At 41.9% G+C, this 57671-nt stretch carries 49 protein-coding genes and 2 pseudogenes (1 of these 51 running past the window's edge); 27 read left to right on the forward strand and 24 right to left on the reverse strand.

From position 1 onward, the window contains the following. Positions 1-145 precede the first annotated feature (145 nt). From cobA to V7K41_RS13225, 5 genes are all read right to left on the reverse strand, one after another. Positions 146-1741, reverse strand: a complete 1596-nt coding sequence (gene cobA, locus V7K41_RS13205) for a uroporphyrinogen-III C-methyltransferase (RefSeq protein ID WP_334848748.1) — start codon at positions 1739-1741, stop codon at positions 146-148. Positions 1742-1890: 149 nt separating this feature from the next. Then, positions 1891-3117 carry a tetratricopeptide repeat protein gene (locus V7K41_RS13210; protein ID WP_334848749.1) on the reverse strand — a complete coding sequence of 409 codons (1227 nt, stop codon included), beginning with the start codon at positions 3115-3117 and terminating at the stop codon, positions 1891-1893. A 325-nt stretch (positions 3118-3442) separates the two neighbouring features. Further along, positions 3443-5596, reverse strand: a complete 2154-nt coding sequence (locus tag V7K41_RS13215) for a hybrid sensor histidine kinase/response regulator (RefSeq protein ID WP_334848751.1) — start codon at positions 5594-5596, stop codon at positions 3443-3445. 419 nt (positions 5597-6015) lie between these two features. Continuing rightward, positions 6016-6489, reverse strand: coding sequence for a tetratricopeptide repeat protein (locus tag V7K41_RS13220; protein WP_334848753.1), 474 nt, complete (start codon positions 6487-6489; stop codon positions 6016-6018). Between the two features lie 3 nt (positions 6490-6492). Next, positions 6493-7506, reverse strand: a complete 1014-nt coding sequence (locus V7K41_RS13225) for a homogentisate phytyltransferase (RefSeq protein WP_334848755.1) — start codon at positions 7504-7506, stop codon at positions 6493-6495. A 225-nt stretch (positions 7507-7731) separates the two neighbouring features. On the opposite strand from V7K41_RS13225, the gene V7K41_RS13230 reads away from it, so the two are divergent. From V7K41_RS13230 to V7K41_RS13240, 3 genes are all read left to right on the forward strand, one after another. Further along, positions 7732-8022, forward strand: a complete 291-nt coding sequence (locus V7K41_RS13230) for a glutaredoxin family protein (RefSeq protein WP_334848757.1) — start codon at positions 7732-7734, stop codon at positions 8020-8022. Between the two features lie 151 nt (positions 8023-8173). After that, the gene (locus V7K41_RS13235; RefSeq protein WP_334848759.1) at positions 8174-9673 is read left to right on the forward strand and encodes a UDP-N-acetylmuramoyl-L-alanyl-D-glutamate--2,6-diaminopimelate ligase; all 1500 of its coding nucleotides are present in this window, start codon (positions 8174-8176) and stop codon (positions 9671-9673) included. Between the two features lie 291 nt (positions 9674-9964). Beyond that, positions 9965-11464, forward strand: a complete 1500-nt coding sequence (locus V7K41_RS13240; protein ID WP_334848760.1) for a DICT sensory domain-containing protein — start codon at positions 9965-9967, stop codon at positions 11462-11464. Between the two features lie 716 nt (positions 11465-12180). Here the strand turns inward: V7K41_RS13240 and cutA are convergent. Both cutA and V7K41_RS13250 read right to left on the reverse strand, forming a co-directional pair. Further along, positions 12181-12489 (reverse strand): divalent-cation tolerance protein CutA, encoded by a 309-nt coding sequence (gene cutA / locus V7K41_RS13245; RefSeq protein WP_334848762.1) that lies wholly within the window; start codon positions 12487-12489, stop codon positions 12181-12183. Between the two features lie 42 nt (positions 12490-12531). Then, on the reverse strand, positions 12532-13356 hold the full coding sequence (locus V7K41_RS13250) for a class I SAM-dependent methyltransferase (RefSeq protein WP_334848764.1): 825 nt from the start codon (positions 13354-13356) through the stop codon (positions 12532-12534). A 19-nt stretch (positions 13357-13375) separates the two neighbouring features. Here V7K41_RS13250 and V7K41_RS13255 point away from each other — a divergent pair, with 19 nt between their 5' ends. Continuing rightward, on the forward strand, positions 13376-13819 hold the full coding sequence (locus V7K41_RS13255) for a hypothetical protein (protein WP_334848766.1): 444 nt from the start codon (positions 13376-13378) through the stop codon (positions 13817-13819). A gap of 18 nt (positions 13820-13837) precedes the next feature. On the opposite strand, the gene mnmE is transcribed toward V7K41_RS13255, so the two are convergent. The 4 genes from mnmE to V7K41_RS13275 all read right to left on the reverse strand — a co-directional run bounded on the left by mnmE (position 13838) and on the right by V7K41_RS13275 (position 18187). Next, positions 13838-15259, reverse strand: a complete 1422-nt coding sequence (gene mnmE, locus V7K41_RS13260; RefSeq protein ID WP_334848767.1) for a tRNA uridine-5-carboxymethylaminomethyl(34) synthesis GTPase MnmE — start codon at positions 15257-15259, stop codon at positions 13838-13840. A gap of 55 nt (positions 15260-15314) precedes the next feature. Continuing rightward, positions 15315-15983, reverse strand: a complete 669-nt coding sequence (locus V7K41_RS13265; protein WP_334848769.1) for a Uma2 family endonuclease — start codon at positions 15981-15983, stop codon at positions 15315-15317. A 121-nt stretch (positions 15984-16104) separates the two neighbouring features. Continuing rightward, positions 16105-17151, reverse strand: coding sequence for a DUF1611 domain-containing protein (locus V7K41_RS13270; protein WP_334848771.1), 1047 nt, complete (start codon positions 17149-17151; stop codon positions 16105-16107). Continuing rightward, positions 17135-18187 carry a dipeptide epimerase gene (locus V7K41_RS13275; protein WP_334848772.1) on the reverse strand — a complete coding sequence of 351 codons (1053 nt, stop codon included), beginning with the start codon at positions 18185-18187 and terminating at the stop codon, positions 17135-17137. Before V7K41_RS13275 ends, V7K41_RS13270 begins: the two co-directional genes overlap by 17 nt. A gap of 131 nt (positions 18188-18318) precedes the next feature. On the opposite strand from V7K41_RS13275, the gene V7K41_RS13280 reads away from it, so the two are divergent. The 3 genes from V7K41_RS13280 (at position 18319) to V7K41_RS13290 (ending at position 19817) form a co-directional block, all read left to right on the forward strand. Then, a complete protein-coding gene (locus V7K41_RS13280; protein WP_334848774.1) occupies positions 18319-18870 on the forward strand; it encodes an NUDIX hydrolase in 552 nt (183 codons plus the stop codon). Between the two features lie 219 nt (positions 18871-19089). Beyond that, positions 19090-19473 (forward strand): hypothetical protein, encoded by a 384-nt coding sequence (locus V7K41_RS13285; protein ID WP_334848776.1) that lies wholly within the window; start codon positions 19090-19092, stop codon positions 19471-19473. Positions 19474-19481: 8 nt separating this feature from the next. Next, positions 19482-19817 carry a hypothetical protein gene (locus V7K41_RS13290; RefSeq protein WP_334848777.1) on the forward strand — a complete coding sequence of 112 codons (336 nt, stop codon included), beginning with the start codon at positions 19482-19484 and terminating at the stop codon, positions 19815-19817. 157 nt (positions 19818-19974) lie between these two features. Here the strand turns inward: V7K41_RS13290 and V7K41_RS13295 are convergent, their stop codons facing one another. After that, entirely contained in the window at positions 19975-20898 is a 924-nt protein-coding gene (locus tag V7K41_RS13295; protein ID WP_334848778.1) for a nucleoside hydrolase, read from the reverse strand. A gap of 14 nt (positions 20899-20912) precedes the next feature. On the opposite strand from V7K41_RS13295, the gene V7K41_RS13300 reads away from it, so the two are divergent. The 5 genes from V7K41_RS13300 (at position 20913) to V7K41_RS13320 (ending at position 25859) form a co-directional block, all read left to right on the forward strand. Continuing rightward, positions 20913-21344 (forward strand): nucleoside deaminase, encoded by a 432-nt coding sequence (locus tag V7K41_RS13300; RefSeq protein ID WP_334848780.1) that lies wholly within the window; start codon positions 20913-20915, stop codon positions 21342-21344. A 420-nt stretch (positions 21345-21764) separates the two neighbouring features. After that, the gene (locus V7K41_RS13305) at positions 21765-23441 is read left to right on the forward strand and encodes an alpha-amylase family glycosyl hydrolase (RefSeq protein WP_334848781.1); all 1677 of its coding nucleotides are present in this window, start codon (positions 21765-21767) and stop codon (positions 23439-23441) included. A gap of 426 nt (positions 23442-23867) precedes the next feature. Next, positions 23868-24218 carry an anthrone oxygenase family protein gene (locus tag V7K41_RS13310; protein WP_334848783.1) on the forward strand — a complete coding sequence of 117 codons (351 nt, stop codon included), beginning with the start codon at positions 23868-23870 and terminating at the stop codon, positions 24216-24218. 47 nt (positions 24219-24265) lie between these two features. Continuing rightward, a complete protein-coding gene (locus V7K41_RS13315; protein ID WP_334848784.1) occupies positions 24266-24889 on the forward strand; it encodes a class I SAM-dependent methyltransferase in 624 nt (207 codons plus the stop codon). Continuing rightward, positions 24864-25859 (forward strand): lysophospholipid acyltransferase family protein, encoded by a 996-nt coding sequence (locus V7K41_RS13320; protein WP_334848786.1) that lies wholly within the window; start codon positions 24864-24866, stop codon positions 25857-25859. Before V7K41_RS13315 ends, V7K41_RS13320 begins: the two co-directional genes overlap by 26 nt. A 200-nt stretch (positions 25860-26059) precedes the next feature. Here V7K41_RS13320 and V7K41_RS13325 read toward each other — a convergent pair whose 3' ends face one another. After that, a complete protein-coding gene (locus tag V7K41_RS13325) occupies positions 26060-27025 on the reverse strand; it encodes an SGNH/GDSL hydrolase family protein (RefSeq protein WP_334848789.1) in 966 nt (321 codons plus the stop codon). A gap of 230 nt (positions 27026-27255) precedes the next feature. Here V7K41_RS13325 and V7K41_RS13330 point away from each other — a divergent pair, with 230 nt between their 5' ends. From V7K41_RS13330 to V7K41_RS13340, 3 genes are all read left to right on the forward strand, one after another. Continuing rightward, positions 27256-27396 carry a hypothetical protein gene (locus V7K41_RS13330; RefSeq protein ID WP_190240958.1) on the forward strand — a complete coding sequence of 47 codons (141 nt, stop codon included), beginning with the start codon at positions 27256-27258 and terminating at the stop codon, positions 27394-27396. A gap of 345 nt (positions 27397-27741) precedes the next feature. Continuing rightward, positions 27742-30684, forward strand: a complete 2943-nt coding sequence (locus tag V7K41_RS13335; RefSeq protein ID WP_334848791.1) for a glycerol-3-phosphate acyltransferase — start codon at positions 27742-27744, stop codon at positions 30682-30684. Next, a complete protein-coding gene (locus tag V7K41_RS13340; protein ID WP_334848793.1) occupies positions 30681-31028 on the forward strand; it encodes a cupin domain-containing protein in 348 nt (115 codons plus the stop codon). Before V7K41_RS13335 ends, V7K41_RS13340 begins: the two co-directional genes overlap by 4 nt. Before the next feature lie 374 nt (positions 31029-31402). Here V7K41_RS13340 and V7K41_RS13345 read toward each other — a convergent pair whose 3' ends face one another. Beyond that, positions 31403-31777, reverse strand: coding sequence for a hypothetical protein (locus V7K41_RS13345; protein ID WP_334848795.1), 375 nt, complete (start codon positions 31775-31777; stop codon positions 31403-31405). Between the two features lie 828 nt (positions 31778-32605). Here V7K41_RS13345 and V7K41_RS13350 point away from each other — a divergent pair. Then, a complete protein-coding gene (locus V7K41_RS13350) occupies positions 32606-32755 on the forward strand; it encodes a hypothetical protein (protein WP_334848842.1) in 150 nt (49 codons plus the stop codon). Positions 32756-32793: 38 nt separating this feature from the next. Here the strand turns inward: V7K41_RS13350 and V7K41_RS13355 are convergent, their stop codons facing one another. The 4 genes and pseudogenes from V7K41_RS13355 to V7K41_RS32860 form a co-directional block, all read right to left on the reverse strand. Continuing rightward, positions 32794-35331 (reverse strand): calcium-binding protein, encoded by a 2538-nt coding sequence (locus V7K41_RS13355; RefSeq protein ID WP_334848796.1) that lies wholly within the window; start codon positions 35329-35331, stop codon positions 32794-32796. A 370-nt stretch (positions 35332-35701) separates the two neighbouring features. After that, positions 35702-36820, reverse strand: a pseudogene (tnpC, locus tag V7K41_RS13360) (IS66 family transposase); the annotation flags it as partial. Between the two features lie 692 nt (positions 36821-37512). Beyond that, a complete protein-coding gene (locus V7K41_RS13365; RefSeq protein WP_334848798.1) occupies positions 37513-38559 on the reverse strand; it encodes a glycosyltransferase family 2 protein in 1047 nt (348 codons plus the stop codon). Between the two features lie 347 nt (positions 38560-38906). Continuing rightward, positions 38907-39251 carry a hypothetical protein gene (locus V7K41_RS32860; protein WP_442943185.1) on the reverse strand — a complete coding sequence of 115 codons (345 nt, stop codon included), beginning with the start codon at positions 39249-39251 and terminating at the stop codon, positions 38907-38909. On the opposite strand from V7K41_RS32860, the gene V7K41_RS13375 reads away from it, so the two are divergent. Further along, entirely contained in the window at positions 39204-39377 is a 174-nt protein-coding gene (locus tag V7K41_RS13375) for a hypothetical protein (RefSeq protein ID WP_334848802.1), read from the forward strand. The genes V7K41_RS32860 and V7K41_RS13375 overlap by 48 nt on opposite strands. Before the next feature lie 85 nt (positions 39378-39462). On the opposite strand, the gene cobJ is transcribed toward V7K41_RS13375, so the two are convergent. Then, positions 39463-41190, reverse strand: a complete 1728-nt coding sequence (gene cobJ, locus V7K41_RS13380; protein WP_334848804.1) for a precorrin-3B C(17)-methyltransferase — start codon at positions 41188-41190, stop codon at positions 39463-39465. A 489-nt stretch (positions 41191-41679) separates the two neighbouring features. Between cobJ and V7K41_RS13385 the strand changes: the two genes are divergently transcribed. Both V7K41_RS13385 and V7K41_RS13390 read left to right on the forward strand, forming a co-directional pair. Continuing rightward, on the forward strand, positions 41680-41928 hold the full coding sequence (locus tag V7K41_RS13385) for a helix-turn-helix domain-containing protein (RefSeq protein WP_334848805.1): 249 nt from the start codon (positions 41680-41682) through the stop codon (positions 41926-41928). 44 nt (positions 41929-41972) lie between these two features. Then, positions 41973-42599 (forward strand): restriction endonuclease, encoded by a 627-nt coding sequence (locus V7K41_RS13390; RefSeq protein ID WP_334848840.1) that lies wholly within the window; start codon positions 41973-41975, stop codon positions 42597-42599. A gap of 11 nt (positions 42600-42610) precedes the next feature. Here V7K41_RS13390 and V7K41_RS13395 read toward each other — a convergent pair whose 3' ends face one another. Beyond that, positions 42611-43720: a DNA-methyltransferase gene (locus tag V7K41_RS13395; RefSeq protein WP_334848807.1), complete on the reverse strand. Its 1110-nt coding sequence runs from the start codon at positions 43718-43720 to the stop codon at positions 42611-42613. A 167-nt stretch (positions 43721-43887) separates the two neighbouring features. On the opposite strand from V7K41_RS13395, the gene V7K41_RS13400 reads away from it, so the two are divergent. Then, positions 43888-44049 carry a hypothetical protein gene (locus tag V7K41_RS13400; RefSeq protein WP_334848810.1) on the forward strand — a complete coding sequence of 54 codons (162 nt, stop codon included), beginning with the start codon at positions 43888-43890 and terminating at the stop codon, positions 44047-44049. On the opposite strand, the gene V7K41_RS13405 is transcribed toward V7K41_RS13400, so the two are convergent. Continuing rightward, positions 44042-44431 carry a hypothetical protein gene (locus V7K41_RS13405; RefSeq protein WP_334848812.1) on the reverse strand — a complete coding sequence of 130 codons (390 nt, stop codon included), beginning with the start codon at positions 44429-44431 and terminating at the stop codon, positions 44042-44044. The genes V7K41_RS13400 and V7K41_RS13405 overlap by 8 nt on opposite strands. 228 nt (positions 44432-44659) lie before the next feature. Here V7K41_RS13405 and V7K41_RS13410 point away from each other — a divergent pair, with 228 nt between their 5' ends. The 3 genes from V7K41_RS13410 to V7K41_RS13420 all read left to right on the forward strand — a co-directional run bounded on the left by V7K41_RS13410 (position 44660) and on the right by V7K41_RS13420 (position 47594). Beyond that, complete coding sequence (locus tag V7K41_RS13410) at positions 44660-44887, forward strand: hypothetical protein (RefSeq protein WP_334848813.1); 228 nt, start codon at positions 44660-44662, stop codon at positions 44885-44887. 58 nt (positions 44888-44945) lie between these two features. Continuing rightward, positions 44946-45833, forward strand: a complete 888-nt coding sequence (locus V7K41_RS13415) for a pirin family protein (RefSeq protein WP_334848815.1) — start codon at positions 44946-44948, stop codon at positions 45831-45833. Between the two features lie 357 nt (positions 45834-46190). Then, a complete protein-coding gene (locus tag V7K41_RS13420; protein WP_334848817.1) occupies positions 46191-47594 on the forward strand; it encodes a collagen-like protein in 1404 nt (467 codons plus the stop codon). Positions 47595-47597: 3 nt separating this feature from the next. Here the strand turns inward: V7K41_RS13420 and V7K41_RS13425 are convergent, their stop codons facing one another. The 3 genes from V7K41_RS13425 to V7K41_RS13435 form a co-directional block, all read right to left on the reverse strand. Further along, positions 47598-48158, reverse strand: coding sequence for a nitrate transporter (locus V7K41_RS13425; RefSeq protein WP_334848819.1), 561 nt, complete (start codon positions 48156-48158; stop codon positions 47598-47600). A gap of 608 nt (positions 48159-48766) precedes the next feature. After that, positions 48767-49942, reverse strand: a complete 1176-nt coding sequence (locus V7K41_RS13430) for a patatin-like phospholipase family protein (protein WP_334848820.1) — start codon at positions 49940-49942, stop codon at positions 48767-48769. A gap of 806 nt (positions 49943-50748) precedes the next feature. Beyond that, complete coding sequence (locus V7K41_RS13435; protein ID WP_334848822.1) at positions 50749-52068, reverse strand: dihydroorotase; 1320 nt, start codon at positions 52066-52068, stop codon at positions 50749-50751. 252 nt (positions 52069-52320) lie between these two features. Here V7K41_RS13435 and lepB point away from each other — a divergent pair, with 252 nt between their 5' ends. The 4 genes and pseudogenes from lepB to V7K41_RS13455 all read left to right on the forward strand — a co-directional run. Further along, entirely contained in the window at positions 52321-52962 is a 642-nt protein-coding gene (lepB, locus tag V7K41_RS13440; RefSeq protein ID WP_334848823.1) for a signal peptidase I, read from the forward strand. 317 nt (positions 52963-53279) lie between these two features. After that, positions 53280-53453 (forward strand): annotated as a pseudogene (locus tag V7K41_RS13445) (MOSC N-terminal beta barrel domain-containing protein); the annotation flags it as partial. A 525-nt stretch (positions 53454-53978) separates the two neighbouring features. After that, positions 53979-57587: an ATP-binding protein gene (locus V7K41_RS13450; RefSeq protein ID WP_334848824.1), complete on the forward strand. Its 3609-nt coding sequence runs from the start codon at positions 53979-53981 to the stop codon at positions 57585-57587. Further along, positions 57584-57671: the 5' end (the start) of a GGDEF/EAL domain-containing response regulator gene (locus tag V7K41_RS13455; protein WP_334848825.1), read on the forward strand. It continues 1748 nt past the right edge of the window; 88 of the gene's 1836 nt are visible here — the first part of the coding sequence; the start codon lies at positions 57584-57586; the stop codon falls past the right edge of the window. The genes V7K41_RS13450 and V7K41_RS13455 overlap by 4 nt, the downstream gene beginning before the upstream one ends.

The following is a 57671-nucleotide window of genomic DNA, read 5'->3' on the forward strand; positions in this document are numbered from 1 at the left end:
ATTTGTCATTTGTCATTTGTCATTTGTCATTTGTCATTTGTCATTTGTCATTTGTCATTTGTCATTTGTCATTTGTCATTTGTCATTTGTCATTAGTTATTCTCCCCTGCTCCCCCTGCCTCCCCTGCCTCCCTTGCTCCCTCATCTAAGAATTTGTCGCCCATGCGATCAGTGCTTGGGTTAAACCATCTAAAGTGTATTCTTGGGCTTCTATATCCACACGTCCGAATAAATCATGGCAAGTTTTGGAGGTTTGGGGGCCGATAGAGGCAATACAAACTCCCTCTAAGAATTGGCTAGCATCAGAGTTGTTGGAAAATATGTTGTTAGTAAGTTGACAGAAAAATTGTACAGTTTTAGAACTGGCAAAGGTAATCGCATCTACTTTGCGGTTTTGGAGAGCTAACTTTGCCGCAGGTGGAATACTACTAGGACAACAAGATTGATATGCCGCAACTTCTATCACCTTTGCTCCCTTGAGAGTTAATTCCTTAACTAAAACTTCTCTGCCGCCGCTTTCAACTCTGGGAAATAATACCTTTTTACCATCTAATTTATCTGGGAAATTTTCCACTAAAGAATCGGCAATAAAGTTGGGGGGAATAAAATCTGCTTGCAGAGAGCGTTGTTTGAGACTTTGGGCTGTTTTCTCACCAACGACGGCAATTTTAATGCCAGCTAAGGCACGGCTATCTTTACCTTGGTTAGTTAGCCTTTCAAAAAAGTAGTCTATGCCATTGGTAGAAGTGAGAATTAACCAGTCGAAGTCAGATAAATGAGCGATCGCACGATCCAAAGCTTCCCAACTGGAGGGTGGGCCGATTTCTAAGGTAGGCATTTCGATGACTGTTGCACCTGATGCAATGAGGCGATCGCTAAATTGACTTGATTGGCCAACTGAACGTGTAACCAAGATCATTTTACCAGTAAGGGGAAGGGGAGATAGGGAGAAATTGCTTGACATAGCAGGGGGGCTAAAAGTTTTGGCTGTAGTCGAATCCTGACAATCTATTTTCTCAGGTTGTAAGTACTTGCGTAGCCCAACAACTTCGCCAATCACAATTACCGCCGGAGAAAAGGATAATCCGGTGGTTTGTTCTAGAATATTGCCCAGTTGCGCTGTCCAAATTTGTTGTTCGGGAGTTCCTGCCCAACGGATGATCGCAATGGGTGTTAAGTGCGATCGCCCGTGCTGCACGAGTTGATCTACAATCTCTGCTAGATGTCGCCCTCCCATCAAAATTACCAGTGTCTCTAAGCGTGAGAGTGCTTCCCAGTCTAAAACCTCTGGTTCATGAGCTGTAAGCACTGCAAAAGTGCGGCTTAACACCGGATCTGTTAGGGGAATTCCTGCCAATAAAGGTGCTGCAAGGGCTGAGGAAATTCCTGGTACTAGTTCAAAATCACAACCGGATGCTTTCAAAGCTTCAATTTCGGAAGTGCAACGCCCAAAAATCAACGGATCGCCTGATTTGAGCCGTATAACTTGTTTTCCTTGCAGACAGTGCTTTACCAGTAACTTGTTAATCTGTGCTTGGCTTGTACTGGGTTCGCCACCGCGTTTGCCGACATCTAACTTCAGGCAATCATCTGGTACGCACTGCAATAATTGAGCATCTACTAAAGCATCGTAAACTAACACCTGAGCAGCAGCTAAAAGATTGTAAGCTTTTACTGTTAGGTATGCCGCATCTCCAGGCCCAGCACCTACAAGGTAGACTTTACCCCTTTCTTTAGTCATTTGTCATTTGTCATTTGTCATTTGTCATTTGTCATTTGTCATTTGTCATTTGTCATTTGTCATTCGTTAATAGTTCTTCTTTCCTGCTTTTTTCCTAGTCCCCAGTCCCCAGTCCCCAGTCCCCAGTCCCCAATCCCCAATCCCTTTATTCAATTCGTCTGGGTATTAATTTTTTGAATTAGTAGATCAACTTGCTCAACCATCTCCTTGTTTTTCTCAGCTTGGAATAATTCTCTGGCTTTTTTGAGATTGACAATCGCTTCTTTTGGCTGTTGTTGTCTTCCCAAAGTGATTCCCAAATTATAGTAAGTGAATGCATCATTGGGGACGAGGCTAATGGCTTTTTTGTAATGTGCGATCGCTTCTTGAGGTTTACCTCGATCGTCCATCGCATTTCCCAAACCTGTGTAAGCTTGTGCGTGTTTGGGATCGAGGCGAATCGCTTCGGTATAGCCGGCGATTGCTTCTGTTAGCTTGCCTTGAGCGTAAAAAGCACTTGCTAAATTATAGTGAGCGTCTGCATAGTTGGGAGCAAAGCTGATGGCTTTTTTGTAATGTGCGATCGCTTCTTCTAGTTTGCCTTGAGCGTATAGAGTATTTCCCAAAGCATTATAACCTGCTGGATTTTTCGGAGCGAGGCGAATGGATGCTGTATATTCGGCGATTGCTTCTGCTGGCTTTCCTTGAGCGTACAAGGCGTTTCCTAAGTAATAGTGAGCGTCTGCATAGTTAGGATCGAAGCTAATGGATTTTTTATATTGGGTAATTGCTTCTACTAGCTCACCTCGATCGTACAGAGCATTTCCTAAACGGGTATAAGTCGGTGCATAATCTGGTTTGAGGCGAATTGCTGCTGTATATTCGGTAACTGCCTCTGGTAGCTTGCCTTGAGCGTAGAGAGCATTTCCTAAGTTATAGTGAGCTTCAGCATACTTGGGTTCAAGGCTGATGGCTTTCTGATATTGGGCGATCGCAGCTTCTAACTGATTCAGTCTTGCTAAAGTCAAACCTAGATTAAAATATGCTCTAGAGTCTTGAGGATCGAGACTAATGGCTTTATTGTATTGGGCGATCGCTTCTTGTGGTTTACCTCGATCGTCGAGAGTATTTCCCAAGGCAATATAAGCTTGTGCAAAATTGGGTTCTAGTTCAATTGCCTTCCGAAAAGCCGCCTCTGCTCCTTTTAAATCTCCCTGTTTATAAAGATTGCTTCCTTGCTCGAAGTTAGCAACTGCGTTTTTGTTCCGAATAACTGCGGACTGAGTATTTTGAATTTTTGCTAAAATAACGCCAACATCTTTACCAAAGGCAGTATTCCCATTATTCAAACACAAGCAGATAATAGCTGCTACCAGTAGATTCTTGTTTTTCAGCATTTTTATTACCTTACTTGCTTGGTTTACATATAATATCAAGTTCGGCGAATTACCATCACAAAAATACCTCACCCTAGCCCCTCTTTGCTGACTCTTAGGGGAGCAAAAACACAGCTTTGGCAGGATTCTAGCAGAAATTATAAGTGATTAAGCTAACTTGATACAAGTGTATTCTTAATTATTCATTTATATACAATATACATTTGGTAAAATTAATTATGCATTATTCATAACCCTTGTAAAGATGTAACATTGCTACTTCTCCACATTCTTTTTCACCAGATTTTTAATAGATGGTGCTTTATTAAGAGTAAAAAGTCGTTTTTTAAATAATTATTGACACTTTTGTTTCCATAAGTTTAACAATGGCTGCAATTAATTTTTCTGGGTTAAGAGGTTTGGATAAATGCATCTGAAACCCAGCTTTTAGGGCTTTTTCGTGGTCATCGTTTCTCGCAAAGGCAGTCAAGGCAATTGCTGGAATTTGTCCACCTTGTTCTGGTGTGCGAGTTCTCACTTCATGTATTAACATATAGCCATCTATATCGGGCATACTAATATCGCTGACTAACACATCTGGCTTGACCTCTGCTAAGGTTTGTAATGCTTCATCAGCAGAAGATACCGCCATCACAAAAGCCCCATCTTGCTCTAATACAAAAGCAACAAAATCTCGCGAATCACTATCATCATCGACAACTAAAACCCGGATACCATTCAGAGGTAAGAAGTTAGTAGCTAAGAATGCAGCGTAATTTTGTTCATCCGTCAGCCTTGGGCTTTCATCTGGCAGAAGCGGTAAGCTAACAGTAAATATTGCCCCTTTACCCTCACCGTGGCTATCTGCTTTGACGATGCCGCCATGCATTTCGATGATATTACGCACAATTGCCAATCCCAGTCCTAATCCACCAAAATTTCTCGTAGAGGTGCTATCTGCTTGGCGAAAGTAATCAAACACGAATGGCAAAAAGTCAGCGCTAATTCCCCTACCCGTATCGCTAACGATGATTTGAGCATAGCCTTCAGTTTCCTCTAATTGCACTTCTACCTTTCCTCCCCTGGGTGTAAATTTGATTGCGTTAGAAAGGAGATTCCAGACGACTTGCTGCAAACGAGTCGAGTCACCCATGATTTGCCTTACACCCGGTTCAAATACTGTATTCATCTCAATCAATTTTGTTTCTGCTGCTAATTGCATTGTCTGTAGTGCCGACAATACCGTAGACTTTAGATTAATCTTTGTGATATTCAGCGTCAGTTTGCCTTGTAAAATTCTGGAAATATCCAGCAAGTCCTCAATGAGTTGAACTTGTAAGATAGCATTCCGCTCGATTGTGGCTAGGGCTTCAGATGTCTTTGTTTCGTCTAACCTGCCAGTTTGCAACAACTTTGACCAGCCGAGAATTGCATTCAGTGGAGTGCGTAATTCGTGCGAAAGGACGGCTAAAAATTCATCTTTAATTCGATTGGCTGTTTCTGCTTTTGCTCGTGCTACTTGTTCTAATTCCAGCAGGTGCGCTCGTTCTTCAAGTATTTGTTTTTGTTCGTGGATATCCGTACAGGTTCCAAACCACTTGACTACAAAACCTTGCTCATCTTTGAGTGGTAAACCTCGCGCTAGCTGCCAACGATAAGAGCCATCAGCAGCTCGTTTAAAGCGATATTCATTATTATATATAGTGCTATTTTTTACAGCATCAGACCACACTTTATCAGCTCTTTGAAGATCATCTGGATGCAATGCAGCCAACCAACCAGAACCCAAAGATTGCTCTAATGTTAGCCCGGTATATTCGCACCAATTTTGATTAAAAAAATCACATTCACCGTTAGGTTTAGTTGTCCAGACAAGTTGAGGAATTGCCTCAGCCAAGTAACGGTAGCGTTCTTCGCTTTGTCGGAGAATTTCTAAAATGCGTTGGCGTTCAAGGATTTCTTGTTGTAATTGCTCGTTAGTTTTGGTAATTTCATTGGTGCGAATAGCAACCATTTCTTCGAGATGATTCTGGTATTTTCGCAGTTCCTCCTCTATCCATAAGCGTTCGGATATTTGTGTTTGAAGTTCTTGATTTGCTTGTTCTAATTGAGTAGGGCTAGGAAGTGCCAGTGCTTGTGGAACTAAAGGTATAAGCTCTACTGCTGTAATTACAGATATTGTTGCAGTTACTGCTTTGAGAAATCCCGACATCCAATAGGTTGGATGCCAAAGTGTCCAAATCTCCATTAAATGAGTGGTGCCGCAAGCTACGATAAATCCACTAAACAGCAAAAAAATCCAATCAAAGGGCAAATCTTGTCGCTTGCGGACAAAGTAGAAGAGTGTAGCTGGAATCGAGTAATAAGCTAGTGCAATGAATGCGTCAGATAATATGTGTAACCAAACTAAATTCGTTTGCCATAAATAGCAGTGTCCATGTGGAATAAATGATTCTGATGTCAAAAAGTTAGTCCAGAATTCTGATATTATATTTGACATAAATACTTGATTGTTTAATCTATAAAATCTCTGTTTTGCATAAGATTATTCTAGTAGCAAAATATTACTGATACAGTGTGTCTAATTTCTTTACTGCTGAAAAAGACTACAATATGTCTTTACAAAACAAAAAGACTGTTAGTATCATCGCTGTTTTGCAAAAATAAATCATTTAAAATTCCCAATATTTTCTCTTCTAAAGCCTAAATTAATTAATTGCGGCTATGGAGCTTTTCGCACATCCGATTGCAATTGTAATGGCTATGAAGAGAGTGGTCAAACTTGCGGAAATTGCGGACATAATTATGGGATACACTAGTAAGTTACCAAATAAAAACCATTCTCACCATAGTGATGGGAATGGCAACAAAATTAGGAGACACAACAGGAAAATTTAATCTCTGCAATTCTCATTAAAGTTAAGATTCGCTTGACTTAGCACTCATTTTATCTAACAGTTGAGTGATTTTTTTAGCTTTTTCAGGTTGGCGCTGTTTTTGTAATAAATCTTTAGCTTGTAGCAGGTTAGTTTTAGCTTCTTCTTCTCGCTCTTGCTGCATGAGGATATTCGCCAGACGCAAGTAAGCATCAGGATTTTTCGGACTGCGGCGAATTACTTCCTGAAATAATTCTGTTGCTTCCTCTACTTGTCCTTGCTGGTTTAAAACATCTCCCAAAAACAAGCGTACTACATCATTAGTAGAGTTGATGGAAATCACTTTGCGAAAAGCTGCTTCTGCACCTTGGTAATCTTTTGCTTGGGCAAGATTGATGCCTTTTTGAAACAAGTCTGAGGTAATCAAAGTTTTCCAAGCGAAATAGCCAAGGATTGACAGACTCAGAACAACTACAACAGCAGCGATAATCGAACTAGTGGGAAAGGTTTCTAGCATTGTCTAAGCCAAAAGACAGGCGATAGGAAAAATCAGATATTCCATAAAAAAGAGTTTCCAGATAAATTGGTAAAATTGAGCGATCGCACTTTTATCTTGTAAGTCTACCCTCAAACTCCGTAACCACAACCAAGCCAACAGGCCCAAATGAGTAACTACCAGGAATATGGCGTTAACGGAGGCGACGTGTAGCACCCCAACCAGAATTATTCCCAAATAACAGGTAGTTATTACCCAAAGAGACAGATTGAACACAGCTTGGGGCCCAAGTTTGATGGTGAAAGTAGTAATATTGTAGAGGCGATCGCCTTCCATATCGGGGATATCTTTAAAGATAGCGATCGCAAAGGTAAACACTAAAATAAATAATGTCAACACCCACACCACAGGCGGAATTGTTTGGCTTTGTTGCAACGCCCAACTGTAATGCAGATATAGCCCTAAGTTAACAATCGTACCGCGCACCGAAAAAATACACAGCGCCGCCCAAACGGGAAACTGTTTTAAGCGAATTGGCGGTAAAGAATAAGCAGTACCAATGGCCAAACTAATTGCTACCATACCCAATAAAAACGGGCCAGTTAGCCACGCCACAACCAGCGCCAAAATCCCAGTCAAAGCGACAATTAATTGCCCAGTTTGCTGAGAAAACTCACCAGACGCTAAGGGTAAATGAGGCTTATTAATCTTGTCAATTTCCACATCCTCTAATTGATTCAGCCCCACAATATAGACATTGCCACACAGACAACCAATCCATGCACCGAAGACAGGGAGTAGGGAATACGTAGAAACAAGATTCATCGCGTTTGTAGAGACGCGATTCATCGCGTCTGTAGAGATATGATTAATCGCGTCTCTACTTATAGCAATGGCAATTAAATATAAACCCAAAACACTCAGACTTGTACCAATAATTGTGTGAGGACGAGAGAATTTCCAGAAGGCATATAACCACTGGAAATATGATTGAACAGGTTTGCCTGGTAAAGGGCTGTTTTGAGAACTTTGGCTCATGAGTAGCTTAGATACAGTATTCTGGCTGGTTGTTAATCATTGTCACAGAATTTGGTCATTAGACTTCTTTCATGAATCAAAAGCCCTCACCCTAAATCCCTCTCCCAAGCTTGGGAGAAGGACTTTGAAATTGTCTACCCTTCTCCTCCGTGCCCTCTGCGGTAGCCTGCGACAAGCCGAAGCGTCTACGTTATTCTAAATTTATAACTTCTTGCAACAACTGAAATGCGATTAATTTTATACAGTAAACCCGGCTGTCATTTATGTGAAGGCTTGCAAGAAAAGCTAAAACAAATCCAAAATCTCAGTTTCGAGTTGGAAATTAGGGATATTACGACTCGTGAAGATTGGTTTGCTGCATATCAGTATGAAGTGCCTGTACTTTATTTATCGAACCGCAGAGGCGCAGAGGGCGCAAAGGAAGAAGAGGAGAGTAAGAAACTATTGCCACGTCCTTCTCCTCGTGCTAGTGTGCAGCAGTTGGAGCAAATGTTGCGTAAATATTTAGCCAATTAGAAAAAAATAATGCACAATAAACGCAAGACAAGCGTGTTACTGAAAAAGCAAAGGATACAGAGCAACTAAATTTATTGACGGAATTATTAATTTTGAATTTTGAATTTTGAATTTTGAATTCGGAGCGAAGCGATGTGACGAGGTTCACAAAATGAAATTGCGGGAATTACTAACAGCGGTAGACAGTGTTGAGCAATTGCCTAGTTATCCAATGGAAGATGTGGAAATTAGGGGTTTAAAGACGAATTCCCATGCTTGTCGTGTGGGAGATTTGTTTATTGGGATGCCAGGAACGCGGGTTGATGGTGGGGAATTTTGGCAAAGTGCGATCGCATCGGGGGCGGTAGCTGCGATCGTTTCTCCCGAAGCTGCACAAAAAAATCCTCCCACAAATCAGGCTGTGGTCATTAGTGCAAGTAACATTACACAAGCTTGTGCCCAAATAGCCAGTGCTTTTTATGGTTATCCAGGGCGAAAACTCAAGTTGGTAGGCGTAACTGGTACAAATGGCAAAACTACAACTACTCATTTAATTGAATTTCTGCTCAACAAAGCTAATTTAGCTACAGCTTTGATGGGAACTCTCTACACTCGTTGGGCAGGTTTTGAGCAAACTGCTGCCCACACTACCCCTTTTGCAGTGGAACTGCAACAGCAGCTAGCAGAGGCTGTAAATGCTGGGAGTGAGTTCGGGGTGATGGAAGTCAGTTCGCACGCTTTGTCCCAAGGTAGAGTGTTGGGTTGTGAATTTGAGGTGGCGGTATTTAGTAATCTTACTCAAGACCATCTCGACTATCACAGCGATATGGAAGATTACTTTGCTGCCAAAGCGTTATTATTTAGTCCTAATTATCTCAAGGGACGGGCAATAATTAATGCTGATGATGCTTACGGGAAGCGGTTAATTGCGTCGTTGGATTCCGAACGAGTTTGGAGTTACAGCGTCAACGACAACAGCGCTGATTTCTGGATGAGCGATTTAAGTTACCAGCCAAATGGTGTTAGTGGGACATTACATACACCAAAAGGTGACGTGGCTTTTCAATCGCCCCTAGTCGGACAATATAATTTAGAAAATCTTTTAGCAGCCGTAGGAGCAGTTTTGCACTTAGGACTAGATTTGCAGTTAGTGGCATCTGTGATACCTGAATTTCCCGGAGTTCCCGGACGGATGGAACGGGTACAGATTAGTACTGAGCAAGATATTAGCGTGATTGTGGATTATGCTCACACGCCCGATAGCTTAGAAAATTTATTGAAAGCTGCGCGTCCGTTTATACCTGGTAAAGTGATTTGTGTATTTGGTTGTGGAGGCGATCGCGATCGCACTAAGCGCCCAAAAATGGGTAAAATTGCCGCCCAGCTAGCTGATGTGGCAGTGGTGACATCAGATAATCCCCGGACTGAAGACCCAGAAAGGATTTTGCAAGATATTTTGGCGGGAATAGCTGACACAGTGCAGCCAACTGTAATTTGCGATCGGGCGATCGCAATTCGTACCGCTATTTTACAAGCACAACCCGGTGATGGAGTATTGCTTGCTGGTAAAGGCCACGAAGACTACCAAATTCTCGGCACCGAAAAAATCCATTTTGACGACCGAGAACACGCACGCGACGCTTTAAACGAAAGACTTAACGTACAAGTTTAATTTGGGCATTGGGCATTGGGCATCGGGCATTGGTAACTCTTCCCCATTCCCCATTCCCCACTCCCCTCTAGGTAGACTTTTTTATAGTTATACCAATTTTAAAAAAGAATCTGACAGATACATACTCACAAAGCTTTGTTCTGTCTGGCTTTCTTAATTTTGAATTTTGAATTTTGAATTTTGAATTGGTATTAATGTTTCTTTCCGTGGTGATTTTGTAAAAAATGCACACATAAAGGTGAAAATCGAAGACAGAATTATTTCTTGCTTCATCCAAGTTGTGCTTGACTCATGAATGTTTCTCTGGCTAAGGATCTGTCTGTTTATCAACTGGTTATGGGAGTGCAAGCGCCTCCTAAACCATTGTCCCTCAGTCCTGCTACTCTGCTATCACTGGTGAGAGCGCAAATTGACTTACTCATTGAGCAGCAAATTGCAGCCACTCTCTGGGTGAAGCTACCACCAGATAAAATTTGGCAATCAGAATTAGCGCGTTATCAATCCTCGGTAGGTGCGTCTAGTCTCATTTATACTTGCCAGATTGAGGAGAGTAGGAAAAGGGAAGCAGGGGAAGCAGGTGAAGACAAGGGAGAGGGAAGATTAAATATCTCCTCATCTCCCTCATCCCCATCATCTCATTATGTCCCCGTTTACTTACCACCAGATAGCCAAATGCGACGGGAAAACTTTCTGATCGTGTTATCGCCCCAGTTTTGCAGTTTAATTTTGGCTCATCGACCACTTAAAAAACGCAAAAATCAGACATTAGGGAAGGTAAATACTAATAAAAACCAGCCGTTGCTGATTATAACTACTGTTGAGGGGAGAGTAATTCAGCAAGTATTAAATAGTATCCAACAAGCGATGTCTAACGACAAGCCGCTAGGCGTCTATGCACCAGAATCATCCTCAATTTTACCTGCTAGTTTTATTTGTCCAACCGTGCCCCAAGCCGCACTGATGAATCAACTGTTGGCAAAACAACTTCTCCGACAAGATGAAATTAATCATCAAATCATCACAGTACGCACTAATAAGTTGGAGCAGCAAAATCAAGAACTGCACAACAAAGAGCAACTCAAAGATGAATACCTGAAAAATGTCTGTCAGGAACTGCGTATACCCTTGACGCACATGAAAACAGCACTTTCATTATTAAATTCCCCTAATCTTAAACCTCCACAACGACAACGTTATTTACAGATGTTAAATACCCAGTGCGATCGGCAAAATTCCCTGATTACTGGTTTCTTGGAACTGGTGCAGCTGGAACAGAATTTGGAAGGGACGACTTTGGAGTTGGTGCGTCTCTCAGATATAGTACCTGGAGTAGTCAGTACCTACCAACCTGTAGCCCAAGAAAAAGGAATTATGCTAGCCTACACCGTACCGAGTGAACTCCCGTCTGTTTGGTGCGTAAGTGGTAAGCTGAGGCAAATTGTGATTAATCTGCTGCACAACAGTCTTAAGTTTACCCCTAATGGAGGTCAAGTATGGGTGCGTGCCCGTAATCAAGGCGATTATGTCCAATTAGAATTCCGCGACACAGGTATCGGTATTGCCGAAAACGAAATTCCCAAAATCTTCGATCGGTTTTATCGTGTGCGTACAGCAGCAACCGAAGATTATGGTGGTGCTGGGTTGGGGTTAACAATTGTACAGCAATTGCTACTGCGCTGTGGTGGATCTATTTCTGTAAAAAGTAAATTATCTGAAGGTTCTACCTTTACAGTGCAACTGGCAACTGTTGGCAATATCCCAAGAGCGATCGCTACAGAAAATGAGTTATGAATTATGAGTTATAAGTGATGAGTTAAAAATTCATAACTCATCACTCATAACTCCTACAGTTATTTTGCCTAACCTGCTGCAAACTCAGTAAACTTCCGCTTGTAGGGAGCATGAAAACCCAAAACAATATCTTATTTTGGCACTACAGCATTATTAGCCATTAGTTCATAATCAAGAGTCCATAGTCAATAGTTAGTCTCATTCAAAATATTTATGCCTAATACCATTTCTTTGTGAGGCTGCACCAAATTTTCTTCCTTTGTGTCCTTCTCTGACGAGACGCCGCACGAATGCGTCCTTCTCCCAAGGGGAGACGCTAACGCGAATGCGGTTCGTTCCTTATATAGCAATCTTAAATCAGTTGTGAAGAAAATGGCTGAAAAGCCTATAAAAACGTGCTTTTTATCAAGGAAGGCAGGAGGCAGATAGCGCAGCGTTAGCGAGTCCGCGACGCCTTGGGAGCAGGGGTTTAAGACCTCACCGTTTATACGGCGCAAACAAAAAGGGAGCCAGTCTGATGGACGGGAACGCCTGCATAAAAGAACTGGCGGGAGGGGTCTGAATCCTCTCCCAATTGTTCCTTCAGCATAGCTGCCTCCTGCCTCCTGCCTCCTTCAACTCCGTATTTTCTCAGGAGGGTTGGGGAGGGGTATACCTTATGTACTTGCAAAACGCTGTATCTTTATTTATGCTGTCTTCTTAGGTAATTTCTATTGTTAGCGCGGTGAAACTTCTGCATTCAACCAATTGACAAAACCCTGATTAACTGCCGTCGGAGAAATTTCGGCGATAAAATTAGTATAAGTAATATGCTCTTGAATAAGTTTTTCTATTTCTAAAGCATAACCATCTTGAGTTTTGATAATTAAAACAACTTCTGGTTCTTCAGTAATTTCTCCTTGCCAACTATAAGCACAAGTAATTGGGAACCAATTGACACAGACTGCTAACTTACATTCCAGTAATGCCCGACCAATTTGGCGTGCTTCATCTGTATTGTTTAAAGTTACATAGTAGAGTTTCATAAAAGTTTCCGACTTCCAATTAGAGACATTTGTGCAATTCTCTTAACCTCTTACGGGTGCTTTACGGGCAACATGAACAGCAGAAAGAAACGAGAGTTGTACGCTATCTCCAAACTTTTCTAGCTTCTTTCGCAATCCTGCAAATAGTCGCTCTTGGGCTTGTGGCTCTAGTCCCCGATGGGTACTTAAAAGCTTGAGGTAGTCATCAATGCTATAGGTGACTTCACACGCAGTTTGCTCGACAACCAACTCTTTAAAACAATTGGAGTCTAAAATCTCTTGTCCAAACCCCCTCAAAATCTCCGCTTGAATCTGGGCACCTTCATATCGGGCAAATGAGGGAGCATAAGCTTGATACACTTCCTCTAGAACTTGGTAAACTTCGTATTTCGGTTCTGGGGTCAGATTCCATAGCAAGATAAGAAAACCGTTATCGCACATTGCCGATGCTGCCTTGGTATATCTAATCTCTGGCGGTATCCAGTGAAAGGCATTGGCTCCTAGAACGGCATTGAACTGTTTTGCTTCTAGTTCCCACTCCTCAAATGAAGTATTGCAAATTGTAACTTTTGGATATCGATCGCAGTTGTGTTGTGCCAAATGACAAAAATCCTGGTTTGGCTCAATACACGTCATTGAAAAACCAAATTGAGCAAAAGCTACCGTCGCATTTCCTGGGCCACAACCAACCTCAAGAATGGATGCATCTGAAGAAAGTTGGGCTAAAGCGACAGACCGATCGATTAGTTCCTTTGGATAGTGCGGTCTTGCATTGTAATAAACATCAGCAACGGGAGAATACCAAGTCCTTCGCTGTTCCAAATCTATAGAAGCTCTGGCATTTATTTCTTGTCTAAAGTCTTGCATAAGCTAGGGTGTGTCAGCAATGAAATCCAATTTCATTTTAGAACCAACAAGGGATCTGTCAGCAAGGGGGCAGGGGACAGGGGGCAGGGGGCAGGAGGGACGATTTCTGCTAGTTGTAAAAAAAGCTGTAGTTGTGAAGATGACAACTGACACGGCTGCCGCACTTGCTGATATAGCTCCCGCACTTGTTGATATAGCTCCCGCACTTGCTGATATGGCTGCTGCACTTGCTGATATAATAGCTCCCGCACTTGCTGATATGGCTGCTGCACTTGCTGATATAGCTCCCGTACTTGCTGATATGGCTCCCGTACTTGTTGATATGGCTCCCGCACTTGTTGATATGGCTCCCGTAATTGCTGACCAGAAAGAAAAAGGTACAAGCCCCGAAATAAATGATGTTGTTGGCAAATTAACAACTCCTTCAGAAATTCACATATTGCAGGTTGCTACTTCCTTTTAAAGTTGGCAATTATGCTGTTTATTTCCCGATACAGAACTTACTAAAAATCCTCTCTAAAACTGATTCTGTTACTTCTTCTCCGGTAATTTCTCCCAAAGCTTGAATCGCCCCCCGTAAGTCAATTGTCCAAAAATCAAGAGGTAACTGCTGAACAATTGTTGCTTGTACTTGTTCCAAAGATATTTTAGCTTGAGTTAAGGCTGCTGCCTGCCTTTGGTTAATAGCTAAATCCATATCAGCCGCTTGCACTTTTCCCGATTGAACTATCTCTAAAATTGCTGTTTCTAAAGTATCGATACCTTGATTTTGGGCTGCGGCTGTGACAATTGTAGATTTTGGGTCGCACATTTGATGCATTTCTAGCGCAACTGGAATTTGGGATTGAAGGTTTTCCCTATCGCTTTCTTCTACTAAATCGATTTTGTTAATAACTATAATCAACGGACGGTGTTGTACCTTTTGGTAAATTTCTTCATCGCCTTGTGTCCAACCTGCGGAAGCATCGATGGTAAGCAAGACTAAATCAGCTGCATTGGCGGCACGACGCGATCGCTCGACGCCAATTTTTTCGACTTGGTCTGTTGTTTCCCGAATCCCCGCTGTATCTAATACTTGTACGGGTATTCCCCCAACCACTAACTGAGATTCGACGATATCGCGGGTTGTACCAGGTAAATCAGTTACAATGGCGCGATCGCTCCGGCTCCAAGCGTTCAATAAACTCGACTTACCCACATTCGGACGCCCGACAATTGCCACTTTTAAACCAGTGCGTAGCAACTCACCTTTGTCTTTGGTTTCCAATAACCTAGTTATTTCTGCGGCAATTTTATCGATTGCTGATATAATTGCTTTATCATCCAACGGCGGAAGGTCTTCCTCAAAATCAATTCGAGCTTCAATTTCTGCCAAGATATCCAAACAGTTAGCGCGTAACTGCCGAATCGGATGAGCTAATTTTCCTTGTAAACCAGCTAAGGCACTTTGAGCAGCTTGGGGCGATTTAGCTCCCACTAAATCAGCAATACCTTCGGCTTGAGTTAAATCCAATCGTCCATTCAAAAAGGCACGGAGAGTAAATTCTCCCGGTTGCGCTAGTCTGGCCCCATTTTCCAAACACAGTTGTAATACCTGCTGCACTGCCATAATTCCCCCGTGGCAATGGAATTCTACAACATCTTCACGGGTGTAAGAACGAGGTGCTTTCATAATTAACAACAGGGCTTCATCCACCATTTGTTGCGTCTGGGGATGGCGAATGTAACCGTAGAGAATCCGGTGACTTTCCCAAACTTGTCGCCCTGGTGCGTAAAAGAGACTTTGGGCGATTGTCATTGCTTGAGAACCAGACACCCGCACAATGCCAACACTACCCTGTTGGGGGACAACAGCAGTGGCGATCGCGGCTATAGTTCCAGTAGTAGCAAAGAGTTCTGACATGAGCGCCCTTTATTAAGAGTGAGGGTCAACAGGCACAAGTAAGACAGCGTACAAGTTAAATGGTATCTGGATCTATATTTAATTCTCGCAGTTTTGCTGCCAAGCGATCGCTACGTTGTTTCTGGTGTTGTGCCACTTCTTCCGGTGTGGGAATCAGTTCTCCTTCACGAGTGTAAAAGCGTAATTTTTCTTGAACAACCCCTAAATATAAACCTAGCTGTTGACTCCATAACCAGCCTTGGGGATTTTGTTCTAGCGGTTGATATTCACCATCCAGCAAATGGAACCCTGAAAATTCTAACGTTTCTGGGTCAAACCAGAAGTAATCTGGTGTGCGAAATATATCTTGGTAAATTTGTTTTTTTAAGCCTTTATCAGTGTCGCCTGTGCTATCCGAGATAATTTCTATAATTACATTGGGATATTTGCCATCTTCTTCCCAGACAACCCAACTTTTACGGGGTTTGCGTTCAGTCCCCAGTACGACAAAAAAATCTGGCCCCCGGAAATTTTCTGATTTGCGCTGGTGTGGACTGTAGTAGATGGTGAGATTACCCGATGCATAAAAATCTTTGCGATTTGGCCACAGCCACTCCAAACATTGGATGAGCAGTGTCATTTGCAACCGATGCAAGTCAGTTTCCAAAGGCGGTTCGTCACTATATAAATCCCCTGGGGGAAATATAACATTTTCTGGGGATTCTAAATCTTGGGCGACAGACATGGCAACAAGTGTCTCATTGCTATAAGTTTAGCGTAGCAGTCAGCCCAACTCTTAGAGACGCTGTTCGCGTTCAGGGAATTTAAAATTCAAAACTGGTCAGGGTTAAAGCATTCTACAGCAACTAATTATTCATCACCGCATCCAAAAGCAGATTGGCATCAAAGCGGACTACATCGGTGCAAGGTAGCCCCGTTTCTGCTATTGTTTGAGCGATGCTTTCCTGAGCCGCAGACTCATCTAAATGGGCTGTGTTCAGTGCTATACCCACTACAGAAACACTTCCAAAAGCACCACCAGCATTAGCAACAGTTTCATAAAGCCGAATCACCTCTGGTAAAGGTGGAATTATGACATGGGGATGATTGCGTACATGAACTTGTCCCGCCCGATGTACTAACAGCAGTTGGGTTGGTTGCGAACCACGGATTAAAGGTAGAGTTGCCGTTGAACCAGGGTGTAGCAGCGAACCTTGTCCTTCAATATGCAAGATGTCGTAGTTTTTGCCATAGCGCATAACAATCTGTTCCACAGCACCGGCGGCAAAATCTACCCGCACGGCATCTAAAGCCACGCCGTCTCCTTCTAACATCACCCCAGTTTGCCCTGTGGCGAGGAATTTAGAACTCCAGCCCCGCAGTTTTGACGCCCAATGTAACTCTAGACTAGTTGACATTTTACCAATCGCCATGTCGGTTCCCACTGTCAACACCCGCCGACACGGAAGGGTACGTGCCATTCCACTAGCAACACTGATATTAGACGGCTCTTTTCGCACATCCCAAATTAGTTGCCCTGGTTTGAGCAGTGCATTTAATTCCGGTATGCTTGCCATTGGTGTATGTAAACCATTCACCAGCGACATTCCCGCTTCTAGAGCGTCTTTGATTTCCAGCCAGTAATCATCTGGTACAGCACCACCTCCTGGGGCAATGCCAATTACCAAAACTTCTGGTTTGTACTCTAAGGCTGCGGCTACCGATGCCACAATTGGCACATCACGCTTGATACCTGTTAATTCTGGTAGGGATTTGCCAGCACACTCGCGATCGATTACGGCTACAATTGGGGCTTCACTGTAACGTAAAATTGCTAGCCCTGTTTTGCCGTGATGCCCGCTAATTCCCTCATGCAGCAAGATAGCTACTCGTTGATTAAGTGGTAGACGCACTGTGTTGTACTCCCAAACCTGGTAAATCGTTTGGCAAAACTTTTCCTTCTTTTAGCAATGCACCCGTAAAAGGGTCATCAATTAAGTTAAGGTGACTGTCTAAATCTAAATAATCAGCTAGTGGTGCTAGCTGTAATGCTGCTGTATTAGCTAGCGAACTGTCAGAATAGCAACCGAACATTACTTGCAACCGATATGCTCGTGCTGTATGTACCATTCGCATTGCCTCTGTTAGCCCCCCTGATTTCATTAGTTTGATATTAATGCCATCCACGTAATTTGCCAAATCGGGAATATCGGTGCTGGTGAAACAACTTTCATCAACAAAGATGGGCAGGGGAGAGTGTTCTTTGAGTTTTGCTAAACTTTTTTCTTCTCCCCGTGGTAATGGCTGTTCTACATACTTTATACCTAAATCAGCTAGCCAATTGCACATAGCGATCGCATCTTCTAAACTCCAGCCACCGTTAGCATCAACAAAAAATTCTAGTAATGGTGCTTCTTCTCGCACCGCTAAGAGCATTTTTTTATCTGCATCTATGCCATTTGGGCTACCTAGTTTCACCTTAAAAAGGCGGACATCTGTAAATTGTAACCAGTCTCGCGCCCTCGCCCTAGCGCCTTCAGGTGAATTAATTCCAATTGTGACTGAAGTCGGTACTATTTGATTGCGATCAAGTCCCCAAATTTGCCACAAGGGTAATCCTACGCGCTTACCCAACCAGTCGTGCATTCCCATATCTAAGGCAGCTCTTGCAGCAGAAGGAACCTGGTTTTGTATTAAAACTTGCTCAATTTCTTGACGTTGTAAGGGGCTGAATGTTTGCAACAAAGGCACAACTTGCTCTAGAGCGTCTTTGATTGCATCAGTTGATTGCCGATGATTACCTACACCAAATGGTGATGCTTCCCCCCAGCCTTCGATATCATCTTGTGAAATCCTCACCCATACATTTGTTGTCTGTGCCGTTGTACCTCGACTAATAGTCAACGGAAATCTTTTATTTACTGTAAATAAATTTACATTTATTTGCATACTTATTTTACATATTATGATATTGCCAAAGTCAGTGTAAGTTCAAAATTTAAATTATTGGATGCATCTGTTATACTTTTTTACATTCATTGCGAAGTTTTTATACATACATTTTATTTGTTACTTAATTTATGAACACCTTAAAAAAATGGAAAATTTTGAAATCAAAAATGGTTTTAGATAATCCTTGGTGTCAGGTGAGGCAAGATGAAATAGAATTACCGAATGGGAAAATTATAGATGATTATTTTGTCAGTATTAAGCCTGACGTTGCAATGATTTTACCTATCACTAATAATAGAGAAATTATTTTTGTGCGGCAATATAGACACGCCGTAGGTGAATTTTTCTTAGAACTGCCAGCAGGTAATTTCGATCCCACACAAGAGACTGCCGAAGTAGCAGCAATTAGAGAACTAAGAGAAGAGACTGGTTATATTCCCCAAGAATTTAGAAAAATCGGAACTCTATACGATAAGCCGAGTAAAGATACTAATCAAATACATTTATTTTTAGCAGAGAATGTGAGCAAAGTTGGAGAGCAACAACTAGATATTACAGAAGAAATTGAAGTTGTATTTATTCCTGTAGAATCAGTTTTAAATAAAATTATTCAGGGAGAAATTTCTATTGCCGGAACTGTAGCGGCTCTCTTCTTAGGTTTAAATTTTATTAATTATTAATAATTATTATACCTCTTTTCTGTTAAAAAAATACTTGACACGAATTGGATCGTGAAGCTTTTACAGCAACTTTTATTGGATGTTTGAGCATAGAATAATATTAATAAAGTTTCCATATAATGTCCTCGTAAGGATGATGTACAGAATTTTTCTGTATATAACTGTTACTATGCTAAGGACGGAGCGCAAGTAGCTAAATTCAAATTGGCGGTTTGTAACGTGGATGTTCTAATTGAGTCAACAAGAAGCTTTGAAAAGGATCTTGGCAGGCTGAGTGAAGAGGGAAAAGCCGCAACGGTTAAAAAAATTAATGATTGCGCCAGCCTCTTCCCAACTAAAAATGCTGACGTTTATCGTAAGTTACGTCGTCTTCCTCTACCGTCAGATATTAATGGCTATGAATCTTCGCTGTACACGCTAAGGGTTTCGCAGAAACTAAGGGTGATTTTGACAGTTGACGAAGATCCAATTTTTGGGCAAGTTATTTTTACTCTTTTTCGAGTGGTCAAACACGATGACCTCGATAAGGCATATAAAAGTGTGGCAGAGTCTTTGTATCAAGAATTACTCCACCACAATCAAGAAACTGCCCGGATTTCGTAAGTTGGTTTATGGCACAAACCCTTACTCTGTGTGATGAATACGGCATTATTTATCAAGCTATGAAGATTTTGCCAGATGACGAGCTAAAGATTGCTTTTCTTGAAGCTTTGACAGAGCTTGAAGATAACGAGTGTCACAGAACAAGAAAATTTCCAAAAACGAGGCTGCACAAAGTAAAAGGTGTGAAACAGGCAATTTATCGTGCTGATATCGATAAAGTCTCAGGTTGGCGTATCCACGTTCAATATATTAATGGGCAAATTCATCTCAAGGATATTATCGAGGGGCAAAGACACGATGATGTCATTGAGGTGATTAAATCTAAAAAGGCACGCTATGAGTAATCCTCATTATTAAGTAACACCACACCCAAAAAAGTCTCTGCACCGGAATGACCCAATATGGTCAGTTGAGTTGCAGAGGTTGTCTGCGTTCGGTGAGCTTAGTCGTTAGTTTTCGGTGGCAAGTTGGAGTATCCACGCCACCTAATTTTTCACTTTTTTATCTTGCCCATTGCTGCAAGATATAAGCATAAAAAGCCTCTTTATCTACCTTATCCATTGCATAAATTTTCCGACCACCAGGAACTACTTTAGTACGCCCCTGACTAAGACCAGTGGTGATAACTTCTGTTTCCCATTCGCGCAATTGATAAAATTCTGGATGTCCCAAATAGGCCGTTGCCAACACATCCCAAAAATAATAATCTTGGGGAATAACTAGTGCATAACATTGTCCGGCTAAATCACAGATGGGATAGTGGCGTTGTCGTCCCATTTCTTTTACTAATTGTGATGTGACTGGGACATTATTAGTCAAATCCAAAGGACACATAATAATTTCAATTTGGGTTTGCCATACCCGCGCTGCTGAAATTGCGTCCCAATAAACATTCCATTCGGCAGAACCATCTTGTCCAGCTTCTAAACTTTTTTCCACATTACCGCCAACATTCAACGCACCCCCCATCCACACAATTTTGTGAATCTTCGCTTCAATATCTGGTGCTTTATCCAAAGCCACTGCAACCGTCGTTAACGGCCCAGTTACCATCAACGTTACGGGGTCTGATGCCTCGCGCAACACCTCGATCATAAAATCTTGACCTGTTTCGACAACCAGAGGCGTAGCAATGGTTTCGCTTTGATTGAGAATGGGGAGATGGTCAACGATAAACGAATCACGGCGATAGAGAGTAGGAAATGGATTGATACCGCGCACAGTGCTTTCTGCTACCGGGATATGAGAAAATCCCATCAAATCTATAATTTTACGTGTGGCGCTAACAGCTGGTTGAATGTAGCAATCTGCTGGAGTGACGACAACACCAAGAAGTTCAATATTATCCATCGTCAACAGCAGCATAGTTGCCAGATAATCATCTACACCGCCATCGTGATCCATTAATACTAGTTGTTTTGTCATAAAAGGAGAATTATATGGACAAGTTTATGGAAGCTGCTATTCAAGAAGCAAAACAAGGCAGACAAGAAGGTGGAATTCCTATTGGTTCGGTTCTGGTCAAGGATGGCAAAATTCTTGGCAGAGGACACAATAAACGTGTGCAAGACGCCGATCCTGTCACCCATGCCGAAATCGATTGTCTCCGCAATGCTGGGAGAGTTGGCAGCTACAGAGGTACAACACTCTATTCAACTTTAATGCCGTGTTACCTGTGCGCTGGGGCAATGGTACAATTTGGCATTAAAAAAGTCATCGCTGGAGAATCCAGAACTTTTCCTGGTGCTAAAGAATTTATGGTATCTCACGGTGTGGAAGTAATCGATCTTAATCTTGACGAATGCGAACAAATGATGAGTGAGTTTATTGAAACTAACCCTGAACTTTGGAATGAAGATATTGGTAAATAGTCATTGGTCATTGGTCATTGGTCATTTGTCATTTGTCATTAATTCTCCTTCCCTGCTTCCCACTATCCACCTTTTAAGGATAGGTATTTTAAAATCAGCCAGTAGATAGAGTAATGTGATGCCAGGAAAAGTTACTGCGTTTAGTGTCTTTCAATAGACATTTAATCCCAAAATGCGTGGAATAGGTTTTGAGAACAAAATCCCAGAGAGAATTGAGCAAAACTCTCATCTCATGTCCGCATAATTAGTGATAATTTAGATAGTCATTGCACCCCTAAGAATCATAACGATCGCAATATCTGGGTTGAAGTCTAGCACATTAGGAAAATATTGATAATACTTAAGAAGGAAGCTGCAAATCCTTTTGTATTACACAATAATTTTAGTGACTGTAATTAGCTAAAATTTAAAAATGTGAAAATGGCAAATTTAACTGAATTTACATTATTTGCTCCTCGCAACAAAGGAGCAGCTTTAATTGGGTCTTTTTCAGATTGGAAAGAAATTCCAATGTCAAAAGTTGAAGATGGGTATTTTCGCACTAAAATTAAACTGGAAGACGGCGTTTATCAATATAAATTTCGCATTCAAACCAAAAGCCCAAATTTTGCCCCTGATGAATGGATAAATATCATTGATCCCAAAGCGACAGATGTTAATGAAACGGAAAAATACGGCATAGTACGTATTCAAGATGGACAACGCATTGTTGATACTTACCTTTGGCAACACGATGAAATACCGTTGCCTGATAACCGGGAATTAGTCATATATGAAATGCACGTTGCCGATTTTACTAGTGATGAAGTTGACTCTAACAAGCGAGGCAAATATTTAGGGATAATTGCTAAGTTAGATTATCTTTGCGAATTGGGAATTAATGCAATTGAATTAATGCCAGTTAATGAGTACCCAGGTGATTATAACTGGGGCTATAAAGTTCGCCACTTCTTTGCTACAGAATCTAGTTACGGTTCAACAGAAGATTTAAAGCGGTTGATTGACGAGTGTCATGGTAGAGGCATTCGCGTTTTTATGGATGGAATTTATAATCACACAGATGAAGAATGCCCTTTAATACTAATTGATCGAAATTACTGGTACTACGAACACAAGCATTATCCTGAAGACCCAGATAATTACTGGGGACCAGAGTTTAACTATGATAATTACGACAAAAACTTAAATATTAAACCTGCATGGGAATACATCGGCGATGTGGTAAAATTTTGGATTCAGGAGTATCACATTGATGGAATTCGCTTTGATGCAGTGCGGCAATTGGCTAACTTTGAATTTCTCAACTGGCTGACTAAGGAAGCGAAAAACCATGCTGAACCCAAACAGTTTTACAGCATTGCTGAACACATTCCCGATACAAAGACTGTAGTCAAGCCAGATGGCCCATTAGATGCTTGTTGGCATGAAAGTTTTCGCTACTTTATAATTCCATATATTTGTGGTAAATCATTTGAATTAGAACAACTCAAGCAGATTTTAGATCCCAAACAGCAGGGTTATGCGATCGCTACCAATACGATCAATTATTTAGCAACCCACGATCGCGAACGTGTATTACGAGAATTAGGCGATTGCGGCATCTTTGACGCAGCTGCATTTGAACGAGCCAAGTTAGCAGCTGCTCTGTTAATGACAGCGATGGGTGTACCGATGCTGTGGATGGGAGAGGAGTTTGGCGAATACCAGCAAAAAAGTGAAGATGTGACTAAGCCGCGCAAGATTAATTGGTCTTTGTTGTCAAGCGACCAGAATCATGATTTATTTGAGTATTATCAAAAGCTGATTGCTTTACACAAGCAAACTCCAGCTTTGCAAAGTGACAATATTAAGTTTTTCTACGAAAATGCAAATGAGAAAGTGCTGGCTTACACCCGTTGGGATGAGCATAATTCTCATGTCGTTGTCGTGGCAAATTTCTCCAACCAAAATTTAAATCAATATAAACTTTCAGACTTCCCAACTGCTGAGTATTGGCGAGATTGGCTTAGTAATCAAGAAGTGAAATCTGGAGAGGATGGTTTAGTCACTGACTTGCCAAACTATACAGCCAAGATATTTGTTTCAAATTTACAGTAATGTCGTCTGTGGAGCGTAGATGCAAAAGCTTGTAAATACATTGTTGAGGCAGTGCGATCGCTCGTAAAACAAACTGCTTGCGTCGCAACGGAGTAACAAAAGTGGCTATGAGAGCAACAGCAAATAAAATAACATCATGTCCGAATAATTAGTTATGATTCCACAATTGCACCCCTTCTTGCAAGGTCTTTGGGGTTCTTTGGGTCTAATTAAGTAATCAAGTGGATATGATATAACACCATGCACAAATGAGGCGTTGGGCAGTAATTAACAGGAGGCTTTATGGTAATTGTTAACAATTTGCGCTTCCCTTTGACCCTTTTGACAGCACTAGGCTGCGGGCTGGTAGCTGGCGTCTTCTTTGCCTTCTCGACTTTCGTGATGAATGCCCTTGCACGACTCCAGCCAAAGGAGGGCATTGCTGCCATGCAATCCATCAATATCACCGCAATCAATCCGTTGTTCATGTTGGCACTCTTCGGAACGGCTGTGGCTTGCATCTTTCTAGCGGTTTCCTCGGTGTTAAAGTGGCATCAACCTGGCGCTGCCTACTTGCTTGTCGGTAGCCTCCTGTATCTCATTGGTACCGTTCTAGTGACGATCGCGTTCAATGTGCCGCTGAATGATGCGTTAGCGATCGCCAAACCGGATAGCACTGAAGGCGCGAACCTATGGGCTAAATACCTGACTAATTGGACGTTTTGGAACCACGTTCGGACAATAGCGGCACTTGCAGCAGCACTGACGCTTGCACTGTGCGATCGCACGATGAGATAGAAATGATGAATATGTATGATACCCTTTGCTCGGCAAAATGAAGCTATATGAGTATTCAATCAGCATACGATAATTGGTCAGCTACATACGATGCTGACGAAAATCTGACGCGCGATCTGGATCGAATCGTCACCAGAAAAACCTTGATGGGTTTGAGGTGTAAATCAGCCGTGGAAATTGGCTGTGGCACAGGTAAAAATACGCTTTTGCTTTCACAAATTGCTCTGAAAGTTTATGCGATCGATTTTTCAGCACAGATGATCGAAAAGGCGAAAGAGAAAGTAAGGTCAGCTAATGTGGTGTTTATTACAGAAGACATTACCAAGCAATGGACTTGTCGCAATGAATCTGCTGATTTGGTCACTTGTAATCTTGTTCTAGAACATATCGAAGACCTCAGCTTGATATTTTCAGAAGCATTTCGTGTATTAGTCAAAGGAGGATACTTTTTTATCTGTGAGCTTCATCCATTTAAGCAATATCAAGGAACAAAAGCTAATTTTCAAAGACAGCAAGAGTTTATTGAAATTCCGGCATTTGTACATCATTTATCAGACTTTTTTAACACAGCGAAAGTTCATGGCTTCCTACTTGAAGAGTTCCAAGAGTGGTGGCATGAACAGGATAAAAATAAACCACCTAGACTTGTATCGATCTTGTTTAGAAAGTGAAGAAAATTTTGGGGCATTGAAATTTAGAGCAGTTGCAGAGATACTTGCAAGAGTGACGGAAGATGGGCGACTAATTATGGAATTTCCAAAACAGGTAGAGAAAATTTCTGTCAGCGCTGACAATTGCTTAACATCAGAATTCTCGAAAAATATTCATCAGTCATTAACACAGCGAGATGCTCAGTTTATTGAATTATTCATGCCTGTATGGGAATGGTTTTACCGTTATTACTTTCAAGTAAAAACTGATGGATGGCATCACATCCCAACAACAGGGAAAGTACTACTGGTTGGCTCTCATAATGGGGGAATGGCTTCTCCAGATTTAATAATGATGATGTACGATTGGTTTTCGAGATTTGGAACCGAGCGTTTGGTGTATGGTCTAATGCACCCTTCCGCTTGGAAAGTCAGTCCAGAAATAGCAGGATTAGCCCAGAAATTCGGAGCAATTGTTGCACATCCCAAAATGGCTAGTGCGGCTTTCGATCGAGGTGCTAGCGTTCTGGTATATCCTGGAGGACAATATGATATGTTTCGTCCTCATAGCCAACGCCATAAAATTCATTTTGCTGGTCATCAGGGCTTTATCAAGTTGGCTTTAAAACAAGAAGTTCCGATTATTCCTGTAATCTCGGTAGGCGCTCATGATAGCTTGATAGTCTTATGTGATTGCTATGATTTCGTCAAACAATTGCATCAGTGGGGATTGCCGTGGTTATATCAAATAGACCCTGGAGTTTTCCCAATTTACTTAGGTTTGCCTTGGGGCTTGTCTATTGGCCCTCTGCCAAATATTCCTCTACCTGTGCAGATTCACACTCGTATCTGTCAGCCAATTACTTTTGAGAGATATGGTCGAGATGCAGCTAGAGATCGTAACTATGTGAATGCTTGTTATGAAATAGTTCAGAATCAAATGCAGGAAGAGTTAAATAATTTGGTTAGAGATACTCAGAAATCTAGCTAATATCATGTCCGGTTAAAGACTTATCATTAGGGGAGCAGGGGGCAGGGGGCAGGGGGCAGGGGGCAGGGGGCAGGGGGCAGGGGGCAGGGGGCAGGGGGCAGGGGGCAGGGGGCAGGGAGCAGAGGAAAGGGGCTTTTGGGCTTTCTGTATAGATTCGGGAAGTAAAACTAATTAGCCTGACTCGATCTAAAACACGAATATTAGTGGCGAAGTGACGAATCTGCCAATATTTCCAAAAGCGATCGCTCCATAACTTCACTGACAAATTTATTACCTTGCAAGTTGAGGTGAATGTGGTCGTGAAACAAACCTTGGGGGTTGGTAGTTGAATTGAAATTCGGTAAAAAGTCTATATAGTGAATTTGCTGTGCTTTGGTAAAATCGCTCAAGCGCTGACGTGCTTTAATTTCGTAATCGCGGGGGCCTGGTTCACCAATTTCTCGTAGCAAGGGAGTCATCACCAGCAGAAATTTGCTGTTGGATTGGCGAGTCAAGGCTTGAATTTTAGCGATCGCCTCCAGATTAATCCCCACGCGATCGCCTGGTTCATTTTGTACGGCTTGCAGTTCAGGAATTGGCTTTTGCTTGACGATATAACGCTGCCACACTTCCACTAATGCCAGAGGAGGTTTACGATCGGGATAATTGCGATCGCGTCCTACTGGTAAAGAAGTAGGAGGAGTTGCAAACAAATCATCGGTATTAATTAATAGCACCACTGCTTGCGCGTTAAAAGTGCCAAACTTCTCTAAATAAGCTAATTCATTCCTTGGTCCCCAAGAGTTTGCTGAAGCATTTAATACTTCTATTTCCTGAAAATTACTATTAGTAGATAATGGTAGAGAACGCATCATCAAACTAGATATTGTATTAGTCTGATCTGTCCACCAGCCACCATTGGCAATAGAATCACCTAAGAGTAGAATTCGCAGCCCAGAAGGTGCAGGTATCTTTTTTATCGGACTACCTCGCATAGAATATTCATTAATTTCAATGCGATTACCAAAACGACGGGTACGCTGGTTAGGAGCCAACAAATAACCAATTTGCTCATCGCCAATATAAATCAGGGGATTACCAAAACCAAACAGCGATCGCAGTCCAATCTCGATTACCAGAAACAATCCCACAACCACCGCCAAAATTACGCTCAGTGCTATTTTCACCTACTCACACCCTCTTATACTGAGTTGCTTTTCAATGATACTGGGGGATTGGGCATTGGGCATTGGGCATTGGGCAAGGTTATTTTCATTGTCCCCTTGTCCCCTTGTTCCCACTCCTCACTTCTAAATTTTTAAATTTTTAAAGTGAATTTAACATCATCCGCAAACAGAAGGACTACAATCAAAACGGACAAATATTTCATGCTCCAACAAGAGAGGATTACAAAGCTGTGTCCGACTTAAATCGCGGAATTATGAAATTTAAGGGAGCAGATTCCCCAAAAGTAGTCACTATCTCTACCGTGTTGCTTCTGGGATCGATCGCTGCTCTTGTCATCTGGGCGCTACAAGCTGCCTATGCGCTAAACTAAAACCATTAGTAGTCTAGAAGGACACTTGTCTTAAACGGTTTCCGTCTTAGCCAAGTGTCCATTTAGCAACTAGTAATTAAAGAAGAATCCAGAATCCAGAATCCAGAATTGAGAATGCTTTTCCTTGGGGAATTCAAACCACTAGCTGATTGTAGACCTCTAAATCATATAATTTGCATTGTTTTTAAACCCCTGTGTTCATCCCCTAGCCATCATTCTGACTCCTGACTCCTGAATTCTTTTTGATAAAAGCTCTTTTATAACCATCAAAAATTTCAGAAAAACTTTAGATTTTAGATTTGAGGTTTTAGATGGAAAATTTAAATCTAAAATCCAAAATCCAGAATGTTTGAACTTTGGGGTGTTTTCGTTATTTTAATTATCTGCCCCCTTTTGGGCGGATTACCCCTGATTGCATGGATAACTTACGCCCTGAAGCGGAAGCAGTTATCACAAGTTGGTACAGGAAACATTAGTGTATCGGCTGCCTTTTATCATGGCGGTAAAATTGTCGGAATTTTGGCAGTCTTGTCAGAAGCTTTAAAAGGAGTTGCGGCAGTCTTACTCACCCGCATTTTCTTCCCAGAGGGATCGTTTTGGGAATTGGTTGCCCTGATCGCTCTGGTAATCGGTAGATACTGGATAGGCAGAGGAGCAGGTACGACAAATGTTGTCTGGGGATTTGTCGTACACGATCCACTAGTAGCGGTATTTGTATCTTTCTTTGCAGGTATTAGTTTGACAATTCTGCAATCAAGAAAGGTAGTCAAATTTGGGGTTTTGCTGCTTTTTCCTTTGTTTGTGGCACTTCTGCACCTGAGCGATATTCCCAGAATATTTGCTGCTGTCGCCTTAGCAGGTTTAATGGGCTGGATCTATACCAAAATTCCTGATGATATGAAACTGCCAGCCCAAGAAGCACAAACAGAATCGCAAGCGATGTTGGAATTTTTACGCGGCGATCGCGCTATGGTTTCTCTAGATGAAGAGTTGAATGCTGCCATAGTCGGAGAAAAGGCGGCGACATTATCTCAAATTAAGCGCTGGGGCTATCCAGTGCCGAAGGGATGGGTACTAGCCCCCATCGACGATCCAGAACTGTTAACAGAATTTCTCCAGCCATCAGAATTATCCCCCTTGGTGGTACGTTCCTCCGCTATTGGAGAAGATTCAGAATACGCTTCTGCTGCTGGACAGTATGAAACAGTTGTCAATGTTACTAGTCCAGAGGCATTACAGTCAGCGATCGCCCAAGTTCAAGCTTCCTACAATCATCCTTACGCTGTCCAATATCGGCGCGATCGCGGTTTAAATGATACAGCAATGGCTGTGTTGATTCAACAACAAGTCCAGAGTGTATATTCTGGCGTTGCTTTCAGTCGCGATCCCATTACCCAACAAGGTGATGCGATCGTTATTGAAGCCCTTCCAGGCAGCCCGACGCAAGTCGTTTCGGGAAAAGTCACACCAGAACAATATCGCGCTTTTGTCGTTGAAACAGAAAATTCCTACTCTGTACAATTAGAAGGTCAAGGACGAATACCACAGTCATTAATCAAACAAGTTGCTTACCTTACCTACCGACTCGAAAAACGTTATCATGGCACTCCTCAAGATATCGAGTGGAGTTATGATGGTCAAACGCTTTGGGTGTTGCAATCTCGACCAATCGCTACTCTGTTACCCATCTGGACACGCAAAATCGCCGCTGAAGTGATTCCCGGAGTAATTCACCCCTTAACATGGTCAATTAATCGTCCTTTAACTTGTGGAGTTTGGGGAGAATTTTTTACTTTAGTTTTAAGCGATGCCTTCTCCTGGGGGAGACGCTCCGCGAACGGCAACGGCAAAGCCGAACGCGCCTTGGGGTTAGATTTCACCAAAACAGCAACTCTGCATTATTCCAGAGCCTACTTTAATGCTTCCCTCTTAGGAGATATTTTTCTTCGCATGGGACTACCGCCAGAAAGTCTGGAATTTTTAACCAGAGGAGCTAAATTAAGTAAACCCTCCTTGCAGTCAACTTGGGAAAATTTGCCAGGACTAGGGAAGTTGCTGAAGCGGGAATTAAGTTTAGAAAAAGACTTCAAAGAAGATTATCACAAACGATTCATTCCTGGGTTATCGCAGTTGGCGCAGGAAGAAATAGATAACTTGGAACCACCGGAGTTGTTGGCAAGAATTGATTTTATTCTGGAGTTGCTGCGTCATGGTACGTATTACAGCATTTTAGCTCCCTTGAGTGCTGCCCTGAGACAGGCGATTTTTCGGGTAAAAGATGGGCAAATCGATCATAGCGTCACCCCAGAGGTAGCGGCATTGCGATCGCTCAGTGCCATCGCTACAGATGCCAAGCAGGTATTAGTTGAGTTTGAGCCACAGCAAGTATTTGAACAATTAAAGCAAACCCCCGAAGGAGAGAAGATCCTCCAAGAATTTAACGAATTGCTTCAAGATTACGGCTATTTAAGTGAGGTGGGAACCGATATCTCTGTTCCCACTTGGCGGGAAAACCCCCAAATGATTAAGCAGATGTTTGTGCAGCTAATGCAGGGGAACGAACCACAAGCAGGTGCTAAAGACGCGATTAATAGTATCTTTGCTAGGAAGCGCAAACGCTCTTTTGTGCAACGGCGCGTGGATATCAAAGGACGAGTCACCGAAGTTTATTCCCGGCTTTTAGCTGAATTGCGTTGGAGTTTTGTAGCTTTAGAGAAAATTTGGTTAAAGTCTGGCTTACTTAGGCAAACAGGCGATATCTTTTTTCTCAATTTTGATGAAGTGCGGCGTCTAGTTGGGGATGAAGATTCCAGCTTAATAGAGCAGTTAAATGAGTTAGTAGAATTTAGGCGATCGCAATTTCTGCAAGATAGCGAGATTATTCAAATACCTGTTTTAGTCTACGGCAATACACCTCCTCACCCGTTAGCTCCCTCTGAACTTTACTCTGATCAAATTTTACAAGGTATTGGAGCCAGTCACGGGCAAGCCGAAGGTCGGGTGAAGGTGTTGCGAAATTTACAAGACGTGCCAGACATCGATCGAGATACGATTCTGGTAGTGCCTTATACAGATTCCGGCTGGGCCCCTTTGTTATTAAAGGCTGGAGGATTAATTGCCGAAGCTGGGGGAAGGCTTTCTCACGGTGCGATCGTTGCTCGTGAGTATGGAATTCCCGCAGTCATGGATGTTCGAGGCGCTACATGGCTCTTGCAAGATGGTCAACGAGTTAGGATTGATGGGTCTAGGGGTATTGTGGAATTATCTAACGATTTAAGACCCGAATGATTACCATTTCCCTCAAAAACTTGCCTGAAGAATCGGTTTCTCACAATGCCGAAATCAAGAAAAAGGTGATGTTACGCTTCGGCGATTTACCTCACCTAACTAACTTTTCTCAAGCACGTTTTGCTCCTGGACAAACCGCACCAGCACACGCACATCAAGATATGTGCGAAGTATTCTTTGTAGAAGCTGGTTCAGGAGTAATTAACATTGATGGTGCAGAATACTCCCTGCTTCCGGGAAACTGTGTAGCCATCGAACCGGGAGAAGTACACGAAGTTGTTAATAGTGGCTCCACCGAACTTATTTTGACATACTTTGGTTTGCAAGTCGAAAAACCAGCGTAATTATTTTGAATACAAGACACAGTGAGGGCACAACATTGTTATGCCCTCACAAAAGTTTGCGGATGTTACTTATAAACCAATACAGTTCAGTTAAGCATTTTTTCTCTTTTCTCTGTTTCGCGCCAGTTGCTTCAAGTCGGGGAACCCGCCCAACGCACTGGCTTCTCTGCGCCTCTGCGGTTCGTTAAAAAAGTTGACTTTGATAAAGAGTTTTAGCCTTAACTAAACCCTATTGGCTTATAAACAAAAATAAATTTGCAAAATTCTAATATACTAATACCATTTCTTTGTGAGGCTGCGCCAAACCCTTTTAACTTCTTTCTTTGTGTTCTTTGCGTCCTTTGCGGTTCGTTTTTCTTTCTTATACTTATGGTTTAGCGCATCTTCATACAGAATTGGTATAAGGGTGTCGCGCCGCGCATCTGACGTAAAGAATTTATACAAGCAGGACAATCACAGCCAAATAAGTCGATTGCCACATTGCTTTCTTCATCATTAAACTCCAGCATGGGAGCATCTTCTTGAGAAAATTCTATTTCACGCTGATAGTTAGGAATTTGAGCCAATACGGAAGCCCTGGCACATACTAAACCCACTTTATGTTTATTGCGTATACAAGATAGACGGTCTGTGGTTTTGGCTTCTGATTCTGGCTCCATCGCTTGGGCGTGATTCAGCATTACTCCCATAAAGAGAAGAGAGCTAATCAGCACAGGAGAAGAAAGCAAACTCAGTATGAATTTGTTCATTAGCTTTCTTGAAAAACAATCTCGATTGCTCAGATTATCCGATTAAATCTTACAGTGCAAGTAAATCTCTATCACGAATAGCCCAAAATTCAGATGTAGAGATGCGATTTATCGCGTCTTGAAAGACCAATTATCTACACCAATAACCTTTAACCCAAGCGTATTGTCACACAACACAAATCTGTTTCTGATAACGTGAAGGCAGAAGTTGCTACAGGCTGCGCAAAACACCCAAACGTGAAGGCAGAAGTTGCTACAGGCTGCGCGAAACACCCAAACGTGAAGACAGAAGTTGCTACAGGCTGCGCGAAACACCCAAACGTGAAGACAGAAGCTCTTACAGGGAAGACGGAAGTTGCTACAGGCTGCGCGAAACACCCAAACGTGAAGACAGAAGTTGCTACAGGCTGCACAAAACACAAAAGCGTTAAAGCAGAAGTTGCTAAGAGAAGTTTATTGGTATACAAAGAGTTTTATATCCCATTGTCATTTGGAAACCTACTCAGTAATAATATAATTTTCAACAGAGTCTATCAAAAATTAAAGACTTGTAAGAATTCACCACTCAGGAGTCAGAAGCCAGAATTTAAAAGCAGTTCAGTATAATTCGCCTATTGATTGAGAAGAGTTCGACTAAATTTTCTAACATTCTGACTCCTAAATTCTTGCTAGAAATTACCTTATGTGTTCCTACGCAAATAAAAGGTAGTAATGATGGTAACCGCTCAATAATCTGGGGTAAATCGCTCAGTGACAAGGCTCAAATGGCGTAAACTCGTTCCTGAACTGGTAGTTCGCCCCGATTTCTTGAGCGGATAGTAATGATGGATGAGCAGAACAATCAAAATTATCGTTCACAAAGTCGTTACTGACCGTCCCGCACGCAGCGAACCACGAGTTCAAAAACGCCGCCCCAAAGCTTACCCCTTCATGACAAAACCTCGACAAGAATTACGTAAACAACTGCAAACTTCTTAATTGGCAACTGTTTCCGCTTTTCTTAGTACCATTTGTCTTTAGACTACAGTGACTCCTAGCGTATAAGAACCAGGGTCAAAAAAGCCAGAACTGAAAGTTCCGCCATTTTGAGGGAAGTAATCATAATCACTTACTGAAATGGAGTAAGTACCTGCCCCTAGTGAAGCGGTGATTGATAGAGAAGTACTGGAACTCTGTAAGTTCCCAGCACTATTAAATAGGCCGAGAACTGGAAAGGTACCATTGTAATTCGGCGTGCTAATAGTCACAGTTCCTGGGTTAGCTAAAGAAAATGTGAAAAAGTCGAAATCAGGATTGTTCCCTGGAAGTCTTGCCAGTTGAGCAGAGGTATTAACTTCTGAACCTGATGTTAAAGTACCTAGCTTCTCAGCAGTGGCTAGTGTGTTGTTTGTCCCTTGTCCAGCATCTTCTTTCTCGTAGAACAGGAAGTCGTCACTATCAAGCTTCAGAGGCGATGCTTGCACAACACCAACGAGTTCATCTAGCTCTCCTGAGTTGTCCAGAAATACCCTTGTATCGGCTCCCACAGTCTGCAAGCGATAGTCTGCCAGTGTTCCTTTGAGCTGGATTGTATCTTCGTTGGAGTTGAAGCCACTGATGGTAGCGTAGTCTGCCAAACCACTACTTCCACTGTTGTTATCGTCATAGAAGACATTAGTAGCATCTCCAAGTAAGAACTGATCTTCTCCAGGCCCTCCAGTTAGGCTATCAACCTCCCCTAATCCAGGAGAATCAGAACCGTTAGTATCAACGCCTATGAAGACATCATTTCCAGGCCCTCCAAGAAGAGTGTCATTGCCGACCCCGCCACGGAGGGTATCATCGCCTTCTCCTCCTTCGACTTGGTCATTGCCAGCCCCGCCAAACAGGCTGTCATTCCCATCCTCGCCCAAAACGAGGTCATTACCTTCCTGACCATCAAGAAAGTCATCGCCATCCCCACCAAGCAAGGTGTCATTGCCGCCTCTGCCAAAGAGAGTATCACTGCTGCCTCCTCCAATCAGGGAGTCGCTAAAACTAGAACCAAAGACTTGCTCGATATTGAACAGGACATCACTCCCATCTCCCCCACTGGCAGTTCCAGTGCCAAGGTCAACGGTGACTCCGACAGTGGCATTTAAATAATCAGCAGTATCAATGCCAGTCCCACCAAAGAGTTGGTCATCCCCGCCTCCACCTTGGAGTTGGTCATCGCCATCCCCACCAAGCAGAATGTCATTGCCGCTGCCGCCTAGCAGGGTATCATTGCCTTCTCTACTAATGAGAGTGTCACTCCCGTCCTCACCATTGAGAATGTCATTGCCAGCCCCACCAAGCAGGATGTCAATGCCGCTACCGCCAAGCAGGGAGTCATCGCCGTACCCGCCATTGATAAAGTCGTCGTTAGTCCCGCCAAGAAGGGTGTCATTGCCGTTATCGCCAAAGAGGCGGTCATTACCAGCCTCACCATTGACAAAGTCATTCCCGTCCCCACCACTGAGGAAGAAGTCATTGCCAGCTCCGCCCAAGAGGGTGTCATTGAACCTAGAACCAACGAATCTTTCAATCTCCAACAGGACATCATTCCTGTCCTGCCCTGTAGCGGTTCCAGTGGCAAGGTTAATCGTGACTCCGGCAGTGGCACTGAAATAATCAGCAGTATCAACACCAATTCCACCCAAGAGTTGGTTATTGCCAGTCCCACCACGCAAGGTGTCATCGCCAGCCCCACCACGGACAATATCGTTGCCTTCCTCGCCATCAAGCAGGTCATTGCCAACTCCACCATCAAGCAGGTCATTGCCACCTCTACCAAAGAAGGTGTCATTACCGCGCCCGCCAATTAGAAAGTCGTTGAAACCAGAACCAAAGACTTGTTCGATATTAAATAGGACATCATTCCCAGCCCCTCCACTGGCAGTTCCAGTCGCTAGGTTAACGGTGACACCGGCAGTGCTATTTGAATAGTCAGCAGTATCATTGCCAGTCCCACCAAAGATTTTGTCATTCCCGTCCCCTCCTTCGAGTCGGTCATCGCCAGAAGAGCCAAGGAGGGTGTCATCGCCAGCCTCACCAATCAAATTGTCATTGCCATCCTCGCCATCAATCTGGTCATCGTCAGCCCCGCCATTGAGCGTGTCAACCCCTTCCCCGCCAAAGAGTTGGTCTTTACCGTCTTCCCCAGCGAGTCGGTCATTTCCGTCCCCGCCTTCGAGAAGGTCATTGCCAGATCCAGCAAGGAAAGCATCATTACCGAACCCACCAAGCAGGGTGTCGTCACCGCCTCTGCCAAGGAGTTGATCGTCATCCTCCTCGCCTTGGAGAAGGTCATTGCCAGATCCACCAAGGAGGACATCATCGCCGAGCCCACCAAGCAGGGTGTTCTCGCCGTCCTCACCATTGAGAAGGTCATTGCCGTCCTCGCCATTAAGCGAGTCATTGCCAGCCCCACCCAAGAGGTCATCATTGCCGCCCCGACCAAAGAGGTTATCATCACCGCCCTGACCAAGGATAGCGTCATTCTCAAACGTGCCAATTAGAGTGTTATTCGTGTTGTCTCCAATAATGTCTGCCATATCAATCAATCCCCTCGGTTATAAGTTTGATTCAGAGATATTCGCTGGCAGAGGTGTCATCTATGAGTAGCCCTGCCAGCGGGAAGAAACCCTAGATAGATAGTTCAAATAAATGCAGCATCTACTTAGACTGGTTTCGTAACCGCTCCATAATTCGGGGTAAATCGCTCAGTGACAAGGCTCAAATGGCGTAAACTCGTTTCTGAACTGGTAGTTCGCCCCGATTTATTGAGCAAATACCTGGTTTCTTGGTCTAGACACTGCTTAAATAGCTATCACTAGCATAATAGGGCAAACGCATCTTATTTGCTAGTAAAAACTAAGAGAGGAATGGCACTAAGAAAAGCTGAAACACTGTAAGGATTCAAATCTAATATTCAGGAAGTAGGGGAGGGCGAGACAGATAATTATTAGAATTAGCCAGCAGTGCTTGAGCAAAAAACTCAATGACAGACGTACCTTGACGGCGACAAGTCTGCACCACCGTCAACTTTCTTAGCAGTGTGTTGAAACCGCTCCATCGAACGAAAACCACCATTAACATGAGCGTTTTGTCACAGCCAAACGCAGCGAACGTTCAGCCTGATTGTTATCAGGAGGTACTTCAGGGTTGTCAAGAAAATACCACCATTGATTTGCTTGATCGCGCAAAGAACGTAAAAGATGGCCGGCTTTTGCTCCTGCTAGGTCAATCCACTGATTGAGTGAGGAGTGCAATTTAGATTTGAATTCATTAACCCAATCGTTGTAACTGAAGGAGTCAAGAGTCTGGAACCCGAAGAGCGTAATTTCTTTCATGCTTCATCAATTAAATTAACAAACGCTTCACCAATAGCTTGGTTGTGAAGACCTGGAAGTTGAATTAATTTTTTGAAGTGACGACGTAGATGAGCCAAACATTACGGCACGGGCAAAAACTTGATAACTATTGTAAACACTATAGTTATCTGAAGAGATTACACCTTGATATTTAGTTCATAAAATTGCTTCTAATTCGGCTGCTTTGCGAGTATCGGCTGCTGTAAATAAACAGAACTCAGAATTAGCAACTACCCACAACCATTCTTTGATACCTTTGACTGACCAAGGTGTTTCATCTATATGAACGTTAGGTTGCGTCTGTTTTACCCAACAACTCAATTCAGTAACACTCGGTTCAATTGCTTGAGTAATTCGTTCATTGGTTGCGACTATTGTTCCTAGCCCAATATCAATTTGTCCTAGTTCCCATAACATTTCTTGCTGTTTTTCATAGGGCATATGTGCATAATTATTCGTCCACCCTAAAAACGCCTGTAAAGAGATTCCTAAATCTTGTCCTGGGATTATATCTTGTGACCAGGAGGCTGTTTGTACATTTCCACAACACTCACACACGCAGGTATGGCGTTGATACTCAACTATTTCAATGGGATGTTCCACTAATTGTGCAAAAGAAGTGTTTTTCTATTTTTACTGCCACACCCGCAAATGCTTTTTGAAAAAGATATTTTTACCTCACACTTATATTATTTTCAATAGAGGTATGTATTGCTATTTTTATAAATGATAGTTTTATTCGTCCTTTTATCGGTGATGTTTTAGTAGTTATACTAATTTTTTGTTTTGTAAAAGCTTTGTGAAATATCCATTCATCCATCATCGCTTTATCAGTTTTTGCCTTTTCTTGTACTATCGAGATTCTTCAATATTTTAATTTTGTAAATAACTTATAATTACAAAAATATAAGATTCTGGCTGTTGCCTTTGGAAATGTATTTGATTGGAAGGATATCATTGCTTATGCAATAGGTATTATAACAGTCCTATACTTGCAAAATAGAACATGATTACTTAGAAGTTGTGGTTAGCTCATGAAAATTGTAATATTCTAAGGGGACGATCTGACTTTTTAAATTAACTAAAACCAGAATAATAAAGGGAGCATCCCAGTTTTTATTTAGCGAGCAAATATTAATCCATTAAAATTCTTCTATCTTTGCCAAGCTTTTAATTTATTCACTATTGGCGTTTTTGTACAGGATCTTCACTATTGCACGAAAGTATTCTATGACCTGTTGATGTTCTTATGTTCTTCAAGAGTCATGGATGTACCTGGTATTGATCGCTTTATTCTCCCTCGATAGTGTCCAATTACTCCCTTACCTCATATTTCTGTAACAATCTTTTGGTCTTACTTATTTAGGGCTTGCTGGGAGAATGAAAACTGGGATGCACTCTTGGTTTTCTTCGTTTTATCTGGAGATTATAAGACATTTCAAAAACTAATTCATTACCCATCACATAGTATTGAAATCGACGTTTAATAATATTGTTAAATTGAGAAATAAAATCATAAAAAAAGCCCGGATTTTTCGTGAGTTCTCTCAATGCTAATAACCAATTTCCTTGCTTGAGAGGCAATAAAACTTGATAGTAAGCAAAAGTTCTGTTGTAAACTGTAAGATTATAAGACAGAGCACGCATTAAAGGTGGATTTTTTTTCACAACTTTTTGCTGCATGAAAGAATAAGTAGATATACAAGATTGATTTAGACGTTTCAATCGGCTTTCACGTACAAGAGAAAAAGAGCGTGAACGGTAGAAATAATAGGCTTCTGGCACTAGAAAAAAGCGAGCGCCATTAATTAAGCATTTCATGTCAAGCCAAAAGTCCTCAGCTATGCTTAGGGTTTCATCGTACTCAATGCTGTGTTTAACCAAAAATTCTCGTTTGAACATAGGCTTACTTAAACCAAGATGCAGCCCTGCTTTTCCATAGACATCAGTCTCTACAAAATAAACGATATCAATTTGGAGAATTTTATCTATATGTTCTCCACTTTCTTGAATCAATGTACTCCAAGGCGATGTTGCACCATCTTTGATAAAATAAACATCGTCTGCAATCATATCTGCATTTGCTTGTTCTGCCAGCAACACAAGCTTTTCTAATCTTTCATGAGCATACCAGTCATCTGAATCAAGAACAGCAATCCATTCTCCTTGGGCTGCTCTAATAGCAAGATTACGCGCAGCAGAAACCCCAAGGTTTTGTGGATTAACTATCACTTTGAGACGTTGATCGGTAAAACTTTTAGCAACTTCTACAGTTTTATCAGTTGAAGCATCATCGACAACGATAACTTCAAGCTCAGTGAGTGTTTGATCTAAGACTGACTCTATTGCCTTCTTAATATAAACTTCAGTATTGTAAGCAGGGATAATTACAGAGATTTTAGGATTCATGAAACTAAACTCCTGACTAATAACTACATGCTTAGATTACAATGTTAAAATTCCAATGAAAATTTGTTGAAATCACAATCAAAACACTTACGGATTCGTTGGCGTTCGCGTTAGCGTCTCTAAAAGAGAAGCCTTTCGTAGAGAAGGAGCTTCGTTATCAATCGGATATTTAGATCCATTACTGAATTGTTGCATCACCAAATTTTCTTGTTTTGTGAGGTTCTTAAACCTGATTATTCATCCGCCAGTTGTACATAATTCAGAATAAATTCTGATTCTTGGCGAATGTATTCTGTTTGATAATAATTTATTTTTTAATAGCGTAATCATCAATGATTTTTACTTATTTAAATTGCAGTTAGGTGAGACATATTGGGATTTTCGTTTGAATGAAGTACATACACGAGTTGTATGGTAGCACAAATGCAAAATCCCATCCCTTTATCTTTGAGTGCGTGGTGTCCTGGTGGTCTGGCCAGAACAAAGCTCGGTTTTCCCACTTGCAAAACAATATCAACCCTATTCAACCAAGCATTTACAGCAAGGCAGACAACCTCAAAGCTTTGGGGAGAAATCTGTGTTGACTCAAAACAACCCCAACCTCTTGCAGAATAGGAGCGAACTTGCTTAATGTATTTGGTGGAATGAACTCGTTCAATCTCTTTGATGACATTTCTGGAAGTCGGAAGGATTTAACCATTGGATTTGGTCTGCTATTGTTGAGCTTCTTAACCTATCCAGAATTGCAGTCAGTCGTTCTGGCTGCTCAGGGTGCATATACCCTGTTTCATGTTGAAGGAATTTTTCGGAGTAGATGATGGGGATCGTTTAGTCTGGGGTTTTATTATGCGATCGCTTAAAAAAGTGCTTATCATGCCTCCCTTGCTCTCTTCGCTGACGTGCCTACTGTTCAGTATAGCGACGCGGCGTATAAACCCAGATATTACCATCGCGGCGCTTGATGGTTCGGGTTTTTGTGGAACCAACGAGAATAATTGTCCGCATATCAGCGCTTGCTGGTGTTAACTGGTCAAGTGCGATCGCTCTTACCGTTTGTCCTGGCCTACCAAGATTCCGGGCCAACACTACTGGTGTATCTGGTGTTCGATGTCGCAGCAAAATATTTCTCGCTTCTGCCAGTTGCCAGGTACGCTCTTTGGAAACAGGATTGTAAAAAGCAATGACAAAATCAGCCTCAGCAGCCGCCGCAATTCGTTGGGCGATCGCAGACCAAGGTTTCAAGATGTCAGAGAGGGAAATAGCACAGAAGTCATGTCCAAGGGGCGCACCAATGGCTGCTGCTGCTGCCTGCATTGCAGAGATGCCTGGGGCCACATGAATGTCGATACTGTCCCATTCGGGTTTGGCATAGCGATCGCATACCTCGAAAACTGCTGTTGCCATTGCATAGATACCAGGGTCGCCTGATGAAACTACAGCTACATATCGCCCAGATGCAGCCAAATCAAGGGCCATCTTTGCCCGTGCCTCTTCTTCGCGGTTGTCAGACTCATGCCGTTGCTTGCCATCAGCCAGAGAACCAACTAAATCTAAATACGTTTTATAACCCACTAGGTCAGTTGCCGACTTGAGTATCTCCTTCACTTCGGGAGACATCCACAGCGAACCACCAGGGCCCGTGCCAATAATCGCTAACCGTCCGCGTGGCTGACCGATGGTGTTGGGGTCAATTACTTCAGGGGCAATAGCGATCGCAATGTCGGGAGTTGAAGGAGTAATGGGAGATGTGCCTGTGGCGGCGATCGCTGCGGCTTGGGCGGGGCTATAACCTTGTGAAAGTAGACTTTCTAACTGATTTGCGGTGAAGAAGCGGGCGGGCACTTTCAAGGCGCTAGCTACCGCGTGGATTGCGGGATCGGCGGCGGCGGCGATCGGTGCAAATATCCCGGCGACTGATGCTTTTTCTAGTTTGGCATCAGCTAGTAACTGTTGTACTAAAGCTACTGCATCATCAATCATGCCACTAATTGCGATCGCGATCGTTGCTGGGTGATAAACAAGACAGTTGGCTGTAGGAGTTACCAAACGTTCTGTAACTTGGATAGTCAAATCTCCTTTTGGGTCTATGGGCAGTTTACTATTGCTCAACCAAGGCGCTATTCCTTCTAGCTTAACTTGCGCCCCAGCTAGCACATCTGAGATAAATTTCTTAGCATCATCTGGGTTCGCTAAATGGTATCCAGGGGGAGGAGATAACAACGTTGTGCCCAAACGTAAATTGCCTGTAGTCGTAATTGCAGGTTTGACATCCAGCGCTTCAGCAATGCGACGTGCCAAATCGTTTACCCCACCAAGTCCGCCCAAGAGAGGGACAACAGCACTTCCATCTTCAGCCACAGCTAGCACTGGTGGTTCCTGTCGTTTATCCAAGATTACCGGAGCTAGCGTCCTAATTAAAATGCCGGCGGCACAAATGCCAATCAGCGGTCTTCCTTGCACAAATAACTCGCGCAGCGTCTCGCCAAAATTTGTGAAGCTGACATCAACCCCCGATGTGCGACCCTCTAAACCGTATAGTGTTGCCCCTGGTAAGACGTTAATTATTTTGCGTGCTACTGTCACGCTATTTTGACCCAGTATTACAATGGCAGGTGCAATGTTAATCATCATAAATAGATATCTTGCAAAATTTGATATCCTTCAAATGAAACCACAGATTTAGATATGTAGCGACTTCACATTGACGACCTTGGGGAATTAAGGGTGTGATGTCTACGACAGGCAACTCTTAGAGAGGCTAGGCCCATTGGTGTCAACTTAACGCTAAACCCGCTTGGTAAAAACATTTTGTCCTCACCCCCAGCCCCTCTCCCAAGAGAGAGGGGAGCTAGACATTCAATTCCCCTTCTCCCTTGGGAGAAGGGGTTAGGGGATGAGGGCGTGAGGGATTTACAAAACGCCTGTCTGATATAGTTTTCGGTTTAAGTTGACACGTATGGGCTAGGCCAACTGCCTACGCGCGTGTTGTCTTCATATAGCTGTTAAAAACCTATTTTGGGTTTATCCCATATTAGGTTTTAGAATGTAACTGAGTTTAGCAATATGTAATAACTCTCATCGAGATCGAAAAAACCATCGCCAGAAAAAAGGCAAGCTAAAGTGCCTAAATCAGTTTTCAGCGAAGATTACGATCGGTTTCGCCAGCTACTTATCGAAGCCCGCAAAGCTGCCAAGCTTACTCAAGCAGAGTTGTCAGCAAAGCTAAAGCTTCCGCAATCTTATGTATCAAAGTATGAACGTGGAGAACGTCGTCTTGACGTGATTGAATTTTTACAAGTTGCCCAAGTTCTTGAAATCGATCCGCTTGCTTTTATCAAAGAATTGTTGAGATACCAAAAGGAGACGTAATAATCATTATTCAATATGTTGACTTTAACGCAGCAGATACAATAATTAATACCCAATACCAGAACGAATGGCATGAGATTAGTAATACTCTCACTAGAATGCCTTTGCATATCAAGGCTTCAGATCAAGCTGGAATTCAGGGTAATACAATATTTGATCCAGTAGGTACGAACGAATATATTAAAGCTGCTTTTATTCATGATGGTTGGCAATCAAATATTCCCATTCCAGCACCTTATAGATTTTTAGGTACAGATGTTGATTTTGCCAAATCTGGCATCATCATTGAAATTCAATTTTCTAACTATGCCTACTTACTCAATAACACTTTGCGTTCAGAATTGTTCTTCAAAGCTAAAACTGAATTTCTTGGATACCCGACTAATTTGGTAATTATAGTAACAAAGGCTTTGATGTTTCCTGCTTCTAGTAGCACTCTTTATTACGAGCAAGCTCTTAATCAATTAAAAGCTTTGACTAAATATCAAGTTTTTGATGTACCAATCAGATTGGTTGGATTATTTGAACAACAAAATACAATAGTGCCTATCATCTGGACTGAGTATTCATCTAAAAGATATTCTAGAACCGTGAATACTAGAATTAGTCGCCAATGCCAAATCATTACTGGACGTTCAGCCCGTAGTCGTTGTCTATTTAACTTATTGTAATAATTAATCTATTAACTCCATAATCTCAATTCAATTTGTTCTACTTCTTCTACTTGTTTTACCATTTGATTTTGTAAAGAGGTCTTTTTTCCATTCCCGTTAAGCTTTGGATCTAATGGAATCTCTTCACCTCTTAGATTAGCTGCAAAAGCAGATTCTTCATAGATTAATCTATCTTCCATTTCCTGCAAATGATAATCTTCTGAATAAATTTTTGCTTTGCTGCGTTCTGAAGCTTTATTTCCTACTTGCACATCAAACTTAAATTTATCAATAGATTGACCAGTTTTTTCAACATAATCGCGCAATGTTTTTAAATTTGGAAAACAACCATTTGGATCTGGATTGCCACTGAGACGACGCAAGGCAACTTGATGATATTTTGGTTCAATCTCTGACCCGATAAAATGGCGTTTATGATCTCTCGCAACCACCGCCGTAGTACCAGCTCCCATAAATGGATCTAAAATAATATCATTTTCGTTAGTTGTAGCTAATATAATTCTAGCTACCAAGTCTTCTGGAAATTGGCAGGGATGTATAGTTTGTTCTTCATGGTTATGTTTAACATTCCGAAACAGCCAAATATCACCAGGATTTTTTCCTTCTGGATTGCATGAAAGTTCTCCCTTTCGATTTCCTCGATAATGTTTCTTATTTTGATATTTTTGTGGAACTCTAATAGCATCTAGATTAAATTTATAGTTATCCGATTTAGTAAACCAAAGAATAGTTTCATGTCTACAAGAAAACTTTTTCTGGGCATGAAGACCATGTTGCCTAGCCCATATAATTCGGTTACGAGGAATTAATCTGCATGACTCTAAAATCGGAAAAAAGCGAATATCCAGAGGAATCAGCATTCCTCGGTTAGAAAAAGCACCAACTTGCCAAAATAGCGAACCTGTATTTTTGAGAATCCGGCTACATTCAAGCAAAACGGCTGTTTGTTCTGCCAAATAAATCTCAAGAGCCTGCCTTGATTCGTATTCTTTGCCTAGATTATAAGGTGGAGAGGATACAACTAAGTCAACACATTCATCTGGCAGATTACTTAGCAGTTGTAAGCTATCCTCTAAGAGAATCTGATCTAAGGGTAGATTCTCTTTATTAGTCTTCATTACGATACCTACCTTGCAAGTAATACTAGGCTTTCGCCATCATAACCTAAAATAGGTTATTAGCCAATGATTAAGAAAAACATCAATAGTAAGTAGAGTATAATACCATACTTACTTTAACGATATATCTTGCTGCTGTAGACATAGCTAAAGGCGATGGAGAAGCGATGTCTCACGACAAGCCGCTTTGCATCTACGCATTTTTGAGAAAATTAGGAGTGCGATCGCATTCTCTTAAAAAAGTGCGATCGCCTGTTAAATTGGAGATTGGGACTCCAACCAAATATCCAAAGAATTTCTTCCCCAATCCCCAGTCTCAACTCAATTAGCTTTACGCTCTTTGAGTACTTGATCTAGTAAGTTTCTAGCAGGTTGTGCTTTAGCCAACGCTACTTGATGGTCATTATAAGCACGAACAAGGCGAGAAAGACTGCTCACACCTGTTTTGAGTTGCTCAAGTTCTTCACCAGCAACTAATTCTCCATCAAGCATCCGCCCAATCAACGGTTTGATATCGCCCACTTCCTGCCGGACTTTTTGGAGCTTTTCTAGAGAACTCAGTAAGGTTTTTAGTGAGTTCAATATGTCGTCAATATCCTGGGCATCCTCCACTGACTCAGACGGATTTTCAATTGCGATCGTATTTTTGTCTGAAACTGTAGGTAATTCCTCTACAGACGTTTCACTTGTAACCCCATTTGACCGTGCCATCAACGCTTCCTCAAGGAATTTTCCTCAGTGTATCGCTGATTTCAAGTTGCCAAAGATAGTATTGTTATAATTCGTTAAATAAATACTTGTACAAATTCAACTCTACGTTGCGATCGCGAAACTAAAGAATTCCCTTAGCTCTAAATCAGGGCTATTTCATTCTATTTTGAGGATTCAATTGGTATAGGTATAAGTAAAAACAACGGACAACATATAAACACAGCAATAATGATTGATTTTGAACCTTGGGACAGGTTGTTGCGTCAGTATGTCGAGCGCCAAGGTCGTGTGAATTATATTGCTTGGAAAACTGAGCAACCTCAAGCGATCGCACTTGTCAAAAGACTCTCTAGTTGGCAAACAATACTTCTAATAGTAAAAAAGGATCGAAGAACAAGCGATCGCATTGGCATCAACTCTACAAAACAAACAGATAACTCATTTAAGATTAGCTGATTTACAAGTAAATATACTTATAATAATTACAGCATTTACTAATCACCTGCGATGATTTATGGCAATCCTTCAACTGATTGAACCCAAAGTTAAAAATCTGGGTAGGTTTTTTGCCCGCCGCAGTTTGCCATATCCTAATCGCCAAATGGTTGGGCCGTTTATCTTTTTCGATCATCTTGGCCCGTCCGTTATGCCCCCCAATCAAGGCATCGATGTCCGACCACATCCTCATATTAATCTGGCAACTGTAACTTATTTATTTGACGGTGCTTTGATACATCGCGATAGTTTGGGTACTGTGCAGGAAATCCAACCCGGTGCAGTGAACTGGATGATAGCAGGAAAGGGGATTGTACATTCAGAACGCTCACCTGACTCTGACCGTCAGCAAGAAACTACTATTCATGGTATTCAAACCTGGGTCGCCTTGCCTGTTGAACATGAAGAAACCGAGCCAAGATTCATTCACTATCCTGCTGAAACCCTTCCCACCTGGGAAGACAATGGCGCTACGATCAAACTTATTGCTGGACAAGCATTTGGCTATACCTCACCTGTGAAAGTTCTTTCACCTATCCTCTATTTAGATGCAGTGTTGTCTGCCAACGCTCACTTCACTATCCCTACTGATTATTCACAAAGGGCAGTATACAGTGTCACGGAGGGATTGAGGATTAACGATCAACCGATAGAGAAATATCGTCTCGCTATTCTAGAGCCAGGCGATCGGATTAGGGTTTCTGCTACTGCCGCTGCTAGATTTATTGTTATTGGCGGTGAGCCTTTAGGTACACGCTACAAATGGTGGAATTTTGTCTCTAGCCGACCAGAGCGAATAGAGCAAGCTAAAGTTGATTGGCGTGACTCTCGCTTTGCTAGCGTGCCAGATGAAACAGAGTTTATTCCACTGCCGGAAGTGGTAACAGAAGCTAATCCTTTTTCATAAGTGTGTCACACTTCGACACTTACTACCTCGCTTTAGCGCTGTTTTATAACTCTCACAAGATAAAAATTTGAATATAAGGTGAGTCTTTCGCGTAAACTGACCCAGTGACGACCATGTTCTAACCAATAGAGCCAGAAAAAATACTATTAACCCAAGTTGCCAGTTACTCTTATGGGCGAGGCGATCGCTTCGGCTGTGGGATTGGTCTTTTTGATTGTAGGTTGGTGGATTTTCTCTGCTTCCTTCAATAAATGATAAGTTTTTAACCGGACACGATATCACTGGACAAGAGGGAGCAAATTGTTGAAAGTCAGCGTCAGGAGTAGATAATTCGACTAAAGTTTTAGGTGTAACTAGATGCACAATGGTTTTAGGAGTAAGCTGCCACTACTGCTGACATTCTGCTTATTTACTAGCTTTTTGCCTGTCTCAGGTTCAGTTTTCTGTCCAGCCGTTGCCTCTGACGAATATTATAAAGTAGCCAGAAATTATGGCAGAGATGGACACGCAGGAACCGATGGACGTGAGGGTAGAGATGGTAGCAGTGGTGAAAACCAAAATATTTTTGTCAATGGTTCACCCGTTAATCTTGACTTGTCCGGTAAAGATGGTGAAGACGGGGAAGACGGAGAACATGGTTATCAACCTGACTGTGGTTCCCAACCTGATAACGTCAGCCACAACATAAACGCACCAGATGGTGGTAATGGCGGTAATGGTGGCAAAGGAGGAGATGGGGGAAATGGTGGTTCTCTCACAGTGTATTACAGCAATTTGGCAGACTTACGGAATATTTCTGTCCGAGCAACTAGTGGGGAAGGTGGGCGCGGCGGTAGAGGTGGCAATGGTACGGAGGGTTGTAACTGTCACAGACAAAGATGGGAAGTAAAAACCTGTAAGGGAACTCCTGGTAGCCCTGATTATAAGTGTACTGAAAAGGTTTATAGATGTAGCGATGGTAGCGATGGGCGAGATGGCAGCAATGGTAGCGATGGTAGCCAAGGGCGCTTAGGAACTTTGAGTATTGTTAATAGCAAGGAACCTTTGGCGGGTGATACTCCAACTGTGCAGCTACCAATTTCGGAACTGATAAACAAACAGTTCTCACTCTCGAAGAATAAGTGGAATCAACGCGTGGGAGCAGCTTCTCTACTTGCTCCTGGTTCTGCGATCGTTGATGATTACCGTGAGTTTGAACAGCGTCTAGAAGAGGCTTTTCAAATAGTTTGGCAAGAAAGACAACCCATTACCAGCTTTGGCAATCAAGTTGTAACACTAAATTTAACTGATAACAAACAAGTAGAAATTACTTTTTCTGAGGAATTATGGGTTGAGGGTAACACCAAAAGTGAGGCTAACTTCACAACATTTACCGTTAACCATGCCATTCCCAAAAAAGATGTCACCCGGTTAGCTGTAGCAGAGTTTGCCGATGCCGGACAAAATCTCAACTTAAAAATAGTCGATTTGGCAGCCAAGTCTGATGCTATTAATACTCAATTTCGCGTGAAATTCCGCGCCCAAGATAGCTTGCACGGTTTTTCTGGCTACAAAACTGAATATGAAGGAGATATTCCTAACCAACTTGTGACTCGTGACTACAACCGTTTTACTCTAGCTTTAGGCAAGCTCAAAATTCCTGACGAAGCTTTACGCCCTGGTGTGAATGTTGATATTGAAGTCGTAGCAACTCGTTCTTTGGGAATACGTTCTGCCAAGCAAACTATTAGCTGGCAGGGTGCAATCCGCAAGCCTAGATAAAGTTTAAGAAGATTTTTTCCCATCTGAAACCATTTGCGAGAGAATATAGGCTGCGAAATCTAGTAACTGATCCAGCAAAAAACCAATGATACCGATGTATAAGATTACCTGGATTATGTAATCAGCATTGCCAGCCTTATAAGCATCCCAGAGGGTAAAGCCAAGTCCTCTTGGGCCTGTTAACATTTCTGTGGCAATAACAATAAACCAGGCTACCCAAATGCTAACTTTCAAGGCATGAAATATATGAAATATAGCTACACGAAAGTTATTATTCTGTCTCTTGAAATGCTGCATACCTATTGCCGTATTAATAATCATCGTCCAGAGAGTTCCCACAAAAACTACTACAATAGCAGCCGAGTTGCTTTCTTGAAACATGATTAGAGCAATAGGTAGCAAAGCTATAGGAGGGATACTATGAGGTATCTGAAATATCAGCCGAAATAGCTGATAAATCATGCTATTTATCCCGATTAAATATCCGATAAAACTACCCAATACAGCGGCTGGAATATAACCAACAAATAACCGTTGCAGGCTAGCTAAAATGTCTAAAAACATATTATTTTCTCTGCCTCAGTTCTCATGGAAAACATTCGGGAAATACTGCGGCAACAACACAAAACAGGGCTGAGAAAAATGTATTTGATTACACATTCTATTTTTTTGCTAAAAGGTTTTTTATATCTTCTCCCCGTTAATTAATAATTAAAAAACTTAGGTATTATTACGATGTGATAGTAGTAGTACAAAGAAGAGGTAAAGCTTGACTTTACTAAACTTTATCAGAAACGCAAATTTTAATTAGTAAATTAAATACAATTTCTAGAATTTATCAAAGAAGGCAGTTATTGCTAGAGCTTATACCATTTCTTTGTGAGGCTGCGCCAAATTTTAACTTCTTTCTTTGTGTCCTTCTCTAACGAGATGCTACGCGAATGCGTCCTTCTCCCAAGGGGAGACGCTAACGCGAATGCGGTTCGTTTTTCTTTCTTGTACTTATGGTTTAGCGCATCTTCATACAGAATCGGTATTACGTGCGATCGCCCCTTGATTATCTAAACTGATGGAACGAGCGAGAAAAAGTCTTGAGCAGACTGTAGGGATCAATTGGATGGGTATTCAAACCCCAACCAATTGTAGACACTTGTAAAGAATGACACAGATCGCTAGTTATCTCTAATAAAAGACGCGATCGCTTTTATTATCGGAGAACCGGAGTCGTCTCTGGTGTAGTATGTAAGACCGCGATCGATGAATGCAGAGGTAGTATCTATTAACTGCTGAAGAATCTCGGAATTAGTATTATCTATTTCTTCAGTGACTTTTTCCCCTGTAAATTTATTTTTCCGCTCTTCTGGAGGTAAGACAATGCGAGGATCTTTATAAGTCTCTTTTGGTTTGGGTTTAAATGTCTCATTTAAGTCAAACTGAAGACGTAAGTAACGTTTCGACTCATATCCACCCATAATTTGTCGGCAAATCGTACTATCAATCTCAGATGTAGGTTCCATGAAGATGTTAGTAAGATTTTTGATCCAGTCTAAGCCTCTCCATTTGCTTATTTGCTTATATTGATATGGTTGACCAGTTTGACCTGTGCCAATAGAAAGGATAGAAATATCTTTTAATTGCACATTATCTAGTTTATATTGTTGCTTGATTTCTGGAGATACTGAAGACTGACTAATCCTCATCGCTAAACTCAAAGCTGCAAGAGCAGGGTTATTAGCAGAAACTCCTCCATCAATGTGTGGGAATTCCCAGTCACCAAATTTTTGTTTATCTACAGGTTCTAATTTATATGGTGGAAAAAAAGTAGGTGCTGAGGCAGAAGCTGTACATATTTCCCATAAATAACAGTCATCGTACCATCTGTCTCCTAAATCGGGATGACAATTTGTAAAAAAGGTTGTGTTGCGATATAGCGTATCGTAAGCAAGAATCAAAAGAATGGGTTTTTCGATATCCTTGATTCTTGTGGATTTATAGGCATCTTTGAGGACACTAGTAATTCCATCATGAGAATATTTAGATGGAGAAAATACCTCAATAATTGATTTGATGATGGACGGAAAGTTTTTGTAGCGCTCTTTTATTTGTAGAGGAAATATATCTTTACCTCTATTTTTATACAGTTTAATGAGTTCATCACTCTCCTTTCCTATAGCAATCCCTCCTGCTAATATTGAACCAGTAGAAGTACCAGCAACCATGTCAAAATATTCGTGTAAAAACTCTCCTTTTCCTTGATTTCTAATTTCTTGTTCTACCTGTTGAAGTATTCGTGCTGCAACAATTCCACGAATACCGCCACCATCTAAAGACAAAATTTTGAAGGACATAGCAATTATCTTTGATTATTTTTCTGGTTATCTTTCTGGGGACAAGTATCATGAGATGAATCACAATACGGTTCCATTAGCTTGTTTACTCTTATCCGACTTATCCGACTTATCCGACTGGAAGAATACTTAAGTTTTTTTTAACGAACTGCCTTCTCTACGAAACACTACCTATAGCTTGCTTCTCTGTAGAAGGGTACGCATAGCATTGTGTCAAATTAACGTGAAAGCCAGCCTAGAAGCAGCTTTTAGATATTGTCTCGTTCCCAGTCGGAGAATGGGAATGCCGTCCTAGTGACTCCCTCTCCCTTAATACTGTTCGGTTAAGGCAAGAGACGCGATAAATCGCCGTCTCTACAATAATCAGTCTTTCGTCTTGACGGCAATTTATCGCGTCTTTGTGATGATTTATCACCGAAGAGGTAGAGGGGAAGGGAGTTCTTAGCAGGGGGAACAAGCCCTTCTCAAGAGCGACAAGCATTGCGGAACATGGGTATGAAGCCCCGTCTTTCCAAGACGCTTGGACTGGGGCGGAGTACAAGCAAGAGTCTCAGTCTCCCCCCCTGCCCCCTGCCCCCTGCCCCCTGCCTCTTTTGACATCTTTAGCGATCTAAATAGGTAATCTGATAGCGGGAATGGAGTAGTTGTTGAAGATTTAACTTGAAACACTTAGAAATACAGCAAATTTTAACATTGTGAGGTACAGAAATACCCCACTCGCCCGATCTGGCGTGAAGCTTGGGGAGGAATATACCTCATGTAGTTGCTGTAAATTCAGGGTTTTAGTAAGGTTAAATAAATATTTGCTACAAGAAAGTTAAAGCTTGACCCCGCACTTGCGTATTTACCTGGCCTTTGTCATAAACTATTTCACCGCCGACAATAGTGGTTTTAGCCCAACCAGTAAGGTTCCAGCCTTCAAAGGGACTCCAACGGCATTTGGTTAAAAGTTCCTCGCGCCGGACTGGACGGTATGTGTTTAAATCTACAAGCACTAAATCGGCATCATAACCAGGTGCGATCGCTCCCTTATTCGGAATACCATAAGCCACAGCTACAGCTTTAGACATCCAGTTCACAACTTGAGCCACAGTACACTTTCCTTGCATTGCCGCAGTTAACATCAAAGCGAGGGAAGTTTCCACCCCAGGCATTCCCGAAGGAGTATTGGGGTATTCTTGAGCTTTTTCTTCTAAGGTGTGTGGCGCGTGATCTGTAGCGATGAAATCAATCACGCCATCGCGCAAAGCTTGCCAGAGAACTTCGTTATCGTGGGGCGATCGCAAAGGGGGATTCATCTGTGCTAAAGTGCCAATCTGTTTATATGCACTAGTATTTAATAACAAATGCTGTGGTGTCACCTCCGCTGTCACCCAACTCGGTTTTTCCTGACGCAGCAAATCTGCTTCCAGCGCTGTTGACATATGGAGAATATGCAACCGACGTTGATATTTTTGAGAAAGTTTTAATGCTAGTTGGGTTGCAAGCATTGCCGCTCGATCGTCTTGAATTTGCGAGTGAACGGCTGGATCGTGAATATTGGCAAATTCTTGGCGGCGTTGGTTGATTCTAGCTTGATCTTCGGCATGAACGGCAATTAAGCGATCGCCTTTGGCAAATATCGCCTCCAATGCTGTTTCGCCATCAACCAACAACTGACCATGCATCGACCCCATGAAAATCTTAATTCCTGGTGTTGGCTTTGCTAAAAGCAAATCTGGTAAATTCTCTGCTGTTGCCCCAATAAAAAAGCCATAATTAACCAAGGACTTGTGTGAGGCCCGTTCTAGTTTGTCGTCTAATGCCTGCTGTGTAGTTGTTAGGGGGCGCGTATTGGGCATTTCTAAAAATGTTGTGACTCCCCCTTTAGCACAGGCACAACTGGCAGTGAATAAATCTTCCTTGTGTTCTAGTCCAGGTTCCCGGAAATGTACCTGCGGATCGATAACTCCTGGCAACAAAGTTAAGCCTTCTGCGTCAACTTCAGTGGCTAGTGCTGTTTGGGAGATTTCTGGCGCAACTTCGACTATTTGGCGATCGCGCGTCAACACATCCCCAACCATCAGTTCACCATCGGGTAAGATTATGCGAGCGCGGCGAATCAGTAACATTTTTGGCGATGACATAGAGATAACCAAGTTTAGACAGGGAGCTATGTATTACAGAGAACCATGCTTTTAGGTTAAACTTATTCGCGATCGGAGTAATCAATTTTTGCCGCGCCTTAAAAAAAAGTTTATTTTTAAAATCCACAATCTAAAATTGGTAGTCAAGATGCAAACATAACTAGGAAATTCAAATTTTCCCGTTAAGATTAACAGATCGAGTCTCACTAGGCTAGTTAATTACCTACATCTTTCGTTAAGTTAAGTAATTTCATGCATAATCAAGTGTCTGATAACAACTCTAGTCAACAACCCGATAATTCTTGGATCGCAGAGCTAGGTAGAACAATTGTATTAAGCATTGTTTTAGCTCTGGGAATTCGTACCTTTGTTGCTGAAGCACGCTGGATTCCTTCTGGCTCAATGGAACCGACTCTGCATGGTACGCCAAACCAGTGGGAGGCAGATAAAATTATTGTCGATAAGTTGAAGTATAAATTTGCTGACCCGGAACGGGGAGATATAGTAGTATTTTCACCGACGAAAGAACTACAAAAAGAACAATATCAAGATGCTTTTATTAAACGTATAATTGGCTTACCTGGAGAAAAAATACAACTTAAGGATGGCAAAGTCTATATCAACAACAAACCTCTCCCAGAATCTAATTACCTCAGTTCTGGGCAGACTACAGTTATTGATGTTTGCCAATCAGGGCCACAGCCACCTTTTTTGGCAAAACCCCAGACTATACCAGCCGATTCATATTTAGTACTGGGTGATAATCGTAACAGTAGTTATGACAGCCGCTGCTGGGGTGTTGTCCCCCGCCAGAATATTATTGGACGTGCTGTAGTTCGTTTCTGGCCTTTAAATCATGTTGGTGGAATCGATAAATCGCCAGTATATCCATAATTAACAAACAATATTGCTCAAATAGCTCATTAACAAAAAAATTTTAGATTTTAGATTGGGGACTACTAAATCACCAATCTAAAATCCAAAATCCGTTTTGAAAAGTTCAGTTCGCTCTTAGCATTGGGGACTTCCAAATAAAAAAATATTCAATTATTTATTGTGAGGTGGGCGTCTTGCTTGCCCATTTCCTATGGCGGGCGAGATGCCCACTCTACAAGATTGAATAATTTATTTCTTGGAGTTCCCTTGGCAAAGCCAGATGCTAAAAGGAGATTGCTGCGACTTTTTGCCAAATCTCAAATCCAAATATTGCTATGACACCTTACCTAGCTAAGATTTTACTGTATCCAGTTAAATCACTGGATGGTGTTGAAGTTGAGAACGCTAGAGTTCTTGCCAGTGGCGCACTACAGTATGACCGCAAGTTTGCAATTTTTGACGAACAAGCTAGATTTGTCAATGCCAAGCGTCATGCTAAAATCAAACTTAACATTTCGTCAAAATAAAAAATACAAAGTAAATTTTTTTGGATTTTTTTGTTTATGCTGTGTATTTGCATGACAATTCTAAAATTGTTGTAGTTAAATATAAGTTTTTGTACAAGTCCAGAGGTTTTCAGACCAAAAAATCAAGACATTAGCAATTAAAAATTAAATTTAGGATTGGGTGCTAATGGCGACCTGAATTTTAGAATGGCATACTGGAGCTTATTGATTAAATTTCAGTTCATCTGAGAAAATTTGTTGAAATATTGCCAGATAAAACTGAGCAAATTCAGGTGCGATGGCGTACCTACGTAGGCGATTTCTATAATGGACTACTCCTGCGCAAAGATTGAAAATTAGGCGTTGGAGGAATTGTGCCAGTCAAATAAGTACAAGTATTTTGTACTGTTTTATACTAAAAATATAAAATTTTTATAAAAATCAATGTATGCCGTAATTATACTTATATAAAATGTAGCTGGCATGGCAAAATGCACCTAGTAGATGCTGGGGAAGAATAAAACTACAATGTTATCCAAACTTCAGCCCGTCAAATCATTTAATCGCTTAGTTGGCAAAGTTTATGCCAAGATGCCCTTGAGATATGTTCTGATTGTGCCCTTTATCTTGCAAATTTGTGGTGCGGTGGGACTTGTGGGCTATCTTTCGTATCAAAATGGCCAAAAAGCGGTAAGGGAGCTTGCTACTCAATTAGAAAATGAAATCTGCGATCGCATTGAACAGCATCTTGATAGCTATTTAACAACCCCGAAGCAAATTAATCAAATCAACTTAGATGCGATTGAGCTACGTTTGCTCAACCTTTCGGACTTTCAAACCACCGGCAATTACTTTTGGAAACAAATGCAGGTTTTCAATGTTGGCTACAACAGCTTTGCCAATCCCAAAGGTGAATTTATCGGTGTTGAACGTCTAGATAATGGCCAGCTCTTAATTAATGAAGTTAGCGAAAAACATGGTATAGGCAAACTCTATGTTTATCCTACAGACAAGCGAGGAAATCGCCGCCATTTACAGGAAGTCAAAAATTACGATCCTCGCACAGAAGCTTGGTATACAGATCCAGTCAAGATAGGCAAACGAGTTTGGAGTCAAATTTATCAATGGGAAGATAAACCAGAAGTTTTATCCATATCTTCCAGCTATCCTGTTTACGATAAAAATCGCCAATTCGTTGGGGTGATTAGTGTTGATTTGCTCTTATCACAAATCGGCAAGTTTTTAGCTAAGTTAAAGATTAAAGAGTCGGGTAAAACTTTTATTTTAGAGCGTTCTGGGTTAATAGTGGCTTCTTCCACTAGCGAACCACCATATACGATCGTTAATGGAAAAGGAAAACGTCTATCAGCATTAGATAGTCAAAATCCTTTAATTAAACTCACAGCACAGTCTTTAATCGAACACTTTGGCAGTCTTAAATTTGTTGTGGGGAAGCAACAGCTAAGTTTTACCGCCGATGGAATGCGTTATTTCGTACAGGTAAAAAGCTGGAAGGACGAACTCGGTTTAGATTGGCTAATTGTGGCGGTGATTCCCGAAGGGGAATTTATGGAGCAAATTAACGCCAACACCCGCATCACTATTTTGCTGTGCATAGTTGCTTTTTTAGTGGCTACAAGAATTGGGATTTTGACTGCTCGTTGGGTAATTAAGCCGATTTTACAATTAAACAGCTCGGCGAAGAAAATTGCTCAAGGTGAATGGGAGCAAATACCAGACATTCAGCGTTCCGATGAACTGGGAGAACTAGCCAAATCATTTGAAACTATGGCAAAGCAACTCCAAGCATCCTTTAGTGCTTTAGAAGCAAAGAATGCCCAAATGCAAGTTTTAAATGAAGCGCTATCTCATAATCACAGTCAGCTAACTCAATTTTTAGAAGCCATGCCGGTAGGTGTATTTATCATCGATGCTGAAGGTGAACCTTATTATACAAATCAGATTGGGCAGCAAATTCTCGGTCAAGGAGCGATCGCAGAAGTTAGCACCGAAGAATTATCAAAGGTATATCAAGCTTACCTTGCCGGGACAGATCAACTTTACCCCAGCGATCGCCTGCCGATTTTAAGGGCATTACAAGGGCAAAGCACCAGGGTTGATGATATGGAAATTCGCCGTTGTGGCAAGATTAATACCATTGAGGTTTTAGGAAAGCCAATTTATGATGAATCAGGGAATGTGGCTTTTGCGAGCGCCACATTTTTTGATATTACCCAACGCAAACAAACAGAAAAGTTATTAGCAGAATACAATCGCACCTTAGAGGCTCAAGTAAAAAAACGTACTGAAGAGTTCCAGCAAGTTATCGAGCAACTGCAAACGACCCAAGAAGAACTGATTCAATCGCAAAAAATCGCTGCACAGGAACAACAAGCAGCTGTTCGGGAAGCGGCGCGAAGTGCTGCCGCCAACCTCGCCAAAAGCGAATTCCTTGCTAACATGAGTCACGAACTGCGTACCCCACTCAATGCCATTCTTGGTTTCACCCAAGTCATGAGTCGAGATTATTCGCTATCTAGCGAACATCAAGAAAACTTGGCAATAATTAATCGTGCTGGCGAACATCTACTCAAATTAATTAACGACATTCTAGAAATGTCTAAAATCGAAGCTGGCAAAATCACCTTAAATTGCAGCAGCTTTGACTTAATTCATTTGTTGAAGAACTTAGAAGAGATGTTGCACTTGCGTGCTGCATCTAAAAATTTAGAATTACTGTTTGAATATGCGCCAGATATTCCTAAATACATAGAAACGGACGAAAATAAACTGTGTCAAGTATTGCTCAACCTTTTGGGAAATGCGATCAAATTTACCGAGCGAGGGAGGGTGACGCTACGGGTGAGACTGGGGGTTGATGAGCAAAAGAGCAGGGGAGCAGGGGAGCAAGGGGAGCAAAATCTTTCTTATCCCTCTGTTCTTTTCTTCGAGGTACAAGATACTGGCTGTGGTATTGCCCCACAAGAACTTGACTTGCTGTTTGAGGCTTTTGAACAAACTGAAATCGGCAGAAAATTCCAACAAGGGACGGGACTGGGTTTAGCGATTAGCCGTAAATACGTGCAACTGATGGGAGGAGATATTACTGTTAGCACAATGCCTGGTGTCGGTAGTACATTTGCCTTTAACGTTCAGATTGCTCTAACTTGCCCCACAGAAATCCCGATAAACCAAATCAAATCACAAATTAGAGCTTTAGCACCTAGTGAAAAAGTATACCGTATCCTAGTAGTTGACGACTCCAAAGAAAGCCGTATCTTGTTAGTTAAAATTCTCACATCTCTAGGCTTTGAAGTTAACGAAGCTACAGATGGTAGTGAAGCGATCGCTAATTGGGAATCTTGGCAACCACACCTGATTTTTATGGATATGCGAATGCCAGTCATGGACGGTTACGAAGCCACAAGAATTATTAAAGCTAGAGAAATCGGGCATGGGACAGCTAATACGTCGCGGAGGTTCCCAAAATTGAAACAACTGGTGTCATCGGCGAGCCAGTATCTTGCAGAAGAGTTAACCGATTCAGGCGAGGGTGAGGTTATGAAAGTTGTACGCAAAGAGTCCTCCACACCAGAAACAACTGGTGCGATCGAAAATGATGCTTCTGGTGCGTCCACTTTGCGATCGCGGATGCCAACAGCCTTGGCTCCCCCTTACGACTTCTCTAGAACAATGCCGGATAGCTCCCAGACAAATACAATCATTATTGCCCTAACTGCTAGCGCCTTTGAGGAAGAACGCCAGAAAATTTTGTCCATTGGCTGTGATGATTTTATTCGCAAGCCATTCAAACAGGAAGTATTATTGGAAAAACTGAGCAAACATCTGGGTTTAAAATATACCAATCAAGTAGAAACCACAAACACAGTAGTTGTCGATCGAGCTACACAGATTTTTGTCAGTGTTGCCGAACTCCTGGGGCATTTATCACAAATGTCACCTGAGTGGCTCCACCAGGTTCACTATGCCGCAGCCAGCTGTAGCGATGAACTGATTTTAGAGTTACTCAAGCAAATTCCATCAGATAATGCTCAAGTTTTCCAAGTTCTCAGGGATTTAGCAAATAACTACCAGTTTGAAAAAATCATGGAATTGACTACAACAAACTTAGAATGAATTACGAGCATTTAGACCCTAATAAAAAAGATATTTTGATCGTTGATGATATGGCGGATAACCTTCGGGTTTTATCCTCCATAT

It is taken from the genome of Nostoc sp., from assembly GCF_036917415.1.
GTDB lineage: Bacteria > Cyanobacteriota > Cyanobacteriia > Cyanobacteriales > Nostocaceae > Nostoc.

Excerpts from the sequence above, each read along its gene's own strand:
- cobA (WP_334848748.1), bottom strand. The coding sequence starts at position 1,741 with ATGACTAAAGAAAGGGGTAAAGTCTACCTTGTAGGTGCTGGGCCTGGA.
- V7K41_RS13210 (WP_334848749.1), bottom strand. The coding sequence starts at position 3,117 with ATGCTGAAAAACAAGAATCTACTGGTAGCAGCTATTATCTGCTTGTGT.
- V7K41_RS13215 (WP_334848751.1), bottom strand. The coding sequence starts at position 5,596 with ATGTCAAATATAATATCAGAATTCTGGACTAACTTTTTGACATCAGAA.
- V7K41_RS13220 (WP_334848753.1), bottom strand. The coding sequence starts at position 6,489 with ATGCTAGAAACCTTTCCCACTAGTTCGATTATCGCTGCTGTTGTAGTT.
- V7K41_RS13225 (WP_334848755.1), bottom strand. The coding sequence starts at position 7,506 with ATGAGCCAAAGTTCTCAAAACAGCCCTTTACCAGGCAAACCTGTTCAA.
- V7K41_RS13230 (WP_334848757.1), top strand. The coding sequence starts at position 7,732 with ATGCGATTAATTTTATACAGTAAACCCGGCTGTCATTTATGTGAAGGC.
- V7K41_RS13235 (WP_334848759.1), top strand. The coding sequence starts at position 8,174 with ATGAAATTGCGGGAATTACTAACAGCGGTAGACAGTGTTGAGCAATTG.
- V7K41_RS13240 (WP_334848760.1), top strand. The coding sequence starts at position 9,965 with ATGAATGTTTCTCTGGCTAAGGATCTGTCTGTTTATCAACTGGTTATG.
- cutA (WP_334848762.1), bottom strand. The coding sequence starts at position 12,489 with ATGAAACTCTACTATGTAACTTTAAACAATACAGATGAAGCACGCCAA.
- V7K41_RS13250 (WP_334848764.1), bottom strand. The coding sequence starts at position 13,356 with ATGCAAGACTTTAGACAAGAAATAAATGCCAGAGCTTCTATAGATTTG.
- V7K41_RS13255 (WP_334848766.1), top strand. The coding sequence starts at position 13,376 with ATGAAATCCAATTTCATTTTAGAACCAACAAGGGATCTGTCAGCAAGG.
- mnmE (WP_334848767.1), bottom strand. The coding sequence starts at position 15,259 with ATGTCAGAACTCTTTGCTACTACTGGAACTATAGCCGCGATCGCCACT.
- V7K41_RS13265 (WP_334848769.1), bottom strand. The coding sequence starts at position 15,983 with ATGTCTGTCGCCCAAGATTTAGAATCCCCAGAAAATGTTATATTTCCC.
- V7K41_RS13275 (WP_334848772.1), bottom strand. The coding sequence starts at position 18,187 with ATGCAAATAAATGTAAATTTATTTACAGTAAATAAAAGATTTCCGTTG.
- V7K41_RS13280 (WP_334848774.1), top strand. The coding sequence starts at position 18,319 with ATGAACACCTTAAAAAAATGGAAAATTTTGAAATCAAAAATGGTTTTA.
- V7K41_RS13290 (WP_334848777.1), top strand. The coding sequence starts at position 19,482 with ATGGCACAAACCCTTACTCTGTGTGATGAATACGGCATTATTTATCAA.
- V7K41_RS13295 (WP_334848778.1), bottom strand. The coding sequence starts at position 20,898 with ATGACAAAACAACTAGTATTAATGGATCACGATGGCGGTGTAGATGAT.
- V7K41_RS13300 (WP_334848780.1), top strand. The coding sequence starts at position 20,913 with ATGGACAAGTTTATGGAAGCTGCTATTCAAGAAGCAAAACAAGGCAGA.
- V7K41_RS13305 (WP_334848781.1), top strand. The coding sequence starts at position 21,765 with ATGGCAAATTTAACTGAATTTACATTATTTGCTCCTCGCAACAAAGGA.
- V7K41_RS13310 (WP_334848783.1), top strand. The coding sequence starts at position 23,868 with ATGCAATCCATCAATATCACCGCAATCAATCCGTTGTTCATGTTGGCA.
- V7K41_RS13315 (WP_334848784.1), top strand. The coding sequence starts at position 24,266 with ATGAGTATTCAATCAGCATACGATAATTGGTCAGCTACATACGATGCT.
- V7K41_RS13335 (WP_334848791.1), top strand. The coding sequence starts at position 27,742 with ATGTTTGAACTTTGGGGTGTTTTCGTTATTTTAATTATCTGCCCCCTT.
- V7K41_RS13340 (WP_334848793.1), top strand. The coding sequence starts at position 30,681 with ATGATTACCATTTCCCTCAAAAACTTGCCTGAAGAATCGGTTTCTCAC.
- V7K41_RS13345 (WP_334848795.1), bottom strand. The coding sequence starts at position 31,777 with ATGAACAAATTCATACTGAGTTTGCTTTCTTCTCCTGTGCTGATTAGC.
- V7K41_RS13350 (WP_334848842.1), top strand. The coding sequence starts at position 32,606 with ATGAGCAGAACAATCAAAATTATCGTTCACAAAGTCGTTACTGACCGT.
- V7K41_RS13355 (WP_334848796.1), bottom strand. The coding sequence starts at position 35,331 with ATGGCAGACATTATTGGAGACAACACGAATAACACTCTAATTGGCACG.
- V7K41_RS13365 (WP_334848798.1), bottom strand. The coding sequence starts at position 38,559 with ATGAATCCTAAAATCTCTGTAATTATCCCTGCTTACAATACTGAAGTT.
- V7K41_RS13375 (WP_334848802.1), top strand. The coding sequence starts at position 39,204 with ATGAACTCGTTCAATCTCTTTGATGACATTTCTGGAAGTCGGAAGGAT.
- cobJ (WP_334848804.1), bottom strand. The coding sequence starts at position 41,190 with ATGATGATTAACATTGCACCTGCCATTGTAATACTGGGTCAAAATAGC.
- V7K41_RS13395 (WP_334848807.1), bottom strand. The coding sequence starts at position 43,720 with ATGAAGACTAATAAAGAGAATCTACCCTTAGATCAGATTCTCTTAGAG.
- V7K41_RS13400 (WP_334848810.1), top strand. The coding sequence starts at position 43,888 with ATGTCTCACGACAAGCCGCTTTGCATCTACGCATTTTTGAGAAAATTA.
- V7K41_RS13405 (WP_334848812.1), bottom strand. The coding sequence starts at position 44,431 with ATGGCACGGTCAAATGGGGTTACAAGTGAAACGTCTGTAGAGGAATTA.
- V7K41_RS13410 (WP_334848813.1), top strand. The coding sequence starts at position 44,660 with ATGATTGATTTTGAACCTTGGGACAGGTTGTTGCGTCAGTATGTCGAG.
- V7K41_RS13415 (WP_334848815.1), top strand. The coding sequence starts at position 44,946 with ATGGCAATCCTTCAACTGATTGAACCCAAAGTTAAAAATCTGGGTAGG.
- V7K41_RS13420 (WP_334848817.1), top strand. The coding sequence starts at position 46,191 with ATGCACAATGGTTTTAGGAGTAAGCTGCCACTACTGCTGACATTCTGC.
- V7K41_RS13425 (WP_334848819.1), bottom strand. The coding sequence starts at position 48,158 with ATGTTTTTAGACATTTTAGCTAGCCTGCAACGGTTATTTGTTGGTTAT.
- V7K41_RS13430 (WP_334848820.1), bottom strand. The coding sequence starts at position 49,942 with ATGTCCTTCAAAATTTTGTCTTTAGATGGTGGCGGTATTCGTGGAATT.
- V7K41_RS13435 (WP_334848822.1), bottom strand. The coding sequence starts at position 52,068 with ATGTCATCGCCAAAAATGTTACTGATTCGCCGCGCTCGCATAATCTTA.
- lepB (WP_334848823.1), top strand. The coding sequence starts at position 52,321 with ATGCATAATCAAGTGTCTGATAACAACTCTAGTCAACAACCCGATAAT.
- V7K41_RS13450 (WP_334848824.1), top strand. The coding sequence starts at position 53,979 with ATGTTATCCAAACTTCAGCCCGTCAAATCATTTAATCGCTTAGTTGGC.